At 69.6% G+C, this 55064-nt stretch carries 57 protein-coding genes (1 of these 57 running past the window's edge); 20 read left to right on the top strand and 37 right to left on the bottom strand.

The annotated features are described in order from the left end of the window. The 4 genes from BM396_RS12820 to BM396_RS12805 all read right to left on the bottom strand — a co-directional run. On the bottom strand, window positions 1–696 hold the 5' portion of the coding sequence (locus BM396_RS12820; RefSeq protein WP_043380741.1) for a dienelactone hydrolase family protein. The gene continues 177 nt to the left of window position 1, outside the view; 696 of the gene's 873 nt are visible here — the first part of the coding sequence; it begins with the start codon at window positions 694–696; the stop codon falls past the left edge of the window. A gap of 81 nt (window positions 697–777) precedes the next feature. Beyond that, window positions 778–1182: a hypothetical protein gene (locus BM396_RS12815; protein WP_043380744.1), complete on the bottom strand. Its 405-nt coding sequence runs from the start codon at window positions 1180–1182 to the stop codon at window positions 778–780. A 118-nt stretch (window positions 1183–1300) separates the two neighbouring features. Beyond that, on the bottom strand, window positions 1301–1795 hold the full coding sequence (locus BM396_RS12810) for a DUF192 domain-containing protein (RefSeq protein WP_043380746.1): 495 nt from the start codon (window positions 1793–1795) through the stop codon (window positions 1301–1303). Window positions 1796–1943: 148 nt separating this feature from the next. After that, window positions 1944–2549, bottom strand: coding sequence for a cold-shock protein (locus BM396_RS12805; protein WP_043380748.1), 606 nt, complete (start codon window positions 2547–2549; stop codon window positions 1944–1946). Between the two features lie 353 nt (window positions 2550–2902). Here BM396_RS12805 and BM396_RS12800 point away from each other — a divergent pair, with 353 nt between their 5' ends. Further along, window positions 2903–3910: a heparan-alpha-glucosaminide N-acetyltransferase gene (locus tag BM396_RS12800; RefSeq protein ID WP_043380751.1), complete on the top strand. Its 1008-nt coding sequence runs from the start codon at window positions 2903–2905 to the stop codon at window positions 3908–3910. Between the two features lie 45 nt (window positions 3911–3955). On the opposite strand, the gene efp is transcribed toward BM396_RS12800, so the two are convergent. Continuing rightward, window positions 3956–4579 (bottom strand): elongation factor P, encoded by a 624-nt coding sequence (gene efp / locus BM396_RS12795; RefSeq protein ID WP_197739341.1) that lies wholly within the window; start codon window positions 4577–4579, stop codon window positions 3956–3958. A gap of 198 nt (window positions 4580–4777) precedes the next feature. Between efp and epmA the strand changes: the two genes are divergently transcribed. From epmA to BM396_RS12770, 5 genes are all read left to right on the top strand, one after another. Beyond that, complete coding sequence (gene epmA / locus BM396_RS12790; RefSeq protein WP_043380753.1) at window positions 4778–5833, top strand: EF-P lysine aminoacylase EpmA; 1056 nt, start codon at window positions 4778–4780, stop codon at window positions 5831–5833. Next, window positions 5830–6873: a lysine-2,3-aminomutase-like protein gene (locus tag BM396_RS12785; RefSeq protein WP_043380755.1), complete on the top strand. Its 1044-nt coding sequence runs from the start codon at window positions 5830–5832 to the stop codon at window positions 6871–6873. The genes epmA and BM396_RS12785 overlap by 4 nt, the downstream gene beginning before the upstream one ends. Window positions 6874–6889: 16 nt before the next feature. Next, window positions 6890–7501, top strand: coding sequence for a glutathione S-transferase family protein (locus BM396_RS12780; RefSeq protein ID WP_043380758.1), 612 nt, complete (start codon window positions 6890–6892; stop codon window positions 7499–7501). A gap of 90 nt (window positions 7502–7591) precedes the next feature. Continuing rightward, a complete protein-coding gene (locus tag BM396_RS12775) occupies window positions 7592–8242 on the top strand; it encodes an RraA family protein (RefSeq protein WP_043380761.1) in 651 nt (216 codons plus the stop codon). A gap of 5 nt (window positions 8243–8247) precedes the next feature. Beyond that, entirely contained in the window at window positions 8248–9063 is an 816-nt protein-coding gene (locus BM396_RS12770) for a YdcF family protein (protein WP_043356991.1), read from the top strand. Here BM396_RS12770 and BM396_RS12765 read toward each other — a convergent pair. From BM396_RS12765 to BM396_RS12725, 8 genes are all read right to left on the bottom strand, one after another. Further along, entirely contained in the window at window positions 9012–9308 is a 297-nt protein-coding gene (locus tag BM396_RS12765) for a DUF3253 domain-containing protein (protein WP_043356993.1), read from the bottom strand. The genes BM396_RS12770 and BM396_RS12765 overlap by 52 nt on opposite strands. After that, complete coding sequence (locus tag BM396_RS12760) at window positions 9305–10078, bottom strand: DUF599 domain-containing protein (protein WP_043380763.1); 774 nt, start codon at window positions 10076–10078, stop codon at window positions 9305–9307. Before BM396_RS12760 ends, BM396_RS12765 begins: the two co-directional genes overlap by 4 nt. 79 nt (window positions 10079–10157) lie before the next feature. Continuing rightward, complete coding sequence (locus BM396_RS12755; RefSeq protein WP_043356998.1) at window positions 10158–10442, bottom strand: acylphosphatase; 285 nt, start codon at window positions 10440–10442, stop codon at window positions 10158–10160. Between the two features lie 56 nt (window positions 10443–10498). Then, on the bottom strand, window positions 10499–11347 hold the full coding sequence (locus tag BM396_RS12750; protein WP_043357000.1) for a formate/nitrite transporter family protein: 849 nt from the start codon (window positions 11345–11347) through the stop codon (window positions 10499–10501). Window positions 11348–11493: 146 nt separating this feature from the next. Beyond that, the gene (locus tag BM396_RS12745) at window positions 11494–11925 is read right to left on the bottom strand and encodes a gamma-glutamylcyclotransferase family protein (RefSeq protein WP_043357002.1); all 432 of its coding nucleotides are present in this window, start codon (window positions 11923–11925) and stop codon (window positions 11494–11496) included. A 408-nt stretch (window positions 11926–12333) separates the two neighbouring features. Beyond that, window positions 12334–14337, bottom strand: coding sequence for an acetyl-CoA carboxylase biotin carboxylase subunit (locus BM396_RS12735; protein WP_043380765.1), 2004 nt, complete (start codon window positions 14335–14337; stop codon window positions 12334–12336). Window positions 14338–14437: 100 nt separating this feature from the next. Beyond that, window positions 14438–14878, bottom strand: a complete 441-nt coding sequence (locus BM396_RS12730) for a hypothetical protein (RefSeq protein ID WP_043355628.1) — start codon at window positions 14876–14878, stop codon at window positions 14438–14440. A 162-nt stretch (window positions 14879–15040) separates the two neighbouring features. Beyond that, on the bottom strand, window positions 15041–15619 hold the full coding sequence (locus BM396_RS12725) for a L,D-transpeptidase (RefSeq protein ID WP_043380766.1): 579 nt from the start codon (window positions 15617–15619) through the stop codon (window positions 15041–15043). Between the two features lie 192 nt (window positions 15620–15811). On the opposite strand from BM396_RS12725, the gene BM396_RS12720 reads away from it, so the two are divergent. Together BM396_RS12720 and BM396_RS12715 are read left to right on the top strand one after the other, a co-directional pair. Then, window positions 15812–16741, top strand: coding sequence for a histone deacetylase family protein (locus BM396_RS12720; protein ID WP_043380769.1), 930 nt, complete (start codon window positions 15812–15814; stop codon window positions 16739–16741). 151 nt (window positions 16742–16892) lie between these two features. Continuing rightward, entirely contained in the window at window positions 16893–17510 is a 618-nt protein-coding gene (locus tag BM396_RS12715) for a LysE family translocator (protein WP_043380771.1), read from the top strand. Between the two features lie 6 nt (window positions 17511–17516). On the opposite strand, the gene ribB is transcribed toward BM396_RS12715, so the two are convergent. The 4 genes from ribB to BM396_RS12695 form a co-directional block, all read right to left on the bottom strand. After that, window positions 17517–18593 carry a 3,4-dihydroxy-2-butanone-4-phosphate synthase gene (gene ribB / locus BM396_RS12710; RefSeq protein ID WP_043380842.1) on the bottom strand — a complete coding sequence of 359 codons (1077 nt, stop codon included), beginning with the start codon at window positions 18591–18593 and terminating at the stop codon, window positions 17517–17519. Window positions 18594–18625: 32 nt separating this feature from the next. After that, on the bottom strand, window positions 18626–19726 hold the full coding sequence (gene aroC, locus BM396_RS12705) for a chorismate synthase (protein ID WP_043380774.1): 1101 nt from the start codon (window positions 19724–19726) through the stop codon (window positions 18626–18628). 212 nt (window positions 19727–19938) lie between these two features. Next, a complete protein-coding gene (locus tag BM396_RS12700) occupies window positions 19939–20556 on the bottom strand; it encodes a DUF3578 domain-containing protein (protein WP_043355635.1) in 618 nt (205 codons plus the stop codon). Next, window positions 20553–21686, bottom strand: coding sequence for an anhydro-N-acetylmuramic acid kinase (locus tag BM396_RS12695; RefSeq protein WP_081948589.1), 1134 nt, complete (start codon window positions 21684–21686; stop codon window positions 20553–20555). The genes BM396_RS12700 and BM396_RS12695 overlap by 4 nt, the downstream gene beginning before the upstream one ends. A 123-nt stretch (window positions 21687–21809) precedes the next feature. On the opposite strand from BM396_RS12695, the gene tyrS reads away from it, so the two are divergent. Then, on the top strand, window positions 21810–23081 hold the full coding sequence (tyrS, locus tag BM396_RS12690) for a tyrosine--tRNA ligase (RefSeq protein ID WP_043380776.1): 1272 nt from the start codon (window positions 21810–21812) through the stop codon (window positions 23079–23081). 40 nt (window positions 23082–23121) lie between these two features. Further along, a complete protein-coding gene (locus BM396_RS12685; protein WP_043355638.1) occupies window positions 23122–23805 on the top strand; it encodes a response regulator in 684 nt (227 codons plus the stop codon). Between the two features lie 15 nt (window positions 23806–23820). On the opposite strand, the gene tatC is transcribed toward BM396_RS12685, so the two are convergent. The 6 genes from tatC to argS all read right to left on the bottom strand — a co-directional run bounded on the left by tatC (window position 23821) and on the right by argS (window position 30187). After that, window positions 23821–24621 carry a twin-arginine translocase subunit TatC gene (gene tatC, locus BM396_RS12680; protein ID WP_043355639.1) on the bottom strand — a complete coding sequence of 267 codons (801 nt, stop codon included), beginning with the start codon at window positions 24619–24621 and terminating at the stop codon, window positions 23821–23823. Beyond that, window positions 24618–25181, bottom strand: coding sequence for a Sec-independent protein translocase protein TatB (gene tatB, locus BM396_RS12675; protein WP_043355641.1), 564 nt, complete (start codon window positions 25179–25181; stop codon window positions 24618–24620). Before tatB ends, tatC begins: the two co-directional genes overlap by 4 nt. 103 nt (window positions 25182–25284) lie before the next feature. Further along, the gene (locus BM396_RS12670; protein ID WP_043355642.1) at window positions 25285–25557 is read right to left on the bottom strand and encodes a twin-arginine translocase TatA/TatE family subunit; all 273 of its coding nucleotides are present in this window, start codon (window positions 25555–25557) and stop codon (window positions 25285–25287) included. Window positions 25558–25713: 156 nt separating this feature from the next. Continuing rightward, window positions 25714–26718: a beta-N-acetylhexosaminidase gene (gene nagZ, locus BM396_RS12665; protein WP_043380778.1), complete on the bottom strand. Its 1005-nt coding sequence runs from the start codon at window positions 26716–26718 to the stop codon at window positions 25714–25716. Window positions 26719–27016: 298 nt separating this feature from the next. Next, on the bottom strand, window positions 27017–28387 hold the full coding sequence (locus BM396_RS12660; protein ID WP_043380780.1) for an SPOR domain-containing protein: 1371 nt from the start codon (window positions 28385–28387) through the stop codon (window positions 27017–27019). A gap of 48 nt (window positions 28388–28435) precedes the next feature. Continuing rightward, window positions 28436–30187, bottom strand: coding sequence for an arginine--tRNA ligase (gene argS / locus BM396_RS12655; RefSeq protein ID WP_043380783.1), 1752 nt, complete (start codon window positions 30185–30187; stop codon window positions 28436–28438). Window positions 30188–30466: 279 nt separating this feature from the next. Between argS and BM396_RS12650 the strand changes: the two genes are divergently transcribed. Continuing rightward, window positions 30467–30907 (top strand): hypothetical protein, encoded by a 441-nt coding sequence (locus BM396_RS12650; protein ID WP_043380785.1) that lies wholly within the window; start codon window positions 30467–30469, stop codon window positions 30905–30907. A 25-nt stretch (window positions 30908–30932) separates the two neighbouring features. Here the strand turns inward: BM396_RS12650 and BM396_RS12645 are convergent, their stop codons facing one another. Continuing rightward, window positions 30933–32180 carry a deoxyguanosinetriphosphate triphosphohydrolase gene (locus tag BM396_RS12645; protein WP_043380787.1) on the bottom strand — a complete coding sequence of 416 codons (1248 nt, stop codon included), beginning with the start codon at window positions 32178–32180 and terminating at the stop codon, window positions 30933–30935. 153 nt (window positions 32181–32333) lie between these two features. On the opposite strand from BM396_RS12645, the gene BM396_RS12640 reads away from it, so the two are divergent. The 3 genes from BM396_RS12640 to BM396_RS33660 all read left to right on the top strand — a co-directional run bounded on the left by BM396_RS12640 (window position 32334) and on the right by BM396_RS33660 (window position 34912). Beyond that, entirely contained in the window at window positions 32334–32660 is a 327-nt protein-coding gene (locus BM396_RS12640) for a HesB/IscA family protein (RefSeq protein WP_043349135.1), read from the top strand. A 145-nt stretch (window positions 32661–32805) separates the two neighbouring features. Next, complete coding sequence (locus tag BM396_RS12635; protein ID WP_043380790.1) at window positions 32806–34728, top strand: hypothetical protein; 1923 nt, start codon at window positions 32806–32808, stop codon at window positions 34726–34728. Between the two features lie 58 nt (window positions 34729–34786). Continuing rightward, window positions 34787–34912: a hypothetical protein gene (locus tag BM396_RS33660; protein WP_280142396.1), complete on the top strand. Its 126-nt coding sequence runs from the start codon at window positions 34787–34789 to the stop codon at window positions 34910–34912. 162 nt (window positions 34913–35074) lie between these two features. Here the strand turns inward: BM396_RS33660 and BM396_RS12630 are convergent, their stop codons facing one another. Genes BM396_RS12630 through BM396_RS12620 form a run of 3 tightly spaced genes read right to left on the bottom strand, consistent with a single transcriptional unit; the run spans window position 35075 to window position 37559 of the window. Beyond that, on the bottom strand, window positions 35075–35809 hold the full coding sequence (locus BM396_RS12630; protein ID WP_043380792.1) for an ABC transporter ATP-binding protein: 735 nt from the start codon (window positions 35807–35809) through the stop codon (window positions 35075–35077). Continuing rightward, on the bottom strand, window positions 35790–36527 hold the full coding sequence (locus tag BM396_RS12625) for an ABC transporter permease (RefSeq protein ID WP_043349142.1): 738 nt from the start codon (window positions 36525–36527) through the stop codon (window positions 35790–35792). The genes BM396_RS12630 and BM396_RS12625 overlap by 20 nt, the downstream gene beginning before the upstream one ends. 51 nt (window positions 36528–36578) lie before the next feature. Beyond that, window positions 36579–37559 (bottom strand): ABC transporter substrate-binding protein, encoded by a 981-nt coding sequence (locus BM396_RS12620; RefSeq protein WP_043380795.1) that lies wholly within the window; start codon window positions 37557–37559, stop codon window positions 36579–36581. 187 nt (window positions 37560–37746) lie between these two features. Between BM396_RS12620 and BM396_RS12615 the strand changes: the two genes are divergently transcribed. Further along, on the top strand, window positions 37747–38124 hold the full coding sequence (locus BM396_RS12615) for a 4a-hydroxytetrahydrobiopterin dehydratase (protein WP_043349148.1): 378 nt from the start codon (window positions 37747–37749) through the stop codon (window positions 38122–38124). Window positions 38125–38140: 16 nt separating this feature from the next. Here BM396_RS12615 and BM396_RS12610 read toward each other — a convergent pair whose 3' ends face one another. The 4 genes from BM396_RS12610 to BM396_RS12595 form a co-directional block, all read right to left on the bottom strand. Beyond that, window positions 38141–38362: a hypothetical protein gene (locus tag BM396_RS12610; RefSeq protein WP_043380797.1), complete on the bottom strand. Its 222-nt coding sequence runs from the start codon at window positions 38360–38362 to the stop codon at window positions 38141–38143. A 180-nt stretch (window positions 38363–38542) separates the two neighbouring features. Further along, window positions 38543–41608: an efflux RND transporter permease subunit gene (locus BM396_RS12605; RefSeq protein WP_043380799.1), complete on the bottom strand. Its 3066-nt coding sequence runs from the start codon at window positions 41606–41608 to the stop codon at window positions 38543–38545. A 22-nt stretch (window positions 41609–41630) separates the two neighbouring features. Next, on the bottom strand, window positions 41631–42689 hold the full coding sequence (locus BM396_RS12600) for an efflux RND transporter periplasmic adaptor subunit (protein ID WP_244538869.1): 1059 nt from the start codon (window positions 42687–42689) through the stop codon (window positions 41631–41633). Between the two features lie 41 nt (window positions 42690–42730). Further along, the gene (locus tag BM396_RS12595; protein WP_043380805.1) at window positions 42731–43834 is read right to left on the bottom strand and encodes an efflux RND transporter periplasmic adaptor subunit; all 1104 of its coding nucleotides are present in this window, start codon (window positions 43832–43834) and stop codon (window positions 42731–42733) included. A gap of 97 nt (window positions 43835–43931) precedes the next feature. Here BM396_RS12595 and BM396_RS12590 point away from each other — a divergent pair, with 97 nt between their 5' ends. Continuing rightward, a complete protein-coding gene (locus tag BM396_RS12590; RefSeq protein WP_043351415.1) occupies window positions 43932–44495 on the top strand; it encodes a TetR/AcrR family transcriptional regulator in 564 nt (187 codons plus the stop codon). A gap of 10 nt (window positions 44496–44505) precedes the next feature. On the opposite strand, the gene BM396_RS12585 is transcribed toward BM396_RS12590, so the two are convergent. Genes BM396_RS12585 through BM396_RS12575 form a run of 3 tightly spaced genes read right to left on the bottom strand, consistent with a single transcriptional unit; the run spans window position 44506 to window position 47903 of the window. Beyond that, the gene (locus BM396_RS12585; protein WP_051975973.1) at window positions 44506–45570 is read right to left on the bottom strand and encodes a sensor histidine kinase; all 1065 of its coding nucleotides are present in this window, start codon (window positions 45568–45570) and stop codon (window positions 44506–44508) included. After that, complete coding sequence (locus tag BM396_RS12580; protein ID WP_043351430.1) at window positions 45567–45980, bottom strand: response regulator; 414 nt, start codon at window positions 45978–45980, stop codon at window positions 45567–45569. The genes BM396_RS12585 and BM396_RS12580 overlap by 4 nt, the downstream gene beginning before the upstream one ends. 36 nt (window positions 45981–46016) lie before the next feature. Next, window positions 46017–47903, bottom strand: a complete 1887-nt coding sequence (locus BM396_RS12575; protein WP_043380807.1) for an MHYT domain-containing protein — start codon at window positions 47901–47903, stop codon at window positions 46017–46019. Window positions 47904–48226: 323 nt separating this feature from the next. Between BM396_RS12575 and BM396_RS12570 the strand changes: the two genes are divergently transcribed. Continuing rightward, the gene (locus BM396_RS12570; protein WP_244538865.1) at window positions 48227–49093 is read left to right on the top strand and encodes a hypothetical protein; all 867 of its coding nucleotides are present in this window, start codon (window positions 48227–48229) and stop codon (window positions 49091–49093) included. 5 nt (window positions 49094–49098) lie between these two features. Here the strand turns inward: BM396_RS12570 and BM396_RS12565 are convergent, their stop codons facing one another. Then, the gene (locus tag BM396_RS12565) at window positions 49099–49377 is read right to left on the bottom strand and encodes a hypothetical protein (protein ID WP_043380811.1); all 279 of its coding nucleotides are present in this window, start codon (window positions 49375–49377) and stop codon (window positions 49099–49101) included. A 447-nt stretch (window positions 49378–49824) separates the two neighbouring features. Here BM396_RS12565 and frc point away from each other — a divergent pair, with 447 nt between their 5' ends. Both frc and BM396_RS12555 read left to right on the top strand, forming a co-directional pair. Beyond that, complete coding sequence (frc, locus tag BM396_RS12560) at window positions 49825–51102, top strand: formyl-CoA transferase (RefSeq protein ID WP_043351422.1); 1278 nt, start codon at window positions 49825–49827, stop codon at window positions 51100–51102. Window positions 51103–51284: 182 nt separating this feature from the next. Continuing rightward, complete coding sequence (locus BM396_RS12555) at window positions 51285–52217, top strand: methionyl-tRNA formyltransferase (protein WP_043351424.1); 933 nt, start codon at window positions 51285–51287, stop codon at window positions 52215–52217. Window positions 52218–52292: 75 nt separating this feature from the next. Here BM396_RS12555 and BM396_RS12550 read toward each other — a convergent pair whose 3' ends face one another. Beyond that, window positions 52293–52964, bottom strand: a complete 672-nt coding sequence (locus BM396_RS12550) for a class II aldolase/adducin family protein (RefSeq protein WP_043380814.1) — start codon at window positions 52962–52964, stop codon at window positions 52293–52295. A 100-nt stretch (window positions 52965–53064) separates the two neighbouring features. Further along, complete coding sequence (gene oxlT / locus BM396_RS12545; RefSeq protein ID WP_043380816.1) at window positions 53065–54342, bottom strand: oxalate/formate MFS antiporter; 1278 nt, start codon at window positions 54340–54342, stop codon at window positions 53065–53067. A 512-nt stretch (window positions 54343–54854) separates the two neighbouring features. Here oxlT and BM396_RS12540 point away from each other — a divergent pair. After that, window positions 54855–55064 (top strand): transposase (locus BM396_RS12540; protein WP_210187137.1); only part of this gene is annotated, 210 nt, incomplete at its 3' end.

Here is a 55064-nt window from a genome sequence, read left to right as displayed (position 1 = left end):
CTTTACCGGGATACCGGTATCGGCTCCCCCATACAGGCCGAGCAGCGGAGCGTGGATCTCGGCGGCCACGTCGCCGGCGGTGCGCGGCTGAATGTCGGTGCGTTCGCCGCCGACAGGCCCGTACCAAGCGACCGCCGCCTTCAGGTCGCGACGATGCGCCGCGTACAGCCAGACGTCACGTCCACCCCGGCACCAGCCCATGACGCCGAGCCGGTTCGGATCACCCTTCGCCGCCGAAGCCGCCCAGGCGGCCGCCGCATCGAGGTCGCCGATCCACTGCGCGTCCGGCGTCTTCGCGATGACGTCCCGGATGATCTGCTTGGGATCCGACATGGTCGAGAGATCGCCCTGGCGGGCGTAGAGTTCGGGCGCCACCGCGCAGTAGCCGGCCTTCGCGAGCCGGCGGCAGATGTCCTTGATATAATCGTGGACGCCGAAGATTTCCTCGATCACCAGAACGATCGGGAAGGGGCCGGTGCCCTCCGGAACCGCCCGATAGGCCGGCATCGGCCCGTCTGCGGCCGGGATCTTGACCTCGCCGGCCTCGATGCCGGTCGGGTCCGTGTGGATCACCTGAGCTTCCACGCGGGTGGTCGCGAGGGTCAAGCCACTCATCAGGCTCGTCATCACGAAGCCTCGCCGGGACAAGGGCGGCGTGATCAGCCCGTCGAGTCCAGCCCGGTCGTGATCCGCCATGATGCTCTCTCCCTTGCTTCAAGGATGAGGGCTATCCGCGTGCGGCGGCCCGGGTCAAATCTTCCGCCCGCCGCCGGACCGTCACGCCCCTGCGGCAGCCAGGGCCCGCGCCGGCCGGCGCACGGTCACCCGGACCGGTTCGGGCGTCTCGCGCGGCGTCAGCATCTCACCCAGGCTGACGAAGGTGTCGGCGGCCGGTGCGACCACCGCGCGGATGCCGTAGCCCAGTGCGAAGGACCGGATCAGCTCGGCGTCGCGCGCAATGCCGAAGCGGTCGAGGGCCGCCAGGAAGGCTTCCCGGAACAGGCTCGGCCGGCACCAGCGCTTCTCGGCCATCTGCAGCGGCCAGTCCCACAAGCCCTCGGCCCGGCGCATGGCCAGGGCGCCGCGCGCGATGAAATAGCCGGTCTCCCGGTGCTCGATCCCGTCCGTCTGGACCGACCAGTCGTCATTGCCGAACAGTTCGGCCGCGGCTGCGTTGCCCATCGGGTCCTCCGCCCTGAACCTGCCTTCCGGCGCACCGGAACATTGCCGGAACACTGGCGCGGAATTCGGCGGCGGTCAAGGCACTTGTTCCCGGTGCGTTCGCGGGCCGGGATGGACGTCAGCGGGCCTTGAACATGGCGTGCTCGATCCGGTCGCCCGGCGCGATCCCGAGCTTCGCCGCGGTTCCCGCATTCAGTTCCAGGACCGCGAGGACGGGGCCGCCCGAGGCGATGATCGCAGTGGAGAGCGGCTCGGTATCGGCCGCGATCCGGCTGATCGTCCCGTCGGCGCGGATGAAGACCATGTCGAGAGGCAGATAGGTGTTCTTCATCCACATGGTGACGGGCTGGTCCTGCTCGAAATCGAACAGCATGCCGTGGTCCCCCGCCATGTGCCGACGGAACATCAGGCCCCGGGCGCGGGCGGCGTCGTCGCGCATCACCTCGACGTCGAAGCGCTTGGGTCCGGACTTCGTCATGATCGTCAGCGGCTCCGACTTGACCGCAGCGGCGCGCGCCGCAGCCTGCGCCCGGGCCGCCGGGGCCGGGCCGACCGCGCTCACGGCGAGACAGGCTAGTGCGGCCGCCGAGGCGGCGCGGAATATAAATCTCACAGGCTCAAGCCTCTCGAGGAATGGCGCGCGGGCCCGCGCGCCCGTCGCCGGTGTTAGACCAGGATGTGCGACAGGGGAATCCGGCGCCGGATTTCCGCCGATTCGCCAAGCCTATGGCGCAGGCTGCGCGCTGCCGGGAGGGCGCAAACTAATGCGAGGCGGGCATCGCCCCGTCGATCAGCCGGACCTCGGCCGCCATGACGCCCTTCGAGCCGTCGCCATAGCGGACGAGAACGGACTCCCCGGGCTTCAGCTCGGCGATCCCGTAGCGCCGCAACGTCTCCATGTGCACGAAGATGTCAGGCGTTCCGTCGCCCCGCGTGAGGAAGCCGAACCCGCGCAGGCGGTTGAACCACTTCACGACGGCCGTTTCCAATCCGCTGGTCGGCGTCACGGTAACGTGGGTGCGTGGCATGGGCATCTCGGACGGATGCACCGCCGTGGCCTGATCGAGGGAGATCACCCGGAACGCCTGCCAGCCCCGTGGGCGCTCGACGGCTTCCACGACGATGCGTGCGCCCTCGCTCGCGGCCTGATACCCGTCGCGACGCAGACAGGTCACGTGCAGCAGGATGTCCGGCGCGCCGTCGTCGGGCACGATGAAGCCGAAGCCCTTCGAGACGTCGAACCACTTGATGCGCCCCGCCACCTCGACGAGATCGAGAGCCTCGTCCTCGTACTGACCCTGTTCGCCGGTTCGGGCGGCCGGCAACCGTTCGGGGTTCTCCGGCCCGGATCCGCGTTCGTCAGACATGGCCGAGCAACCTACACCGAATCACGCCGCGCGCTCTCCCGGCAAGATTAACGAAGTCCTGATGGCCGGGAAGCCCATTTGGCCGCCTGATGAGCCCCGCGAAGTTGCAATCTTGGCGCACGGAGGCGGGGCCGCAACAGTCGATCGGTCGCAGTTACCGGGGAAACCGGGGTTTAAGCGCCGGGGCCGCCGAAGGGTTTTTCCGATCCCCCGCTGCGGACCGCCGCCGCGCATTCGTAAGCCCACCGCCTTCACGTTTCCGAGAGCCTTCGCGCCAGCGTCACGATGGGCCGAGGCGCCCCGAGCCGGTTCCGGTGGAAAGGGCGGCGCCGACATGGTTTGGGAGCACCATCATGTCCGTTGACGTCACCCTCGACCGCCCCGTCTCCGCGTCACCGGCTGCGCAGCGCCGATGGCCGGTCATCGACGCCGCCCGGGCCGTAGCCCTGGTGGCGATGGCGAGCTACCACACGGTCTGGGATCTCGGCCATCTGCGGCTGACGGCGGAGAATTACGCGCTGACCCCGTTGGGCCGGCACGCCGCCGAGGCGATCGCCGGCAGCTTCCTGCTTCTGGTCGGCGTCGGGCTGGTGCTGATGAACGGCCGGGGCGTCCGGGTCCGGCCGACCCTGCTGCGGTTTGCGCGGATCGGCGGGGCGGCGCTGCTCGTGACCCTCGGCACCTGGGTCATGTTCCCGGACGCCTTCGTGTTCTTCGGCGTGCTCCACTGCATCGCCGTCTCGAGCCTGCTCGGGCTGCCGTTCCTGTTCCTGCCGGTGCCCGTCACGGCCGTTGCGGCCGCCGCTTTCCTCGCCACACCGCATGTCGTGCGCGCGCCCATCTTCGACGCTGCGGCCCTGTCCTTTCTCGGCCTGGGCTCGGTCGTGCCGCGGACGAACGATTACGTGCCGCTCTTCCCCTGGTTCGGGCTGGTTCTGGCCGGGATCGTCCTGGGTCGTCTGGCGCTGCCGAAGCTTGCCCGTTCGCGCCTCCGGGCCTGGGCTCCACGCACGCGCCTGGGGCGCGCCGCCACCTTCGCGGGCCGCCACAGCCTCGCGATCTACCTCATCCACCAGCCCGTCCTGCTGGCCCTGCTGACCGGTGTCGTCACGGTGATCGGCGCCAATCCACGCGCCGGGCTGCGGGCGTTCCGCGCCGATTACGTGACGATCTGCACCCGCACGGGCGGCGAGCCGGCGCTCTGCCGCATCGCCGCGCGCTGCACGTCGGAGGCGCTGCTCCGCGAGGATCTGTTCCGGGAGGATGGGCGCCCCTTCAGCGGGACGGAGCGCCTGCGCGCGCAGGGGCTCTCGCAGGCCTGCTACGCCACCCTGGACGCGGCCGCGCGGGCCGCGCCTTGAGCCCGGCGCCGAACCGCCCGGGCCCGGCGACCGGCGAGGACCGGATCAGTCCTTGGCGCGCTCGACGTAGGAACCGTCGGCCGTCATGACGACGACGCGGGTTCCGGCCGCGATATGGGGCGGCACGGTCGTGCGCACGCCGTTCGACAGGGTCGCGGGCTTGTAGGACGAGGAGGCGGTCTGGCCCTTGAGGACCGGCTCGGTCTCGGCGACTTCCAGGGTCACGCGCTGCGGCAGCTCGATCGTCAGCGGGACGCCGTTATGGACCGAGAGCATCACCGCCATGCCCTCCTGGAGATACGGGGCGGCATCGCCCACCACGTCCTCCGGCACGGCGATCTGCTCGTAATTCTCGGGGTTCATGAAGTGGAACCCCTCTCCATCGCTGTACAGGAAGGTGTGCTCGCGATCCTCCACGAAGGCGCGCTCGACCTGCTCGGTCGTCCGGTAGCGCTCGGACACCTTCACGCCGTCCGTGATCCGGCGCATGTCGAGCTGGGTCACCGGCGTGCCCTTGCCGGGGTGGATGTTCTCGGCGAACAGGATCACGTAGAGCTTGCCATCCTTCTCGACGACATTGCCCTTACGGAGCGTTGAGGCGATCACCTTCACGGAATTGCGTCCTGCATTGACATGGGGGCCGGCACGCGCCAAGCGCGGGCGCTGCATCTCGGACCCCGCCACTATCGCATCTGCGCCGCGGTTGCCAGCGGGCGGGCGTGAACCGTCGATGGCACACAGCCTCGGCCGCGGCGCGTCTCCGCGGTCCGGAGCCAGTCAGGGCCGAGGATTGAGAGTGCTCGAGAACGCGACGCCGTACGGTCGGAGCCGGCCGGACTCGCTCCGTAGCGGACGCGGAGGCCGGTCGTGACGGGCGCGGCCTCCCCCTGGTGGTCAGCCGGCCGCCACGCCGACCGGCGCCCGGCGCTGCTCCTGCGCAACCGCATCCTCGCGGCGTTCCGCGCATGGTTCTCCGACCGCGACTTCATCGAGGCCGAGGCCGCCTGCCTCCAGGTCTCGCCCGGCAACGAAGCGCATCTGTCGGCCTTCGCCACGGAGGCGATCGGCGCCAGCGGTGCCCGCACGCCCCTCTACCTTCACACCTCACCGGAATTCGCCTGCAAGAAGCTTCTGGCCGCGGGCGAGACGCGGCTGTTCAGCGTCGCCCGCGTGTTCCGCAACCGCGAGCGCGGGCCCCTGCACCATCCCGAGTTCACCATGCTCGAGTGGTATCGGGCCGGCGCCGCCTACACGGCGCTGATGGCGGATTGCGCCGCGCTGCTCGCCTGCGCGGCCGAGACCGCGGGCGCCCGCCGTCTCGTCTTCCGCGGCCGGGAGACGGATCCCTTCGCGGAACCGGAGCGCCTGACCCTGGCGGAGGCCTTCGACCGCTTCGCCGGGATCGACCTCCTGTCCAGCGTCACGACGAGCGGTGCGACCGATCGGGATGCCCTGGCCGCCGCCGTCGCCGGGGCCGGGCTCCGGGTCGTCCCGGACGACACCTGGGCCGACCTGTTCTCCCGCGTCCTCGTCGCGCGGATCGAGCCGCATCTCGGCCTCGGCCGCCCGACTATCCTGTGCGAATACCCCATCAGCGAGGCCGCCCTCGCCCGTCCGGCGCCGCACGATCCGCGCGTGGCCGAGCGCTTCGAGCTCTACGCCTGCGGCGTCGAACTCGCCAACGCCTTCGGCGAGCTGACCGACCCGGAGGAGCAGCGCCGCCGGTTCGAGGCGGAGATGGCCGAGAAGCAGCGCGTCTACGGCGAGCGCTACCCGATCGACGACGACTTCCTCGCTGCGCTCGCCGTCATGCCGGAGGCGTCCGGGATCGCCCTGGGCTTCGACCGCTTGGCGATGCTGGCCTGCGGGGCAACCCGGATCGAGGACGTGATCTGGACACCCGTGGCGGAGACGCGGCCATGAACCAGGCCCTGCGCAGCGCGGACGACCTTCTCTCCGCCGGCCTGATCTCCGGGGCGGAGGCCGAAGCCCTCGGCGCCGTCCTCGCACGCTACGCCGTCTCGGTGACGCCCGACATGGCCGAACTGATCGACCCGCAGGATCCCGACGATCCGATCGGCCGCCAGTTCGTCCCCCGGGCCGAGGAGGCCGTGGCGACGCCGGAGGAGCGCGCCGACCCGATCGGCGACGCCGCCCACGCCCCCGTGACCGGGATCGTGCATCGCTATCCCGACCGCGTGCTGCTGAAGCCGCTCCATGTCTGCCCGGTCTATTGTCGCTTCTGCTTCCGCCGGGAGATGGTCGGACCCGACGGGCTCGGGACGCTCACCGACGCCGAGCTCGACACCGCCCTCGCTTACATCGCGCAGGATCCGCGGATCTGGGAGGTGGTGCTCACCGGCGGCGACCCGTTCGCGCTCTCGCCGCGCCGCCTCGGCGTCATCGCGGAGCGCCTCGCCGCCATCCCGCATGTCCGGGTGATGCGGGTCCATACCCGCGTGCCCGTGGTGAAACCCGATCTCGTCTCCGATGCGCTCGTCCAGGCGCTCAAGCGCTTCGGGCGGGCGGTCTTCGTCGCCATCCACGCCAACCATCCGCGGGAATTCACCGCCGCTGCCAGCGCCGCCTGCGCCCGGTTGGTCGATGCGGGCATCCCCCTGGTGAGCCAGTCGGTGCTCCTGCGCGGCGTCAACGACGAGGCCGCGACCCTCGAGGCGCTGATGCGAGTTCTCGTCGAGAACCGGATCAAGCCCTACTACCTCCATCATGGCGATCTGGCCCCCGGAACGGGCCATCTCCGCACGGGTGTACCCGAGGGGCAGGAGCTGATGCGCGCCCTGCGCGGCCGCCTCTCGGGCCTCGCCCAGCCGACCTATGTGCTCGACATTCCCGGCGGGCACGGCAAGGTGCCGATCGGCCCCGGCTACCTCCGCGAGACGGGGGACGGGGTCCGCGTGACCGATCCGAACGGGCAGGATCATGCCTACCCGCCCAAGGTGTGACGGAGACTCTTCGACCATGCGCAGGCTTTGGGGCCGCCTCACCTCGGTGAACGTGCAGAAGGCCGTATGGGGGCTCGACGAGGCCGGCCTGCCCTACGAGCGGGTCGCGGCCGGCGGTGCCCACGGGGTCGTCAACGATCCCGGCTACCGCACCTTGAACCCGAACGGTCTCGTCCCGACGCTGGAGGAGGACGGCTTTGTCCTCTGGGAATCCAACGCGATCCTGCGCTACCTCGCGGCGACCAGTCCGGCCCTGGCCTTGCCGGCGGATCCGCGGGCGCGCGCCCACGTGGAGCAATGGGTCGATTGGCAGGCCACGAGCTTCACGCCCGCCATGCGCGACGCGTTCTGGCAACTCTACCGGGCGGCCGAGCCCGACCGTGCCCTGATCGCCGCCTCGCTGGAGAAGAGCGAGGCCATGGCCGCGATCCTCGACCGCCATCTCGCGGAGCGGACCTACATGGTCGGCGAGGGCTTCAGCATCGCCGACATCGCCCTCGGCTGCGCGGCGCATCGCTGGCTGAACCTGCCGGCCGAGCGGATCGAGCGCCCGGCGCTGCACCGCTGGTACGAGCGGGTGGCCGCCCGGCCCGGCGCCGCCCGCGCCCTGGGCGAGCCCATCGCCTGACGGCCCCCTCGGACTTGCCGGCGCGCCGGCGCGATCCACCTTTCCCGACCGCGCCGCCCGGACCGGGGCCGGCCTTTCACGGAGCCCCCGATGGCCATCGATCCGACCCTGCGCGATGCGCTCTCCGCCGTCACCCCGGCGAGCCTCGCCCGCGCCTTGACGCGGGCCGGCGTGAAGGCCTTCACCCCGCACGGCCTCTCGGCGCGCGGCAGCGGCGCCGTCGTCGGCCCCGCCTACACGATGCGGATGATTCCAGCCCGTGACGATGCCGCCGGCGACCTCGCCGCCGCCATCGACGCAGTGCCGGACGGCGCGGTCGTGGTGATCGATGCCGCCGCGTCCGGCCTCGCCCTGCCGTTCGGGGCGATATTGGCCGCGCGGCTCGCCCAGCGGGGCGCCATCGGCCTCGTGACCGACGCGGCCCTGCCGGACGAGATCGGCATCCCGGCCTGGAGCCGGCCGGCAGCCGCCGGGGGCACCCTCGCCCTGGTCGGCACGCAGGAGCGGGTGGCCTGCGGAGGGGCGGCGATCCATCCGGGCGACATCCTCGTGTGCGAATCCACCGGAATCGTCGCCGTGCCGGCCGCGATCGCAGAGCGCGTCGCCCTCGAAGCCGTGGAGCAGCAGCGTCTCGATCTCTGGATCCAGCGCGAGGTGGAGCGGGGCGCCACGCTCGCGAGCCTGCTTCCGCCGGATGCCGCCGCCCTGGCCCGGTTCGAATCCGAGACGAAGCCGGCTTGAGATCCGTGTTTTTCCCTGCTTCGAAGCTGATCTTCTTCCTGATCACGCCCTCCAATTTCTGCATCTTCGCCATCCTGGTCGGCCTCGGCCTGACGGCGATGACGCGGTGGCGCAGAACCGGGTTCGGATGCGCGCTCTTCGGCGCGCTGCTGCTCGCCGCAGGCGGCCTGTCGCCGGTGTCGGAAATGGTCCTGCTGCCCCTCGAGCAGCGGTTCCCGCCCTATCCGGCCGACGGTCCGGCACCGGCGGGGATCATCGTGCTGGGGGGCGGGATCGAGGCCGGCCTCTCGGAAGCGCGGGATCAGATCGTCGTCAACGATGCCGGCGAGCGACCGATCTACCTCGCCGACCTCGCCCGCCGCTTTCCCGGGGCGCGGCTGGTCTTCTCCGGCGGCAGCGGCTTCATCGCCGGCGGCATCGCGGAGGCCGACATCGTCAGTCGGCAGGCGGATGTGATCGGCGTGCCGCGGACGCGCCTCATCCTGGAGAACCGCTCACGCAACACGCAGGAGAACGCCGCCTTCTCGGCCGCTCTGGTGCAGCCGAAGCCCGGCGAGCGCTGGCTGCTCGTCACCTCGGCCTGGCACATGCCGCGGGCGATCGGCTGCTTCCGCCAAGCGGGCTTCACGGTGGACGCCTTCCCGGTGGATTACCGGACCCGCGGCTGGGGTGACGTGACCCGTGTCCACGGCTTCGCCTCGGACGGGCTCCTCCAGTTCGACCTCGCGATCAAGGAGTGGATCGGCCTCGCCGTCTACCGCTGGTCCGGCTACACGCCCGACTGGCTTCCCGCGCCCGAGCCCGGCAACGACAGCCGGTAGACGCCCCGGAAATCGTCCGGATCGACGGCCTTTCCCTTTCGCAGGATCGCGATGCGCCCGGCATGGGCGAGCCGCACCGCGATCCGTCGCACGGGCTGCATCAGTGGCCCCCAGCCATCCGGATGCGGACCGCCGAGGGCGCGGGCGACTTCCGAGGGGCAGACGGTCTTGTCGGCGCCGCGCTCGGTCACGAGGCGCAGCATCGTCGTCTCGATGGCGTCGTCGTCGGGTCGTGCGTCGGTCATGTGCGTGCCTCCTCGGCGGGCGACAGGAGCGGAGCGTCGAGCGGCCCCTCGTGCGGTCCCTCCCCGGCTTCCAGAAGCGCCTTGCGGATCTCCGAGGCGAATTGGCGGCGCCACATGATGATCACCACGGCGGTCGTCGAGACGAACAGGATGTAGGGGCTGATGAACCAGCCCAGATAGGCGAGCGCGAAGAAGAACGCCCGCTGTCCGCGGGCGAAGTGACGCCCGGCGCTGACGTTCATGGCCGCGAGCCGCCGCACGGCCCGCAGCATCTCGGTGTCGCTCGCGCCGGATCCCTTCGGCGGCACGGCGCCGAGCAGGATGGCCGTGTAGTTGAACAGCCTGTAGGCCCAGGCGAACTTGAAGAAGGCGTAGACGAAGATCAGTGCGAGGCCGGCGACCTTCAACTCCCAGGTCAGGCGGTTGGCCACCGTCCCGAAGGGCAGCGTCGCGAACAGGTTCAGGACATCGTCCCCGGACCGCGACAGGGTGAGGACGGAGCCCAAGGCGATCAGTGACGTCGAGGCGAAGAAGGCCGTGCCGTTCTGCAGGGAGGCGTTGATCTGCGTATCGACCACCCGGTTGTCGCGGCCGATGACCTGGCGCGCCCAGTTGGCCCGGTGGCCGTTCATGATCTGGCTGAGGGAGACCATCCGTCCGCGCAGCCGGCCCACGGAGAGGCCGTAGGCGACCCAGGCGACGATGAAGTAGAGGAGCGCCCCGAGGTCGAGGTGCGAGAAGGCGGCGCTGCCGGCGGAGAAGTCGTTCATGGTCTCCGGATGGCGGATTCGCGAGGGGGCGATCCCGCATATCAGCCCGCGGGCGCGTACTGAACCCGCGCCGCCGAGGTCAGTCGCGCAGGATCCGGAAACCGCCGCCGGGCGGCACGTCGCCGCCGGCACGCACGGCCACGTCGGTCACGCGCGCACCGGCGGGACCCGACCGGCACAGGGCCTCCATCGCCGCCACGGCCTCCGGTGGGCCGCTGAACACCGCCTCGACCGTGCCGTCGTCGCGGTTGCGCACGGAACCCGAGAGGCCCCGGGCGCGGGCTTCCGCCTGCGTCCAGGCCCGGTAGGATACGCCCTGGACGCGACCCGTGACGATGACTGAAATCGTCCGGGTCTCGCTCATGCGGGTGCCGCTTCGTCTGACTGGGCCCGCGCCTGGCGACGCGGGCCGGGATGGCCTTACTCGGCCGCGATCGGGCGACGGACGCCGGCACCCAGGGCCGGGCTCCGCGTCGCACCGGTGCGGACATGGGTGGAGTAGAGCATCAGGCCTGTGAAGGCGATGCCGCCCACGATGTTTCCGATCAGCGTCGGGATCTCGTTCCAGAGCAGGTAGTCCATCACCGTCAGGTGGCCGCCCATGAGGATCGCCGACGGGAACAGGAACATGTTCACCACTGAGTGCTCGAAGGTCATGAAGAAGAACACCGTGATGGGCATCCACATCGCGATGACCTTGCCGGGCACCGAGGTCGAAAGCATGGCGCCGATGACGCCGGTGGAGACCATCCAGTTGCACAGCATGGCGCGGACGAAGAGGGTCAGCATCCCGGCGGCGCCGTACTTCTCGTAGCCGAGGGTGCGCGCCTCGCCGATGCCGGCGATGAGCTTGCCCACGGCGTTCGGCTCGGTGGCGAAGCCGAAGGTGAAGACGATCGACATCAACACCGCGGTGGTGAGCGCGCCCGCGAAGTTGCCGAAGAAGACCAGCACCCAGTTGCGGGCGACGCCGGCGACGGTGACGCCCGGCCGCTTGTCGATCAGGGCGAGCGGGGTCAGCACGCAGACGCCGGTGAACAGGTCGTAGCCGAGCAGGTACAGCATCGAGAAGCCGACCGGGAACAGCAGCGCCGCGACCAGAGGCTGACCGGTCGCCTGGTTGACGGTCACCGCAAAGGCGGCGGCGAGCGCCAGGATCGCGCCGGCCATGTAGGCCCGGATGAAGGTATCCTTGGTCGCCATGAAGACCTTTGCCTCACCGGCATCGACGGCCTTCTTCACGAAATCGGCGGGCGCCAAATACGACATGTACAACTCTCCCTCGCAGGCGCACGCCAATCATCGTTGGCCGACGGGCGCGCTGCGCAATCATGGATGGCTGGCCAGGCGTGGTGCTGCCGTTCGCCCTCCAGCTCGATCGTGGGCAAGCATGTCGCGTACCAAGTGCGCGGCGCTCAGGCGGGAAGGCCGCGGGCCCAACTGCTGAGTTCCCGGAGATAGGCCGACGGCAGCTGCGCCGCGCGCGCCGCCGCGACGACGGCGTCCAGATATCCGGGCCGCGGGCGGCCAGGCGCGGTCGAGCATCCGCGATAGATCAGAGCACGCTTGACGCCCTCCCCCGTGCGGACCGGGAGCGCCGCCTTCGTGTAGAGCCCCCCGGCGACGCCCTCGTAGCGGTCGAGCGCCGGGATGTCGTCGACAGCCAACTCCCACAGGACGCCCCAGACGGTGCGTCGGGGATCGGGCACGACGGAGGCGTAGCCCTCACGCATGATGATGAAGCGGTAATTCGGCAGGTGCCCGCCACCGATCAGCCGCGAAACCGGGCAGCGGAGCGCCATCGCGGCGGCATCCATGTTGGCGCCGTAGGCGAAATAGAGGGGCATGTGGCCGCGCTTGGTCGGCCGAGCGCCCGAATTACCGTCCGGGCTTGCGCTCGTCGCGCTGGACCGACCACTCGTTCGCCCGCATGGCCGCACAGGCGAGTGCCAGCGTGAAGGCGGGGATCACGAATGTCACGAAGATCTCCCCCGAGCCCATGGTCTGATGCGCCGCAGCACGCGCCTCCCGATCCAATGTAAGCCCATCGCCGCACAAGGCCAGATCGCCGCGAAGAAAGCGGTCGCCGGCCGCAGGACGGGCGCATTGGCGATCCCGAAGCTCATGGCGGTGATCGGCGTGACGCAGCCGATCACCGCGAAGCACCGGCGCTGTTGTTCAGCGCCGTCGCCAGGAGCTTGGTCTGCGCGTCGTGAACCGCCGTCGCGACGGCGGATGCGACGCGCCTGCCGCGATCAGGCGAATTCCAGGATCACCGCGTCGACGGCGAGGCTGTCGCCCTCCTTGGCGTGGATCTTCGCCACCGTGGCGTCGCGCTCGGCGCGGAGCATGTTCTCCATCTTCATCGCCTCGACGACCGCGATCGGCTCACCGTTCTTTACCTCCTGGCCCTCGGTGACCAGGATCTGCTTCACGAGTCCGGGCATCGGGCAGAGCACCTGCTTGCCCGAGCCCGCCTGCTCCTTCACCGGCATCAGGGCGGCGAGCTCCGCCTCGCGGCGGGTATAGACCCGGCCCTCGGCGGCCGCGCCCGCATGCTGCAGGAACACGCCGTTGAGCAGGCTGCGCACCTGGATCGCCACGCGCTCGGAGCCGATCGTGCCGATCCAGACCGGCTCGCCCGGGCGCCACGCGCTCGCCACCGTGAGCGCCGTGCCGTCGTCCCGGGTCACGAGGATATCCTCGCCCTCCGGCTCGACGGTCACGGGATAGGATTGGCCGGCCAGGATCACCACGCGCTCGCGCTCGAAGGCGAAGAGGCCCGGGGCGCGCATCTGCCCGGAGATGCCGCGCTTGCGCTGGTTGAGCTTGTGGTCAATCGCCGCCGCGGCGGCCATCATGCGGATGGCCACCGGCCCGGCCGGCTCCGGCGCCGTGAAGCCTTCGGGAAATTCCTCGGCGATGAAGCCTGTGGACAGCCGCCCCTCCTGCCAGCGCGGATGGGCCATCAGCGCCGAGAGGAACGGGATGTTGTGGCGGATGCCGTCGATGGCGAAGGCGTCGAGGGCCTCACCCTGCGCGGCGATCGCCTCGGCGCGCGTCGGCGCCCAGGTGACCAGCTTCGCGATCATCGGATCGTAGTGGATGGCGATCTCGCCGCCCTCCTCCACGCCGGTATCGTTGCGCACGATCGCCGTGCCCTGCCGGCCCTCCTCCGGCGGACGGTAGGTGGTCAGCCGGCCGATCGAGGGGAGGAAGTTGCGGGTCGGGTCCTCGGCATAGACGCGGCTCTCGACCGCCCAGCCGTTCAGCTTCACGTCGTCCTGGGTGATCGGCAGCTTCTCGCCGGCCGCGACCCGGATCATCAGCTCGACGAGGTCGAGGCCGGTGATCATCTCGGTGACCGGATGCTCGACCTGCAGACGGGTGTTCATCTCTAGGAAGTAGAAGGACTTGTCCTGCCCGGCGACGAACTCGACCGTTCCGGCCGAATCGTAGTTCACCGCCTTGGCCAGCGCGACCGCCTGCTCGCCCATCTTCCGGCGGGTCTTCTTGTCGAGGAGCGGCGACGGCGCCTCCTCGATCACCTTCTGGTTACGGCGCTGGATCGAGCACTCGCGCTCGCCGAGATAGACGACGTTGCCGTGCTTGTCGCCGATCAGCTGGATCTCGATGTGGCGCGGGTCGGTGATGAACTTCTCGATGAAGACGCGGTCGTCGCCGAAGGAGGAGGCCGCCTCCGACTTGGCGCGGGCGAAGCCCTCCGCCACCTCGTCGCCCGAATAGGCGATGCGCATGCCCTTGCCGCCGCCGCCCGCGGAGGCCTTGATCATCACCGGGTAGCCGATCTCGTCGGCGATCGTCTTGGCGTGCTCGGGTGATTCGATCACGCCGAGGAAGCCCGGAACGGTCGAGACCTCGGCGGCGGCCGCCGCCTTCTTCGACTCGATCTTGTCGCCCATGGCGGCGATGGCCCCCGGGTTGGGGCCGATGAACACGATGCCGGCGGCTTCGAGCGCCTTCGGGAAGGCCTCGCGCTCGGACAGGAAGCCGTAGCCGGGATGGACCGCCTGGGCGCCGGTCTTCTTGCAGGCCTCGACGATCTTCTCGATCACGAGATAGGATTCGGATGCGGCAGCGGGGCCGATATGGACCGCCTCGTCCGCCATGGCGACGTGCACGGCGTCGCGATCGGCATCCGAGTAGACCGCTACGGTCTTGATGCCCATCCTCCGGGCGGTCTTGATCACGCGACAGGCGATCTCGCCCCGGTTGGCAATCAGGATCTTTTCGAACATCGCTGGCGCACTGCTTTCGAGATCGCCGGATTGCGCACCGGCTTGACTGTCCCGATAGATCAGTTGCGCCGCGGACGGAAGCTGTGCGTTGCTCCGAGGCTCACGCCGCCAGGGCAAAGGTCATCCGCGGGGCCGAAACCGTGTCCCGGGCGCGGCGGTTGGCTTCGAGGGCGAAGGCCACCAGCGATTCTGCGCTGCTCTGCGCCTCACGGACGACTTCCATGGCGATCCGGGCGCCCACCGCGCTCGGGCCGTCGCGGCCGCTGAGCGAGGCGGCCAGCCAGGCGGCGACGTCGCGGTCGATGTAGCCCGTCGGGCGCGAGCCCCACACGGCGAAGTCGACGACCGAGGCCACCAGGAAGTCGGCGAAGGCGTCGGAGCCGATCACGGCCCGCTCGAGGGCGATCAGCAGGTCGGCGTCCTCGCGGTTCATGAGGCCTTCCGGAAGAACCTCGCGCTTCAGGACCAGCAGGTCCTCGTCGCTGATCGTGCCGGTCGAAACAGCATGGTTGCAGAACTGTTGAACGGAGATGGTGGTCATGATCGCCTGCTCCTCCGACCTTTGCTGCGGCCGGTGCTAGTCCCTGTGTGTCTTCAACTTACGGGACCGCTTCCCTTCCAGAGGTTAATGGCGAGATCTGAACGGAAGTTCAGGTAAACACCCCCCGAGCAAGCAGGCTTATTGGGACGTTGACCGGTTGCGTTACCGGACGATGACCGAGGCCCCGACGGGGACCCGGTTGTAGAGGTCGACCACGTCGATGTTGCGCATCCGGATGCAGCCGGAAGAGACCGCCTGCCCGATCTTCTCGGGCTCGTTGGTGCCGTGGATCCGGTAGAGCGTGTCCCGGCCGTGATCCGACAGGTACAGGGCGCGGGCGCCGAGGGGATTCATCGGGCCGCCCTGCATGGCGTGGACATGCGGCCAGCGCTTGATCATCTCGGCCGGGGGATTCCAGGCCGGCCATTCCGCCTTGCGGTCGATTCGGGCGGTGCCGGTCCAGCCATAGGCCTCGTCGCCCACCGACACGCCGTAACGGATCGCCTTGCCGCCCGGCAGCACGAGGTAGAGCTGCCGCTCCTTCGTCTCGACCACGATCGTGCCGGGCGATTCCCGGGTAGGATCGGCGACCTCATAGCGGGCGAAGTGCGGATCGAACTCGGCATCCGGGACCAGGGCCATGAATTCGGCATCGCGGGCCGAAAGGGCCGGATCGGGCACGCCCTTGAAGGTGCAGCCCGCCAGCAACAGCGCGCAGCCGATGACCGATGTGATGCGCATGGCCCTGCCCCGACGATCCTCGCGGCGGTGGACGGAGCCTCGATGGATTGATGATCCGGGTCCGTCCCACGGAAGAATCGCGCAACCATAAGGGGGCAACGGCACCCCGCCGTAGTCCGCGCGTTGGGCCCGTGGCACATTGCCGGCTCCTGTTGCAGGTGCGCGACAGGAGAGCATCCGGGAGCGACCCTCGTGACCACCCTCTACGTGAGCCATCCCGCCAGCTTCGATCACGAGGTCCCGGAGGGACATCCGGAACGGCCGGCCCGGATGCGCGCCGTGGAGCGGGCCCTGGAGGATGAGCGCTTCGCCGGCCTCGTGCGGGCCTCTGCACCCAAGGCTGAGATCGAGGCGGTGACCCTCGCCCATCCGCGCGCCTACGTGGACGCGCTGGTGGCGGCGGTGCCCGAGCACGGCATGGTCGGCATCGATTCCGACACGATCCTGTCGGCGGGGAGCCTGGAGGCGACGCTGCGGGCGGTGGGCGGCGGAATGCACGCCGTCGATGCCGTCGTCGGCGGCGGGTGCCGCAACGCCTTCGTGGCCATGCGCCCGCCGGGCCACCATGCCGAGCGGACCCGGTCGATGGGCTTCTGCCTGTTCAACCATGCCGCCATCGCGGCCCGCCACGCCCGCCAGAAGCACGGGGCCGAGCGGGTGGCCCTGGTGGATTGGGACGTCCATCACGGCAACGGCAGCCAGGACATCTTCTGGGACGACGCCGCGGTGCTCTACTGCTCCACCCACCAGATGCCGCTCTACCCGGGGACCGGGGCATCGTCCGAGCGCGGCGAGAAGGACACGATCGTCAACGTGCCGCTGCGGCCCAACGACGACGGCGAGGTGTTTCGCGAAGCCTTCGAAACCGGCATCCTCCCGCGCCTGGAAAGCTTCCGGCCGGACGTGATCGTGATCTCCGCCGGCTTCGACGCCCATCGGCTCGATCCGTTGGCCAATCTGCGCCTCGAAGCGGAGGATTTCGGCTGGGCGACCCGCCGGCTCATGGATGTCGCGGACCGCTGCGCCGGCGGGCGGATCGTCTCGATCCTGGAGGGCGGCTACAGTCTCGAGGGGCTCGGCAAATCGGTGGCCGCCCATGTCGACGCGTTGATGGGGCGCTGACGGCGGCGCTGCATCGCGATTGCGCCCGCTCCCGCGCGCGCCGTAATCTGCGCTTCGGGGAGACCGCCGCCATGCTGCCGCTGAGCCGGATGCCGTCGCTTGCGCGCCAGCGCGTCGACCGCTCCGGCGCAGCCCGTCCGGGTTTCGGCCGATGACGCTCACGGGCTTCCTGACCTATGCGCTGGCCCTGGGCGTTGCCGCCGCTGTGCCGGGACCCGGCGTCGTCGCGCTTGTCGCGCGGGCCCTCAGCTCGGGCTTCGGCGCCGCGATGGCCTTTTCGGCCGGTCTGATCCTGGGCGACCTGACCTATCTCGCCGCCGCGATCTTCGGCCTGTCACTGATTGCGGAGGCGTTCGGCGCGGTGTTCGCCGTCATCCGCTACGGCGCGGCGCTCTATCTCGCCTACCTGGCGTTCCGGCTCTGGCGCGCGGCCGGAACGGCCGTCCGGATCGCGGGCGAAGCCCGCGACCGGCCGCTGACCAGCTTCGTCGCCGGGCTGACCATCACCCTGGGCAATCCGAAGACGATCGTCTTCTACCTCGCGATCCTGCCCACGCTCGTCGATCTGCGGCGCGTGACGGCGGCCGATGTCGTCGCCCTCATCCTGCTCACGGCCGCGATCCTGCTGGCCGTGATGACGCCCTACGCGGCGCTGGCGGCCCGGGCGCGCGAGACTCTGCGACGGCCCGCCATCCGCGTGCGGCTGAACCGGGGTGCCGCGGCCATCATGGCCGGCGCGGCGGTCTGGACCGTCCTGCGCCGCGCCTGAAGAGCGTCAGCCCTCCAGGGGCTCGTCGCCCAAGAGCTCGATGCCGAAGCCCGAAAGACCGACATAGGAGCGCGACGAGGTCGCGAGGTTGCGGATCGAGACCACGCCGAGATCGCGCAAAATCTGGGCGCCGAGCCCGATCTCGCGCCATTGCCGTGCCCGCAGGGCCTCCGTGCCCTCGTCGGTGACGGTCTTCACCGGCACGCCCGCAGTCCCGTCTCGGAGATAGACCAGCACGCCCCGCCCGGCGGCCGCGAAGCGCTTCAGCACGGCGTCGATCTGCTTTCCCCCGCCGATCACGTCGGCGGCGACGTTGGAGCGGTGCAGGCGCACCAGCACGTCCCGGCCGTCGCCGATGTCGCCCATCACGAAGGCGAATTGCTGGATCGATTCGAAGGGCGTCGAGAACACGTAGGCGTTCACGTCGCCGTGGTTCGAGCGGACCGTGAAGTGGCCGACGCGCTCCACCAGCCGGTCGCGCGCCTGCCGGTAGGCGATGAGATCGGCCACCGAGACCTGCTTGAGGCCGTGCGTCTCGGCGAAGGCCTCGATCTGCGGCCCCTTCATCACGGTGCCGTCGTCGTTGGCGAGCTCGCAGATCACGCCCACGGGCGGCAGCTCGGCGAGGCGGCACAGGTCGACCGCGGCCTCGGTATGGCCCGAGCGCATGAGCACGCCGCCGTCCCGGGCGATGAGCGGGAAGACGTGGCCGGGCCGCACGAAGTCGCCCGCACCCATGTTGCCGTTGGCCAGCGCCCGCACCGTGTTGCAGCGCTGCTCGGCCGAGATCCCCGTGGTCAGGCCGTGCTTGACGTCGACCGTGACGGTGAAGGCCGTACCCAGCGGCGCGTCGTTCGACGCCACCATGGGAGCGAGGTGCAGCCGCCGCGCCTCGCTCTGCGTGATCGGCGCGCAGACGATGCCGCAGGTGTTGCGGATGATGAACGCCATCTTCTCCGGCGTGCAGAGCGAGGCGGCGACGACGAGGTCGCCCTCGTTCTCGCGATCGTCATCGTCGGTGACGACCACGATCTCGCCGCGGGCGAAGGCCGCGATGGCCTCTGTGACGGAGCAGTGGGGCACGGGCATTCTCGAATCGTTGGGACGGACCCGGATCAGGGCTGCGATCCGACCTGTCCGCGATGGCGCAGATAGTGATCCGCCAGCACGCAGGCCATCATGGCCTCCGCAACCGGCACGGCGCGGATGCCGACACAGGGGTCGTGCCGGCCCTTGGTGACGAGATCGACCTCGCTGCCGTCGCGGGCGACCGAGCGGCGGGGCGTCAGGATCGAGGAGGTTGGCTTCACGGCGAAGCGCACCACGACCGGCTCGCCGTTGGAGATGCCGCCGAGGATGCCGCCGGCATGGTTCGCGAGGAAACGCGGCCGATCGCCGTTGCCGGCGCGCATCTCGTCGGCATTGTCTTCGCCCCGCAGGGCCGCCGACGCGAACCCGTCGCCGATCTCGACGCCCTTCACGGCGTTGATCGACATCATCGCCGCGGCGAGATCGGCGTCGAGCTTGCCGTAGACCGGCGCGCCGAGGCCAGGCGGCACGCCCTCGGCCACGACCTCGATGACGGCGCCGACCGACGAGCCGTCCTTCCGGATCTCGTCGAGGTAGGTCTCGTAGAAGGCGGCCGTCTCGGCATCGGGACAGAAGAACGGGTTGTCGCCGACCGCGGCCCAGTCCCAACGGGACCGGTCGATGGCGTGCGGTCCCATCTGCACCAGGGCTGCCCGGATGGTCACGCCCGGGATGATCTTGCGCGCCACGGCGCCGGCCGCGACCCGGGCGGCGGTCTCGCGCGCCGAGGACCGGCCGCCGCCGCGATAGTCCCGAATGCCGTACTTCACGTCGTAGGTGTAGTCGGCATGGCCGGGGCGGTAGCTGTCGCGGATCTCCGAATAGTCCTTCGAGCGCTGGTCCGTGTTCTCGATCATCAGCGCGATCGGCGTGCCGGTGGTGAGCTGGCGGCCGCCGGTGCGGTCGTCCGCGAACACGCCGGACAGGATCTTCACCTGATCGGGCTCGCGGCGCTGCGTCGTGAACCGCGACTGACCGGGCTTCCGGCGATCCAGCTCGGCCTGGATCTCCTCGGCCTCCAGGGGCAGGCCCGGCGGGCAGCCGTCGACGACGCAGCCGAGCGCGATCCCGTGGCTCTCGCCGAAGGTCGTGACGCGGAACAGGTGGCCGAAGGTGTTGTGCGACATGGCGCCGTTGCCTTAGCGCGGGAGCGCCGGGGGCACAAACGCGGTGCCTGCAAGGGGCCGGGCGGAGGGCTGGGTAGAGGGCTTGGCGGATGCGTTCGCTCGCTCGGTATCCCCGTCCCTAGGGGCGCAGCGCAGCGATCCCGGGCAGCGGAACAGCGGCGTCCCCGGATTGCGTCGCTGCGTCAGGACGGCCCTCGCAGCGGCCTGCGATCTCATGCCGTCCCGCCCGAACGGGGCAGGTCGAGCCCGCCCCGCGCCTTCAGCGCCCGATATGCCGCGACCGCCACGGCGAGATCCCGGTGCAGCCGGCGCTCGTCGCCGAGATCGGGAAGGTCGTAGGTGAGGCCGAGGATGTGGGCGGCCTCGTAGCCCTCCGGCAATTCGCCCGCGCTGCCGAGGGCGATCGTCGCGTTCGGCAGCGCGTCGGCGAAGTCCGAGAGCCGCGCCTTGAGCGCAGCGCCGCTGGCACGGAGATGGGCGCCGGCCGCCGCCGGACCGTGGCTCCGGATCGCCGCCACCGTTCCCTGCGCCAGCGACAGGTGCACCGCCTCGCGATGGGCCGGGAACAGGTAGACGAGGTAGTAGCCCCGCGTGGCGCTGGTGGTGATGGCGGGGTCGAACACGGCGAGCCAGGGGATCGCGGCCCAATGGCTTCCGCGCCCGGGACTGCCCTTGACCAGGAACGGCCCGTCGATCGGCGCCAGTGCGGCGCGCAGCTCCTCCGGCGCGCCCTTGCGGATGACGGAGGCCAGCGGATGGCCGGCCGGCGGGTCGAGCCGGGCGAGCGGGTATTCCTCGATGATCCGCCGGAGCGCGTGGCCGAGACTCACGGCCGCGTCAGGACCCCACCGGTGATCGCCTCGCGCACCCCGGTGGTCGACGGCAAGGTGATCGGCAGGCCCTTGAGCGAACGCACCGCCAGATACGCGAAGGCCTGCGCCTCCAGGTAGGCCGAGGACCAGCCGATGGCGTCCGCGGTCGTGATCTCCGCGCGCAGATGATAGTTGAGGAGCCGTACCAGCTCGCCGTTGCGCGCGCCGCCGCCGGCCACGATCCAGCGGGTCGGGATCTCGGGGGCGTGGTCGAGGGCGCGGGCCACCGCGCGCGCCGTGAAGGCCGTCAGGGTGGCGGCGCCGTCCTCGGTGGAGAGCTGGCCGGCGAGCTTGTGGGAGAACCAGTTCCGGTCGAGCGACTTCGGCGGCTTGCGGAAGAAGAACGGGTGCGTCAGCAGCCAGGCCAGCAGCTGCTCGTCGGGACGGCCCCGGGCCGCGGTGCGACCGCCATCGTCGAGGTTCTTGCCCTCGCGCTCCTGCATCCATTCGTCGATCAGCGCATTGCCGGGACCGGTGTCGAAGGCGATGACGCCGCCCTTCGAGTCGATCAGCGTCGCGTTGGCGACGCCGCCGATGTTGAGGATGCCGAACGGCCCGTCGAAGCCCGAGGCCTCGGCGAGCGCCTTGTGGAAGACCGGCACCAGGGGCGCCCCCTGCCCGCCCGCCTCGATATCGGCCCGGCGCAGGTCCGAGACGACCGGGATGCCGAGCCGGGTCGCCAGCGCCTGCCCGTCGCCGATCTGGATCGAGATGCGCTGGTCCGGCCGGTGGATCACCGTCTGGCCGTGGAAGCCGATCACGTCGATCTCGGACGCTGACAGGCCGTGCTCCTCCAGGAAGCGCTCCACGGCCTCGGCATGGGCCAGGGTGACGAACGCTTCCGCCTCCGGCAGCCGCCCGGGCCGGTCGCCGGGATGGAGCACGGATTCGGCATCCTTGGTGGCCGCGCGCAGGAGCGCCTTCTCGTCGTCGGTATAGCCGCGGTAGCCGGTGGGACCCAGCGGCTCCAGGAAGTTGTTGTGGCCCTTGACCACGTGGACCCGCTCGCCGTCGGTCTCGATCAGCGCGATGTCGACGCCGTCCAGCGAGGTGCCGCTCATCAGTCCGATCGCGCGCATCATCGCCATGCCGCCCTGCCCCGTGCCTTTCGGCCAACGCCCTGCTAAGAGCGCGCCGTATCCTGAACCCAGCGCGAGCTAGCATGCGGGGCCTCGGCCTGTCGCGCCAGCGCGCGACCCGAGATGGCAGCCATGACCGCCGAGAGCTTCGCGCCGAAATCCAACTTCCTGCGGATCCTGACCGAGCGCGGCTATATCCACCAGACCTCGGACCTGGCCGGCATCGACGCCGCGGCCCTGGAAGGCCGGCTGACCACCTATGTCGGCTACGATTGCACGGCGCCCTCGCTGCATGTCGGGCACCTGCTGTCGATCATGATGCTGCACTGGCTGCAGGCCACGGGGGGGCGGCCGATCGCCCTGATGGGCGGCGGCACCACCCGGGTCGGCGACCCGTCGGGCCGCGACGAGACCCGCAAGATCCTCACCGTCGAGCAGATCGACGCCAACAAGGCCGAGATCCGCAAGACCTTCGACCGGTTCCTCCGATTCGGCGAAGGCGCCGGCGACGCCGTGATGGTCGACAACGCCGAGTGGCTGACCAAGCTCAACTACATCGAGATGCTGCGCGACATCGGCCGGCATTTCTCGGTGAACCGGATGCTGTCGATGGACAGCGTGCGCCTGCGCCTGGAGCGCGACCAGGAGCTGTCGTTCCTGGAGTTCAACTACATGATCCTCCAGTCCTACGACTTCGTCGAACTGAACCGTCGCTACGGCTGCGTCATGCAGATGGGCGGGTCGGATCAATGGGGCAACATCGTCAACGGCATCGATCTCGGCCGCCGCATGGGCACGCTACAGCTCTACGCCCTGACCTGCCCGCTGCTGACGACATCCTCGGGCGCCAAGATGGGCAAGACCGCGGCCGGGGCCGTCTGGCTCAACCCGGAGATGCTGAAGCCGTACGATTACTGGCAGTTCTGGCGGAACACCGAGGACGCGGACGTGGCCCGCTTCCTCAAGCTGTTCACCCTGCTGCCGATGGAGGAGATCGCGCGTCTCGCCGCGCTCGCCGGCTCCGAGATCAACGCGGCCAAGACGGTGCTGGCCACCGAGGCCACCGCGCTGATGCACGGCCGCGAGGTCGCGGAGGCCGCCGCGGAGACCGCGCGCAAGACCTTCGTGGAAGGAACGCTGGCCGCCGACCTGCCGAGCGTGACCGTGCCGTCGGCCACCCTGGAGGCCGGGCTCGGGGTCCTCACCGCCTTCGGCCCGGACGTCGCCAAGCTCGTGCCCTCCACCAGCGAGGCGCGCCGGCAGATCAAGGGCGGCGGCCTGCGGGTCAACGATGTACCGGTCACGGATGAGAAGGCGATGCTCGGGCAGGGCGACCTGACCCCGGACGGCGTGATCAAGCTGTCCTTCGGCAAGAAGCGGCACGTGCTGCTCCGGCCGGAATGAGCCGCCCGGCCGCCTGGATCCGCGACGGGAAACAGCCCGCGTGAGCCTTGCCCGGATCCTGGTGATCGACGACGAGCCGCCGATCCGCCGGCTGCTCCGCACCGGCCTCGGGACGCAGGATTACGCGGTCGCCGAGGCCGCCGACGGGGCCGCGGCGCTCGCCGCCCTGGAGGCCGGGGGCGTGGATCTCGCGATCCTCGATCTCGGCCTGCCGGACATGCCCGGCCATGCCCTCCTTGCGGCGATCCGTGAGCGCTGGCCCGACCTGCCGGTCGTGATCCTGTCGAGTCGCGACGACGAGCGCGGCAAGGTCGAGGCCCTCGATCTCGGGGCCGACGATTACGTCACCAAACCCTTCGGCATGAACGAGCTGCTGGCGCGCATCCGCACGGCCCTGCGCCATCGCCTGGCCATGCAGGGGGAGCGGCCGGTCTTCCGGGTCGACGACCTCTCGGTCGATCTCGTCCGCCGCGTCGTCCGGGTCGGCGAGCGCGCGGTGAAGCTGTCGCCCCGGGAATACGAGTTCCTGCGCGTGCTGGTGCAGCATGCCGGCAAGGTGCTGACCCACGCGCAGCTCATGCGCCACGCGCCGGCCTCGTCGGATCCGCAATACCTGCGCGTCTATATCCGCCAGCTGCGCCAGAAGCTGGAGCCCGATCCGGAGCGCCCGCGCTACCTGCTCACCGAGACCGGCGTGGGCTACCGCCTGCGTGCGCCGGACTGAGCCCGGCGCGCTGCCTCACGGCTCCAGGCCTTCCGCCGCGCGCCGCGCCGCCCGCAGCTTCTCGACCCGCGCCACCGAGAACACCGAGGCCTCGTAGAGCAGCAGCATCGGGATCGCGAGGGAGAGCTGGGAGATCACGTCCGGCGGCGTCAGGATCGCGGCGGCGACGAAGACCAGCACGATGGCATAGCGCCGCTTCTCCCGCAGGAAGGCCGCGTCGATGATCCCGATCTGACCGAGCAGCGTCAGGATCACCGGCAGCTGGAACGCGATCCCGAACGCGAAGATCAGCGTCATGATCAGCGACAGGTACTCGTCGACCTTCGGCAGCAGCTTGATCGTCGGCTCCCCGGCCACGCCCACCTGCTGGAGCGACACCGAGAATTTGATCAGCAGCGGCATCGCCAGGAAGAACACCACCAGCGCGCCGAGCACGAAGAAGATCGGCGTGGCCACGAGGTAGGGCAGGAACGCCTTCCGCTCGTTGCGGTAGAGGCCCGGGGCCACGAAGGCGTAGATCTGCGTGGCGATCACCGGGAAGGCCAGGAAGGCCGCCCCGAAGACGCTGAGCTTGATGTTGGTGAACACCTGCTCGAGGAAGTGCGTGGCGATCAGCTCGGCGTTCTGCGCACCCACGATCGAGACATAGGGGTAGACCAGAACGTTGTAGATATCGCGCGAGAAGAAGAAGCAGGCGAAGAACATCAGCACGAATGCGATCAGCGACTTGATCAGCCGCGCCCGCAATTCGATCAGGTGTTCGAGCAGGGGCGCCCGCGACGCCTCGATCTCGGCCTCGTCCGCATCGCTGATCATCGGGCGGCCGTGCCGTTCTGGGACTCTTCGGTGGCGTGATGCGGGGCGGGCGGAGGCCCGAACGGATCGTCCACCGACCCGGGCACGGGCAGGGGTGCCTCCGCCATCTGCGGTGCAGGATCATGGGACGATTCGGCGGGCGGCGTCCCCGAGACCGGGGCCGGTGCTGCGGCGTCCTGCTCGGCCTTGAGCTGCGCCGTGGCATCGGCGAGGGATCGGGTCTCGACCGGCGGCTTCTCCGGGCCGAGCTTCTCCGGGCCGACCTTGGCCCGGCCCTCGACGGCGCCCTTCAACTCGTCGCGAATGGTCTGCACGGGATTGAAGGTCGAACTCGCATTCCGGACCGTGTTGCGGATCCCGTCGACCTCGCGCCGGACATCGTCGAGCTCCGCCTCGCGGATCGCCTCGTTGAACTGCATCTGAAATTCGCCGGCCATGCGGCGCAGCTTCGAGGTGATCTGCCCGACGGTGCGCAGCGCCTTCGGCAGATCCTTCGGCCCGATGACGATGAGGGCGACGCCGCCGATCAGCATCACCTCGCCCCAGCTCATGTCCAGCATGTCGTCGACGGTCCTGCTGCCCTGAGATCCGGCGCGGTGGCCGGACCCCGTCAGGCTCTACACGAGCGCGTGCGCTCTGCCAGTCCTACAGTCGCGCCCGCCGTCAGACCGGCTTGCGCTCGCCGCCGGGAAGATGGCTCGCCGGGATCGCCGTGCCGGGGCTCGTCTCGGTGGCGTGCGGGATGGTGCGGACCGGTTCGGCCGGCGGCGGCGCGGCCTGGCTGACCGGAGGGGTTTCATCCTCGGCCATGCCCTTCTTGAAGGCTTTGATGCCCTTCGCGACGTCGCCCATCAGATCGGACACCTTGCCGCGTCCGAAGAGCAGCATCACGATGACCGCGACGATGACCCAGTGCCAGATACTCATGCTGCCCATGGCAACCTCCTGCGGGCGCCCCGAAGAAGCGGGAGCGCGACGCCACGTCCGGTTGAGGATTTCGGGGCGAACCTAGGGATCGCGCCGCCCGAACACAAGCAGAGGCGATGCCACGGCCGGTGGAAGGCCGCGGTGGAAGGCCGCAAGGGGCCCAGGTCAGGCGGCGGCGAGGGCCGCGGCGAAGCGCTCCCGGGCTTCCGGAACGTCGAGTCCGTCGCCTGCGGGGTCGAGCTGCGCCAGCGCGGAGGCGGCGCGGCGCGCGGCCTCTCCGGTGAGCGCGGGCGCCGCCTCGGCCACGGCGCGCATTTCGTCCATGGCGCCGTTGCAGTGGAGCCCGATATCGATCCCCGCCGCGAAGGCGCGCTCCGTCCGGTCGCGGAACGAGCCGGTCAGCGCGTGCATGGAGAGATCGTCGGTCATCAGAAGCCCGTCGAAGCCGATCGCGCCGCGGATGATGTCGCGGATGACGATGGCGGACTGGGTGGCCGGCCGGTCGGGGTCGATGGCGGTGAAGACCACGTGGGCGCTCATCGCCATCGGCAGGTGAGCGAGCGCCCGGAAGGTCCGGAAATCCTGCTCCGCCAGATCCGCGCGCGTCGCATCCACCACCGGAAGGCCGTGGTGGCTGTCACAGGTGGCGCGCCCATGCCCCGGGATGTGCTTCATCACCGGCAGGACGCCCCCGGCCATCAGGCCCTCGGCGACCGCGCGGCCGATCTCGGCCACCCTGTCCGGGCTCGTCCCGTAGGCCCGGTCGCCGATGATGTCGTGCGAGCCCGGCGCCGGCACGTCGAGGACGGGGGCGCAGTCCACGTTGATGCCGACCTCCGCGAGGTCGTGCGCCATCAGGCGCGCGCCGAGGCGGGCGACGGCCGCGGCGCTGCCGTTCAGGCGTCCGTAGCGGCCGCCGGCCGGGTAGGCCGGCCAGTGGGGCGGACCCATGCGCTGGACCCGGCCCCCCTCCTGATCGATCAGGATCGGCGCGCGATCGGATCCGACGCAGTCCCGCAGCGCGCCGGTGAGGGCGCGGACCTCGTCCGGGGTTCCGATGTTGCGCTTGAACAGGATGAAGCCCCAGGGCTTCACGTCCCGGAAGAAGGACCGCTCCTCCGCCGAGAGCGACGAGCCGGTGCAACCGAGGATCAGGGCGCGGGAGGTCATCAGGAACGGCTCGGAAACTGCTCGGTGGCGGCGCGAAGACGGCGGCGGGATCGCCGGGCGGTTCGGCTCGATGGCGACAGAGTCGGGCGGGAACGGGGAGCCGGCAAGACCAAACCGCGGCTCCGGGCGGAGGCCGGAGCGATGCCGCCGCCGGTGTGGCCTTCAAGACTCGGTCGGCAAGACTCGGTCGGCAAGACTCGGTCGGCAAGACTCGGTCGGCGAGCCTCGGTCGGCGGGGCGCCCGAGCGGATCACCGCGGGCGGGAGCGCTGCCCCGACCGCGGCTTTCCGTCAGAATCTTAGTTCTTGGCCACGAAGCACTGGCCGCCCTCGCCCTGCAGGGCGCTGCACAGGCTCGCGGCCTGAGCCTTCTCCAGGGGTCCGACGCGGACGCGATAGATCGTCTTGCCGTTCACCTCGGCCTGCCGGATCAGCTCGGGCTTGCCGGCGAGCTGTGTGTACTTGGCCTGCATCTGCCGGAACGCGGCCTTCGCCTCGGCGGCGGAGCTGCGCACCCCGAGCTGCACCGAGAAGCCGCTGACCGGGCCGGACTTCACGGCCTCGTCGTCGGTGGTGGTGCTGGCGGTGGTGTCGGGCGCGGCCGCTCCGGCCGGGGCGACGGCGGCGATCCGCTGGGCGGCCTTCGGCGGCGGCTTCACGGCCACCGGCTTGGGAGCCGGCGGCTCGACCGCGGCGTCCGGCTGCGCGTCGACGGGCGTGGCCGTGGTCGCCGGCATGGCGGCGGCCTGGCGCATCGGCTTCGACTTCGCGGGCGCTGCCGGCGGCGGCTCGTCGCCGGGCAGAACCATGGTGGGGATCGGGGCCGGCCCGGCGTCGACGGCCTGCTGCTCCCGCGGCGGCGGTGCGGGCGGCGCCTCGGGCTTGACCGCGACGGTGCGGACGCGGCGGGGCTCCCCGAACGCTTCGAACGGGCCGTTGCCCGGCGTCGTGCCGCCCTGAGCGCCGGTCGGCTGCGACGGGCCCTGGGCCGCGCGCGCGGCCTCGGCCACGTCGAGGGGCTGCTCCTCGCGGTTGACGATCTTGATCTGGCCGTCCTTCTTGCCCTTCGGATCGTAGATCTGCCGGTTCTGATCCGGGATCTCGACACCGTCGGCCACCTTCGGGGCGACCTTGAGCGGGGTGGAATCGGCCTGCACCACCGGCACGCCGCCATGGCCCGAATTGCTCATGCCCTTGTAGGTGAGCGCACCGGTGACCGCGAGCGCCACCACGGCGACGCCGGCGCCGACCGAGACGAGGCGCCGGCGCGGATTCGCGCGACGCAGGGCGTGGCTGTCCGCGTAGGCGTCGTCGCCGCTCGATACCGCGACGCCATCTGGCGCGTAGGCGCCGCCTTCGCGATGCGTGTCCTGCTCCACGGAGGCGAGGTACTGATCGAATGCGTCGGCCGGCGTCGCCTTGGCGGGCTCCGGCGCGAAGCTCGGCTCCACCCGGGCGTTCCAGCCGGCCTGCGGCTGGGTGTCGGGCGCGACGGCGCGCATCTCGTCGCGCGCGGCGAGCAGAGCCCGGAACGGATCGTCCTGGCCGACGATGCGGGCGAGTTCCGCCAGCGGATCCGCCTTGGCCGCCTGCGGCGCCTGACCCGTCTCCTGACGCAGATCGCGCGCGAAAGCGTCCAGATCGACCTGAGCGCGCGAAGCGTTCGTCATGGCAGCATCCTCACATCAACGCCGGTGACCGGCCCGATGCGCTCGGGCCTATCGCATCTCGTCCGGCGCGGTCACACCGAGAATCGCAAGGCCGGCCGCCAGCGTGCTCCGCAGAGCTTCGATGAGCGCCAGCCGGGCCCACGTCGACTTTCGGTCGGTTGCATTAACAAACCGTAATTGCGGCAAGTCTTTGCCCTTGTTCCAGAAACTATGTAGCGCCGAGGCCAGTTCATAGAGGTGGAATGCGATTCTGTGCGGTTCGTGCGCCAGGGCTGCGGATTCGAGAACCCGCGGGTACTGGGCGATGAGGCGCATCATCTCGATCTCGCCCGGATCGCTCAGCACCGCGAGGTCCGCCTCGCGTGCCAGCGCCGCGGCCGAGAGGTCGGCCTCGGGAAACGCCTCGCGCGCCTGCCGCTGCACCGAGCGGACGCGGGCATGGGCGTACTGAACGTAGAAGACCGGATTGTCCTTCGACTGCTCCACCACCTTGGCGAGATCGAAATCCAGGGTCGCGTCGTTCTTCCGGTAGAGCATCATGAACCGGATGGCGTCGCGGCCGACCTCGTCGATCACGTCCCGCAGGGTCACGAATTCCCCGGCCCGCTTCGACATCTTGACCGGCTCGCCTGCGCGCAACAGCCGCACGAGCTGGCAGAGCTTGACGTCGAGCGTCGCCGCGCCGTCGCTCACCGCCTTCACGGCAGCCTGCATGCGCTTCACGTAGCCGCCGTGATCCGCACCGAGAACGTCGATCAGCTCGGTCGCGCCCGCGAGATACTTCGCCCGGTGGTAGGCGATGTCGGAGGCGAAATACGTGTACGAGCCGTCCGACTTCAGCAGCGGCCGGTCGCTGTCGTCGCCGAATTCCTTGGTGCGGAACAGCGTCTGCTCGCGGTCCTCCCAATCCTCCGGCAGCTGGCCCTTGGGCGGCGGCAGGCGGCCCTCGTAGACGAGGCCCTTGGCGCGCAGCTCCGCGAGCAGCGTCTTCACGGCACCGCTCTCCTGGAGCGTGCGCTCGGAGAAGAACACGTCGTGGCGGATGCCGATCGCCTCCAGATCGGCCCGGATCATGGTCATCATCATGTCCAGCGCGGTCTCGCGCACCGTGGGAAGCCACGCGGCCTCGGGCTGGTCGAGGAGCGCGCGGCCATGGGTCTCCGCCAGCTTGGCGCCCACGGGCTTGAGGTAGGCGCCCGGATACAGGCCGTCCGCGATGGCGAAGGGCTCGCCCAGAGCCTCGCGGTAGCGCTGGAAGGCGGAGCGGGCCAGCACATCGACCTGAGCGCCGGCATCGTTGATGTAATATTCCCGCGTCACCTGCCTGCCGGCCGCGACGAGCAGATTGGAGAGGGCGTCACCGAACACCGCGCCGCGGCCATGGCCGACATGCATCGGCCCGGTGGGATTGGCCGACACGTATTCCACGTTGATCGGCCCGCCGGGCAGCTCCGCGCGGCCGAACGCATCCGGCGCGGAGAGCGCGTCGCGCACGACTGCGTGAAAGATCGCGGGATCGAGCCGCAGGTTGATGAAGCCCGGCCCGGCGACGCTCGCCTCCACGATCCGCGGATCGGCGCGGAGTTCCGCCGCCAGGGCTTCGCCCAGCGCCTTCGGGTTGGCCCGCGCCTCCTTGGCCAGGACCAGCGCCGCGTTCGTGGCGAGGTCGCCGTGCGCCGCGTCCCGGGGCGGCTCGACGACCACGCGGCCCAGGTCGAGGCCCTCGGGCAGATGGCCGGCGCGGGTCAGCGCCTCCACGGCCTCGCGCACGCGCGCCTCGAACAGGGCGAAGATGTTCATGGGTCTCGATCTCGCTTGCGCGGGGGTCTCGTCGCCCGGCCCGTCCGGCCTGTGCCCGCCCGGGCGGTCTAGCAAGGGGGCGGGAGGGTGTCACGGCGCCGAGCGGTTCGCCGGCCTGGAGGAGCCCACATTCCCGGCATCGGTCCGGTAACCAAGCGCGCGGCGCTCCCACGTTATCCCACGCGACGAATACGGATCGCGCAGTGTTCGGCTTGTTTTGGCCGGGACGACACTGTGTCATCGCCGACGATCGCGCGTGGGCCGATCGCGGAGTTACTGATGAAGACCTTGACGATTGCGGGTACGGCGCTCTGCGCCCTGATCCTGGCCGCGCCGGGTGCGGAGGCGGGCGGCTTCCACGGCGGCGGCTTCCACGGCGGCGTCCACGGTGGTTTCCGGGGCGGCTACGGCTACCGGGGCGGCTACGCGGCCCGCGGCTTCTACGGGCGCGGCTACGGCTACGGCTATCGCCGCGGCTACGGACGGGCCCTCGGCTACGGGCTGGCCGGCGCGGGGATCGGCCTCGGGCTCGGGCTCGCCGCCGGGAGCGTCTACGGCGGCTACGGCTATGGTGGTTACGGGTCTGGCGGCTACGGCTACGGTTACCCGGCCGCCTATGGCGGCTACGGCTATCCGGCGGCCTACGGCGGCTACGGCTACGGCTACGGCGGTGGCTACGGCGGGTGTTACGGCAGCTTCACCTGCGGCTGCGGCTGCTGATCCCAACCCATCCCGCGCCGGGCCTTCAGGGCTCGGCGAGGGGCAGGCCCCGGCTGGGCAATTCCCAGTGCAGGTCCGGCGTCGTCGCGTAGAGCTTGCGATGCGCCAGGACCGCATAGGTGTCGGTCATGCCGGCGATGTAGTCGGCGACCCGGCGGGCGACCCGCGCCTCGCTGGCCTCCTCAAGACCGGCGCTCCACTCCTCCGGCATCCGGGACGGCGCCGCGGTGAACGCGGCGAACAGGTCGTTGACGATGGCGTCGGCCTTCTTCCGCACCGCCACCACGCCGGGATGCCGGTACATGCGGTCCCACAGGAAGCGCATGATATCGGCATCGGCCGCCGCAATCTCCGGCGAAAAGACGATGACCGCCTGATCCGCATTCCGGATGTCCTCGACGCGGCGCGGATCCAGTTCGGCGATGCGGCGTCCGCCCTCGCGGATCACGTCCTCGACGAAGCGGGTGATCACCCGCCGGGCGAGTTCGTGGATCATGCGCGAGGGCTCCAGGCCCGGATGCAGCCGGTCGATCTCGTCGAGCAGCCCGGCCAGGAACGGGACCGCGCGCAGCTCCGGGATCTCGAACAGGCCGGCCCGCAGCCCGTCGTCGAGGTCGTGGGCGGCATAGGCGATGTCGTCGGCGAGGGAGGCCGCCTGGGCCTCGGGGCCGGCCTGGCTCCACAGGTCGAAGGGGTTCAGCGCATCGTATTCCAGGATCGCCGCCGGGATGCCGCGCGCTGCGTAGCGGGGCGTCGGCTGGCCGTCGGCCGTCAGCAGCGGGCCGTTGTGCTTGACGAGGCCCTCCAGGGTCTCCCAGGCGAGGTTCAGCCCGTCGAAGCCGGCGTAGCGCCGCTCCAGCCGCGTGACGATCCGCAGGGCCTGGGCGTTGTGGTCGAACCCGCCGTAGCGGGCCATGCAGGCGTCGAGGGCGTCCTCGCCGGTATGGCCGAAACAGGTGTGGCCGAGGTCGTGGCTGAGGGCCAGCGCCTCCGCAAGATCCTCGTCGAGCCCGAGGGCGCGGGCGAGCGCCCGGCCGATCTGGCTGACCTCGAGGGTGTGGGTGAGGCGGGTGCGGTAATGGTCGCCCTCGTGATGCACGAAGACCTGCGTCTTGTGCTTCAGCCGCCGGAACGCCGTCGAGTGGATGATCCGGTCCCGGTCCCGCTGGAAGTCGCTGCGGGTCGGCGAACCGGCCTCGGGGATCAGGCGTCCCCGGGTGCGGGCCGGATCGGTGGCGTAGGCCGCGCGCCAGCGCTCACCGTTGGATCGCACGGCATCCGCTCGCAAACTCACGCACCCTGCTCATGACGGCTCCTCGCCCGGCGCGTTGCGGCGCGGGCTTGCGCCTCATATCTTGTGGGCCGGGACGCCCTCGGCAACAGGCGGGGTGCGCCGTCCACCGAACGATTGCGTGGCCAGAGACTGATGGCTGATATCACCCTGACCGCCCGCGCGGCCAAGCGCATCAACGAGATCATGGGGGCGGAGCCGGCCGGCTCGTCGCTGCGGATCAGCGTCAATGGCGGCGGCTGCTCGGGCTTCTCGTATGCCTTCGACATCGCCCGCACCCGTGAGGCGCAGGACGTCGCGATCGAGCGCGACGGCGCCACCGTCATCGTCGACCCCATCTCGATGGAGTACATGAACGGCTCCACGATCGACTTCGTGAACGATCTGATCGGCCAGTCCTTCAAGATCGAGAACCCGCTTGCCACCGCCTCCTGCGGCTGCGGCACCTCCTTCTCGTTGTAGCGACCCGCCCGGCGCATCCGCGCCGTTGCGTCCATACGACACCGGTGCCGGCACGGTCGCCCGGGCCGGCATGCCTGATTGCCTCGCCTCAAAAAACGCGGCACGGCTAGGGAATTCCCGCGCGAGCCCTGGTCCGGATGCAGCCATGAACCACCCGAAGGCCCGCCTCCGCCTCCGGTCGGCCTGGGCGACAACCGGTATCCTCGTCCTCCTCGGCCTCGCCCCCGCGCCACTCGCCGCGCAGGAGGGCGCCGCCGCCGTCCAGGACGTGACGGTCACCGACGTGGTCATCCCGCTCGGCGGCACGCTGCTGAAGGCCCCGAAGCTCACGGCGAGCGGCACGCGCCTCTCCAAGGAGGATCTTGCGGCGATCCTGCGGCCCGATTCCAACGTGCCCTGGGAGCAGCGGCTCGCCCGGCTCGATGCGGGCAGCCTCACCGTGCCGGTCCTCACCTCCGAGAATGCGGGTCCCGGCGACAACCGGCAGACCGTCACCTACCGCGATGTGGTCGCCCGCGACATCCGCGCCGGCCGTGTCGGGGAACTGACGGCGGCCGGCGCCACGGTCAGCTCCGTCGCCGGGCCGAACCGCGGTTCCGGAACCTACGGGCAGGTGCGCGCCACGGATCTGGATCTGGCGGCCCTCAGCCGGCTGTACACGGTTCCGGGCGACGGCAAGGGACCGGTCCAGCGGGTCTATGGCACCATCCAGGTCTCCGATGTGACCTATTCCGACGCGCGCGGCACGACGGTGAAGATCGCACGCCTCGACGGGCGTGATCTCGGCGGCCGGCAGATCCCCGACGGCTGGAGCGGCGCCTTCGCGATCGTGGCCGGCGGTTTCGATGGCTCCAGCGACCGGCGTCCCCTGGCCGCCGCGGCGGCCGATCTCATCGCCGCCACCGCCGTCGGCAGCCTGGAGATGCAGGGCCTCAGCGTCAGCGACTCCGATCCGAAGGGGCCGGTTCTGTTCGAGATCGGCCGGGCCGCCTACACCTCCGCCGGGTCGGAGGGCAGCACCGTCCTGGACAACCTGGCGCTGTCGCGCGGCAGTCTGCGTGTCCATGTCGGTCGCCTCGCCGTCCTCGGGACCTCGCTGGTGCCGACCGTCGCGGCCCTCCAGGGGATCGCCGCCGAGCCGACGGCCGGGCCCGGCTTCTCCGATATCGAGATGCGCCGCCTGACGCCCAAGCTCGGCAATCTGACCCTGAGCGACCTGTCGATCGAGCTGCCGCCCGACGGCGAACCCGAGCGGGCGCCGCCGCGTGATGGTCGGGCTCCGGCCCGCGGCGGCCTCTCCGACTCTGGCCGGGCGGGGCCTGGCAGGCCGGCAGATCCGAGGACGGGCGACACCGCCGCCGACCCCCTCGCCCTGTCGGTATCGCCCCGGCCGGTCCGCCGGATCGCCCTGCGCGAGGCCACACTCGCTCTGGGGGCGCCGAATGACGGCGTGCCCAGCGCGACCCGCCTCAGTCTCTCCGGCCTCAACCTGCCGGCGGATCTCGTGGCGGGCGCGCCGATCATCGGCATGCTGCCGGTTTACGGGTACCGGGATCTCGACCTCGACCTCGTGGCCGACGCCACTTTGGATGAGAAGGCCCGCGACCTTGCCCTGCGCGAGGTGACGGTGTCGGGTCGCGACATCGGCACCGTCCGGCTATCCGGCACGCTGGGCGGTATCGGGCCCGAGCTGTTCTCCGGCACCCTGCCGGCCGCGACCATGGTGATGTTTTCGGGAAGCGCCAAGGCCCTCGACCTGACGGTGGAGAACGCGGGCCTGTTCGAGCGCTTCCTGGCCGCGCAATCGAAGGATCTCAGCCTCAAGCCGGACGAGTTGCGCAAGGAGTACGTCACCGCCAGCCTGCTCGGCGTGCCGATCATCCTGGGCAACAGCGCGGCCGCCAAGGGCATCGGCGCCGCCATGGGCCAGTTCGTGATGAAGCCCGGCAAGCTCGTGGTGCACGCGAAGTCCAAAGAGCCCGCCGGGATCGGTTTCATCGATCTCGGCGCGGCGCGCTCGCCGGCGGCCGTGCTCGACCGGCTGGACGTCGAGGCGAAGGCGAATTGAGGCGACCGTGACCGGTCTCCGGGCTTTCGCAGCCGGACGACCGGCCTGAGGAGGCCCCATGCGGGCCGTCCGTCTCGCGAAGGCTGCGCTCGCCGCCGCCCAGGCGCTGACCTGCATGCCGGTCGAGTATGGCAACGTCGCAGACGTTGCCGCCGCGCGATCTGGCCTGCGGCCGGTCGGGTAGATTCCCGTCTCGCCGATCGGGCTTGGCTCTCGAACTGGACCGAGCCGAGACAGCCCAAGGCTGAAAGCTGTCGCGCCGGCTGTCGGAGCGTTCGTCGTCGACCGCGGAACGGCCTGCGTCGAACGTCGCTGCTCAAGCGATCACGCGGGCCCGTTGCGGAGGTTACAGCGCGATGATCTCCGGATGCTGCGCTGCGAGGTTCGCCCGGGTCGCCTCGGCCCAGGCGCGGTCGCGTTCCCGGCGCGGTCGATCGAGGGACACGGCAGCGATGAGACTCGCCGGGCGCCGGGAGACCAGCAGCAGACGGTCGGCGATTCCGATCGCCTCGGCGACGTTGTGGGTCACCATCAGGACGCTCATGCCGGACCGATCCACCGTATCCACCACGAGGCCGCGAAGCTCGGCGGCGGCGGCATCGTCGAGGGACACGAAGGGCTCGTCGAGGACCAGTACCCGCGGCCCGTCGGCCAGGGCCCGCGCCAGTGCCACGCGGCGTTGCATCCCCAGGGAGAGCGCCTTCGGATAGCTGGCCCGCCATGCCGTCAGGCCGAGCTGCGCGAACAAGCCGTCAAGGTCGAGCCCGCGCCGCGCCCGAGGGAGCCCGAGGCGGACATTGTGCTCGACGCTGCGCCAGGGGAGCAGCCGCGGCTCCTGGAATACGATACCGGCCCGCTCCGCCCCGGAGACGCGTCCCTCGAACGCGGTATCGAGGCCGAGCAGGATCCGCAGCGTCGTGGTCTTCCCGGCGCCCGATGGCCCGATCAGGCAGACGATTTCCCCGGCTGCGACGTCGAATTCGAGGTTGCGAACTGCCTCGACCGGTTCGGCATCGCGCGGCCGATACCATTTCGACGCGATCGCGACCTGAAGAACGGGCTCAGCGCCAGCGACGGACATAGGCTTCGAGCCGCTGCAGCAGGAGGACGTCGATGCCGATCATCACGGCCATGAAGACGAGGCTGTAGCCGATGATGGCCGCCACGTCGGTGCTCTGGACGAAGTAATAGTTGATCGCGAAGCCGACTCCGTCGGGACGACCGAGCAGCTCCACCACCAGCACGATCTTCCAGGCGAGGGAGAGGCCGGACCGCGCCGCCGTGACGATGTAGGGCTGGAGCTGCGGGATCAGGAGGTCGCGGGCCCAGGTAAGCCGGTCGAGCCGATAGGCGCGGGCCATCTCGTCGAGGCCGGGATCGAGATTACGGGCCCCTTCCCGGACAATCACCGCGACATTCGGGAGCTTGTTGAGGACCACCGCCAGGATCGCCGCGGTCTCGGTGAGCCCGACCCAGACATAGGCCAGTACGGTGATCACCAGGGCCGGCGTGTTGAGGAGGACGAGAAGCGGCGTGTCGAGCGTGAGATCGGTGACCTTCGAGCGTCCGAGCGCGACGCCGAGGACGACGCCGAGAAGCATCGCCACCGTGAATGAGATCGCTACGCGGAGCAGCGTCATGCCGACATTGTGTGCGAGGTCGCCGCGCTCCGCCTCCTGAACGATGAAGCGCAGCACCGCCAGCGGCGCTGGCAGCAGGCGCGATCCCGCCTCGAGTGCAGCCAACTGCCAGGCTGCAAGGAGCACGACCAAAGACGCGATGCGGGTCAGCACGCCCAGGCGATCCCGAGTGTCTGGACCGCTGCAACGGTGGCCCGCTGGGCCGGCGCATCACCCATTGCGACCGGTGTAGTACAGGTCGGGAGGCAGTGCGTCGCCCTTTCCGACGAGGCGCGCTCCGCCGAGCCGCGCCATCACGGTGTAGAGTTTCTCGGCATCGGCGCGCTCCTCCGCCACGGGGCGCCGCGGGATGCCGGCGAGGAAGTTGCGCTTGAGCGCCTCGAAGGTCGCATCGTCCTCGGCCGCCATCAGCGGGCGCACGATCTGCCACGCGCTCGGATCCGAGGCCAGGATGTCCTTGGCCGCCCGCGACGCCCGCGCGAAGGCCGCCACGGCAGCAGGCTTCTCCTTCACGGTGGTGTCCTGGAACAGGTAGCCGATCAGCGCCACGTCACCGGGGACGCCGAGGGCGTGCATGATGTCCTCGGCACCGACCAGTTGGCGAAACCCCTTCGCCTGAAGGCGGGCGCAGTAGGTCCAGTAGGTGAGCGCTGCGTCGAGGGCGCCCTGCTCCAGCTTCAGCGTGATCAGCGGGGGCGCGCCGTAGGCGATCTCGGCTTCGCGCTCCAGGTCGATTCCGGCCGCGTCCTTCGCCTGCGCCCGGAGCAGCAGCCAGTTCTTGTCCAGGGGACCGCCGGCCACCCCGAGGCGTTTGCCGGCGAGATCCTTGAGGCTCTTCACCGCGCTCCCGGCCGGTACCATCACGCCGCCCTCGGAGGTCGAGTACGGGATGAAGCGCACCGCCTGCCCGTCATTGCCGAGGCGGGCGGCCCAGAGCAGGTCGCCGATGATCGTATCGACCTGTCCTCCGATAAAGCTGATGCGGGCCGCGTCGTTGCCGGCGAGCTTCACGGCATCGAGCTGAAAGCCGTTATCGGTGTCGAGGCCGCGGGCCTTGATCACCGCAGCCTCCCAGGTCGACGTCCCGAAGGGCAGACTCCCGAGACGGATGGTCGGCACGTCCGCGCGCGCCGCCCGCAGGCCGAGGCCGCCCAGCAGGCCGCCGGCGAGCATCGCGCGCCGTGACAGCATCACGCCTTCTCCCATCGTATTACGCAGTCTTCGACGGCGGTAGACTGACGTGCCGCATGAACGGGACGCCATTGGAAAAAGGTCATAGGGCTCACACCCGTTTCCGTCCACCGTGCGGAACACGCTTGCGCGCAACCGGCTGCGGCGGCACCCTCGACCGAGACGCCATCAGGGAAGACATGCGATCATGACCGAGCGACGCGAGGGAGTTCTGGACGAGGCGACCGTGGAGGCGCGGCTGAAGGCCGAACTGCCCGCCTGGCGCCTGGAGGATGGCTGGATCCGCCGCACCTACAAAACGGCCGGCTGGAAGGGCACGCTGATGGTGATCAACACCGTGGGTCACCTCGCCGAAGCAGCCTGGCATCATCCCGACATCACGGCGTCCTATGCCTGGGTCGAGGTCCGGCTGATGAACCACGCCGCCAAAGGCATCACCGAGAAGGACTTCGCCCTCGCCCGGAAAATCGAGGAGGTCGTGTCCTGGCAGCCGGCCCTGGAGGGACAGGGCCTCGAAGGGACGCCCACGGATCCGCGCTTCGCCTACATCAAGTACGACAAGTAGCCGCGCGGCGCGGGCGTCACTGCGGGTCCTTCACGCGGCGGCACTCGGTCTTGAGGTAGGCGGTCTTGCCGATCTCGTCGCGGCGCTCGGTGCGGGCGATGATTTCCTGCCAGCCGGTGGCGCATCCGAGCTCGTTGGCAACTCGGACCTTGCGGACCTCAAGGGCCTGGGCGTCCGTGCAGGCATCCTGTGCCAGGCCGTTGGCGCAGACCAATACGACGGCGATGAAGGCGTTCATGGATGGGGCGGTCCTCGTTCTCGCCGCACCCTACGCGCCAAGCGACCGCAAGGTTTCCGATGACGGGCCGCGGCCCGCGATCAAGCTTTCGTCACGGTCGGCCCGCCCTGAGGGGGCGGAGGGGCGGGCCGACCGTTTCTCGCAGCACCCGCGGGCGCTGCGATCGCGTGAGCCGGGCGATCAGCCGGCGTGGGCCGCCGGACGGGCGCCCGCATCCGGGCGGATGCGGTAGCAGCCGATGTAGAGGGCCGGCAGGAACAGGAGCGTGAGGAAAGTCGCCGCCAGGATCCCGCCGATCATGGCGAAAGCCATCGGACCCCAGAAGACCTCCCGGGCGATCGGAATCAGGCCCAGACTCGCGGCGGCTGCCGTCAGCAGGATCGGCCGCATGCGGTGGTGGGTCGCCTCGAAGACCGCTTCCCAGGGGGCCATCCCCTCGGCCCGGAACTCCTCGATCTGGCTCACCAGGATGACCGCGTTGCGGATGATGATCCCGATCAGCGCCAGGATGCCCAGGATGGCGACGAAGCCCATCGGCTTGTCGAACAGGAGCAGGGCCGGCACGACGCCGATCAGGCCGAGCGGCGCCACGGTGAAGACGAGGATCATCCGGCCGAAGCTCTGGAGCTGCATCATCAGCAGGAACGCCATGGCGAGCAGCATGACCGGGACGACGGCCGCGATCGGGCCCTGGCCCTTGGCGGATTCCTCAACGGCGCCGCCGGTCTGGACGGTGTAGCCCTCCGGCAGCGCCTTGATGAAGGCGTCGATGCCGGGCTGCAGAGCGGCCACGATGGTGGCCGGCTGGGTCGCGTCGTGGATCGTGGCGCGCACCGTCACGGTCGGCAGACGGTCGCGGCGCCAGACGATCGGCTGCTCGAGATCGTAGCCGATCCGGGCGAAGGCGAGCACGGGGACCACTGTGCCGTTCGCGAGACCGACCTGCAGCGATTGCAGGGTGTCCAGCGAAGACCGCTCCACCGCGCGGGCGCGGCCGACGACGTTGACCAGATAGATCGAGTCCCGGACCTGCGTGATCGCCTGGCCGCCCTCGATCCCGTTGAGGATCCCGGCGACGTCCTGGCTGGTGACGCCGAGCTGACGCGCCTTGTCCTGAAGGATCTCGACCCGCAGCACCTTGCCGGGCTCGTTCCAGTCGAAGGTCGGCACGTCGAGCCGCTTGTCGCCGGCCACCACGTTGGCGAGGTCGAGCGAGAGGCGGCGCACCGTCTCCATGTTCGGGCCGCTGAGGCGGTACTGCACCGGTCGGCCTACGGGCGGTCCGAGGCTCAGGGGCTGCACCAGCACGTCGGTGCCGACGAAGTCGCGCAGGGCGATGGCCTGGAGACGCGCCATCACGCGGTCGCGCACCTCGAGCGACTTCGTGACGATGACGATCTGACCGAAGAAGGCGTTGGCGAGCTGCTGATCGAGGGGCAGGTAGAATCGGACCGCGCCCTGACCGACATAGGACGACCAGCTCGACACGTCCGGATCGCCCTTCAGGTTCGTCTCGAACCGGTCCATCTGCGCCCTGGTCTCGGCGATGGTGGCGTTCTGCGGGAGGGTGAGGTCGACCAGCACCTCGGAGCGGTCCGAGGACGGGAAGAACTGCTGCTGCACATGCCCCATCCCGACGATGGCGGCCGCCATCAGCGCGAGGCAGACCACCACCGTCGTCCAGTGCCAGCGCATGGCGACGCGCAGGGCCGCCATGAACAGGCGCGTGAAGATGCCGCGCTTCTCCGTGTGGTGCTTCATGGTCTTCGGCAGCAGCGTGACGCCGACGAGCGGGGCGAACAGAACCGCCACGACCCACGATACCAGCAGCGATGCGGCGATCACCACGAACAGCGAGTAGGTGTATTCGCCCGCGCCGGAGCCGTTGAAGCCGATCGGCAGGAAGCCCGCCACGGTCACCAGCGTTCCGGTCAGCATGGGGAACGCCGTCGACGTGTACGCGAAGGTGGCGGCCTTGCGCAGCGTGTCGCCCCGCTCCAGCCGCGCGACCATCATCTCGACGGTGATCATGGCGTCGTCGACCAGCAGGCCCAGCGCGATGATCAGCGCGCCGAGCGAGATGCGCTGCAGGGTCACGTCCATGATCTGCATGACCACGAAGACGATCGCCAGCACGAGGGGGATCGACACCGAGACGACGAGGCCGGCCCGGATGCCCAGGCTCACGAAGCTCACGGCCAGCACGATGACCACGGCCTCGACCAGCGCCTCGGTGAAGCCGCCGACCGCATGCTCGACCTGCTTGGGCTGATCCGAAACGAGGTGGACGCCGACGCCCACCGGCAGCGTCGCCTCGATCCGCCGCATGCGCTCCTTCAGCGCTTCACCGAAATGCAGCAGGTTGGCGCCCGGACGCATCGCGATGGCCAGCCCGATCGCGGGCTTGCCGTCCACCCGGAACAGGGGCGCGGGCGGATCCTCGTAGCCGCGGCTGATCTCGGCGATGTCGGCAAGACGGAAGAAGCGATCGTTCACCCGCAGATTGAAGTCCTGAAGCGAGGCTTCGGAGGCGAAGGAGCCGCTGACCCGCAGCGAAATGCGCTCCGGTCCGGCCTGAACGACCCCGGATGCCGAGACGGCGTTCTGCGCTTGAAGCGCCTTGATCAGGGCCTGGAGATCGATGCCGTAACCGGCGAGCTTCCGGGTCGAGAAGTCGAGATAGATGGTCTCGTCCTGGGTGCCGAGCAGCTGCGTCTTGCCGATATCGGGCACGCGCAGCACGTCGGTGCGGATGCTCTCCACGTAGTCGCGCAACTGCCGGTGAGTCAGGCCGTCGGCCGTGAAGGCGTAGACGTTGCCGTAGACGTCGCCGAACTCGTCGTTGAAGAACGGCCCCTGCACACCGTCCGGGAACTGGCTCTTGATATCCCCGAGACGTTTGCGGACCTGGTAGAAGGCGGGCTGGACCTCGCCCTTCTTCAGGGTGTCGCGGAAATTCACGAAGACTGTGGAGGATCCCGGGGTCGTGTAGCTGCGGACGTAGTCGAGGCCGTTGAGCTGCTGGAGTTCCTTCTCGACCCGGTCGGTGACCTGATCGAGGGTATCCTTGATGGTCGCGCCCGGCCAAGTCGTCTGCACGACCATCGTCTTGATGGTGAACGGAGGATCCTCCTCGCGGCCGAGGCGGCCATAGGCCATCACGCCCGCCACGAGCGAGACCAGCATCAGGAACCAGACGAACGAGCGGTGCTCGAGCGCCCAGTCGGAAAGGTTGAAATCCTTCACGCGAAAACCCCGTGCGGCCGGATCAGACGGCGCCGTTGGCCAGGCGCACGGCCTGGCCTTCCTTGAGGACATGGACCCCCGCGACCACGACGCGTTCGCCGGCCTTCAGCCCATCGACGACCGCGATGCGACCGTCCTCCGCGTTGTCCCGCGCCGCCGCTACGGTCACGTCGCGAAGCGACACGGACTTCCCGTCGGCGGACACGACCCAGACCGAGCGGCGGCCGCCGTCCTCGAGCAGTGCCGATGCCGGCAGCAGCACGGTGGGCGAGACATTCCGCATCAGCGACACGTTGATGGTCGCGCCGAGCCGGAAGGCCGGGCCGGGCTGGTCGAGGCTGATCCGGATGCGCTTGGAGCGCGTCCCCGATTCGGCGAGCGGCGCGATCTCGCGGACGCGCCCGCGCGCCGTGAGCTCCGGGGCGCTCTGGAGCGCGACGGTGAAGACGCCGTCCGCCGGCAGCGCTCCGACATAGACCTCGGGAATGTCGACCACGGCCTCGCGGACGTCCGGCCGCGCCACGGTCACGACACCCTGGCCGGCGGTGAGCACCTGGCCGACTTCGGCGAGGCGCTGGGTCACGACACCGTCGAACTCGGCCTTCAGCTCGGTGTAGCCCATCTGGTCGCGGGCCTTCTGCAGGCTGGACAAGGCCTGGTCCACCCGCGCCCGGGCCGTCTCGCGCTTGGCAACCGCTTGGTCGAGCGTGGCCTGGGCGACGCTGTTGCCCGACATCAGGCGCCGGGTCCGCGCCTCGGCGGCCTCGGCGTTCTCGGCCTGCGCCTTCGCATCGGCGAGGTCCGCCTCGGCACGGGTCAGGTCGAAGCGTGTCACGATGGTGTCCAGGGCCGCGAGGCGCTGGCCCCGGGTGACGAGGTCGCCGATCGTCACGTCCCGCGCCACCATGCGGCCGGGAATCTGGAAGCCGAGCTGCGCCTGATAGCGCGGCTCGATCGTGCCGGCGAAGGGCCCGAACATGACGGTGTCGCTCGGCACGACCACCTGCGTGAGCACCGGACGTATCGGGGCCGCTGCCGCGGCTTCGCCGCCCTCCTCGCCGTGCCCGTTGCAGGCCGCCAGCGCTGCCGCGACGAGGCTCAGGGCGAGATACGTGTGCGCCTTCACGGGCGAGCTCCGATCTCGGCGGCCGCGACGGTCTGACCGGGGCGCAGGAACTGGATGCCGGCGACGACCACGCGCTCGCCCGGCTCGACGCCGCGCTTCAGCGCAATGATGTCGGGCCCGAAGCGGTCGATCTCGACGGCGCGGACCGAGACTGTCCGCCGGTCGGGGTCGTAGATCCACACGGACGGTTGCCCGTCGTAGCGGTACAGCGCCGACCAGGGCAGGATCACCGCTTCATGGGGCGCGAAGCGCCCGCGGCCGACCACGACGGCACCCAGCCCCATCGCGGCCGGAGTCGATTTGAGTCCGATCTTGACCCGGACGGTGCCGCTCGCCGCATCCACCGTCGGCGAGATCTCGCGCACGGTCCCGACCGCAGTGATCGCCGGATCCGACTGGAGCGCGACCGCGATGGTGTCGCCCGCCGGCGGCTGGGCCAGCAGCGATTCGTAGACATTGAAGACCGCATCCCGGGGGCCGTCCTGCGCAATCACGAGAACGGTCTGCCCCGATTGGACCACCTGGCCGACCTCGAAGCTCCGGCTGGTCACGACACCGGCCACGCCGGCGCGCAGTTCCGTATAGGAGAACTGCTCCTGCGCGGTTCCCAAAGCGGCCTTCGCCGAATCGACGGCCGCCTGTGTCGTGCGCAGCTCCTGCTCGGCATTGTCGTAGGTCGAGCGCGTGGTGAAGCCGCCGGCAAGAAGTTGCTTCTGACGCTCGAAGGACATCTTGGCCTGGGTCAGGAGTGCCTCGGCCGAAGCGAGGGCGGCTTTCGCGTTGTCGAGATTCGCCTGCTGGGTCAGCGGCTCGAGAACGGCGAGGACCTGATTGGCGGTGACGTGATCCCCGACCTCGACCCGCCGCTCGGCCACCTTGCCGTTGGTCCGGAACGAGACGTTGACCTGCGCCTGGGCCTGGATGTCGCCGGTCACCACGACCTCGAGCGCCTGAGGCGTACGGCGTGCCTGCACCACCCGCACGCGCGCCATCGCGGGATCGAGCGCGGCGTCCGGTTCGGCCCGTGCGCACCCGATCGACGCGAGCGCGGTTAACACCAGTACAACGGATGGGGGTGGACGGAAGACGATGCGGCTCATGCGATCGACCGTGTCGGCGCGGCTCGTGCGAAATGCGTGGCGCGTTCCTACGCCATCCGTTACATACCGTCCAGACGGTTTTTAGTGCAGGTCAGCGATGCAGGTGAAGCGACAACGGCTGGCGGCCCGGCCCGAGATCATCCTTGAGGCCGCCGCCGCGGTACTGCTCAAGGCGGGCGTGCGGGGGTTGACGATCGACGCGGTTGCCGCCGAGGCCGGGCTGAGCAAAGGCGGGGTTCTGCACCATTTTGCGTCGAAGGATGCGTTGGTGGTGGCTCTGGTCGCCCGCAAGCTTGCGGATGTGCGCGAGGAGATCGCGGCATGCGCTGCGGCGATCCCCGCCGGCCCGTCTCAGTTCCCGAAGGCGATGGTGGCGCATGTGCGCGGGCATTATTGCGAGGACAACGAATCCGCGCGCGCACTCCTGCTGGCCTCGATGGAGTCGCCGGAGGCGCAGAAGGGGTTTCAGGCCTTCGTGGTGGATCAGCTGGATCAGCTCGGTCAGATCGACGGCGCCCGTCCGGGCGAGGGTTCCGTCCTGTTCTTCGCGATCCTCGGCCTGTTCATGAGTCGGGCCCTGGGCTTCCACCAGCTCGGCGAGGACTCGCTCGTGCCGATGCTCGACGCCCTCGATCGAATCGCGAGCCGGACCGACGGCTGAGATTGCGCGCTCAGACCTGAAAGGCGAGAACCGCCCGCGTGCCCGGAGATCCGGGGGCATACGACAATGCCGAGCGCAGGTTCGATGCCATCGCACGCACGATCCGTGAGCCGAGTCCGGTCCCGCGGATCTCACCCTCTCCGGTCCAGCCGATTCCATCATCCTCGACAGCGAGCCGCACGGTGTCGGCGGCATCGCACTCGATCGCCACGCGGATCTCGCCCGACGTGCCGACCGGATAGGCGTACTTGTACGCGTTGGTGACGAGCTCGGTTACGACCACGCCCACCGAGACGGCCTTGTCCGTCGAGAGGCGCACGGGCGCCGCCCGGAGCCGGATGGCATGATCCCGCCCGCTCGCCCGCATGGCCGCCTGCAATTCCTCGACGAGGCTCTGCAGGTAGGCGTCGAGCTCCACGGACTCGACGTCGTCCGAGGTGTAGAGCCGCCGATGGATCCCGGCGATCGCCGAGATCCGGGCCTGCATCTCGTCGAGTGCAGCCTTGGCAGCCGAATCCGTGACGGCGTTGCGCTGCATATGCGCCAGGGCCGCGACAAGGGCCAGGGAATTGGCGACGCGATGGTTGACCTCGCGCAGAAGCAGTTCGGCGCGGTCGCGCGCCTCGCGCACCTCCGCTTCGGCGCGTTCCTTGTCGCGCCGCAGGCTCTCCTGCCGCAGCGCCGTGGCGACGGCCTCGCCCAGCAGCTCCCGGAACTGCCCCTGAACGTCCTTCCAGACGTAGTCGACCGCGCCGGCCTTCAAGGCCGCGACGGCGACGCGGCTGTCCTCGGAGCCGGTCACGTAGATGACCGGGGGCGCCTCAGGCAGGGCACGGATTTCCGGCAGCAGATCGAGGCCGGTCTGGCCGGGCATGTGATGATCCAGGGCGACGGCATCGATACCGCCCTGCGCCAGCCGTGCCAGCCCCGCGGCGCCGTCGGGACAGATCTCGACCGCGTAGCCCCGGGCCTCCAGGGCGCGCCGGACCAAGCGACCGAGGCCTGGATCGTCGTCGATGTAGAGGATGCGTGCCGCCGCGGCGGTCCCGTCCCCGCTGACACGCCCGGTGCTCATGGGTTCTGGGGAACCTGCATGACCGAGAAGAACAATCCGAGCTGACGGATCGCGTTCGCGAAGCCGTCATAGCTGACCGGCTTGGTGATGTAGACGTTGGCCCCGAGATCGTAGCAGCGCTGGATCTCGCGGCTGTCATCCGTGGTGGTCAGCACAACCACCGGGGAGCGCCGCGTATGCGGGTTCGCCTTGACCTTCTCCAGGATGTCGAGGCCGGTCATGTCGGGCAGGTTGAGATCGAGCAGGATCAGCAGATGCCGCCGGGCACTCGCCTCGCCGGTGCCGTCCGCGCCGAACAGGTAGTCCAGCGCCGAGGTGCCGTTCCGGAACGGGACGATCTCGTTGTTGACGCCGGCGCGACGGATGTTGCGCTCGATGAGGCGCGCATGCCCCTCGTCATCCTCGATCATCACGATGCTGACAGGATGCACGGGCGGGCTCCACGCTCATTCGGCGGCGATGGGCGCCGGTTCGGGGTCTATCTGGACCGCTGTAGCCGGAGCGCGGGGCAAGGTCACGTCGAACGTCGTGCCGACGCCGAGTTCCGAACGGACCTCGATCCGGCCGCCGAACGAGCGCACCAGGGCTTTGACATGGGCCAAGCCTATTCCATCGCCCGGGCGATCCTGCAGGCCGGAGCGTCGAAAGAGTTCGAAGACGCGGGCATGATCCCGTGCGGCGATCCCCCGGCCGTTATCGGCGACGGAGAAACAAACCCGACGGTTTCCGACGGCCGTGGCGGTCACGGTCACGCGTCCCGGCCGGCTGGGGTCGAGATACTTCACGGCGTTGTCCAGCAGGTTCCCGAAGACCTGCTCGACGGCCACGCGATCGGCGACGATCGTCGGCAGGTCGGGGGCGATCGTCACGGTGGCGCCCGTGGCCTCCGTCTGGTGCCTCTGAGCGTCCGCCACGTCGCGCAGCAGATTCGTCATGTCGAGGCGTTCGGGGGAGAATTGCCGCCGCCCTTCTCGGGAGAGCTTCAGGATGGCGGCGATCAGCCCTTCCATCCGGTTCACCGCCGCCTTGATGAAGCCGAGCGCCTCGGCGAGATCGCCGTCGAGCCGCTCCGCCTCCGGGTGCCCGCGAAGGGCCGCCTGGATCTCGGTCCGGGTCGCCTCCAGCTCGCTGGTGAACCCCATGACGTTGACGAGCGGCGCGCGCAGGTCATGGCTCACGATATAGGCGTAGCGCTGGATCTCCTCGTTGGACTCGCGCAAGTCGGCTTCGGCCTGCCTCTGTTCGGTGATGTCCGTATGGACGCCGACCCATTCCCGGATCGCGCCGCGTGCATCGAGCACCGGAATGGCGCGGATCGCGAAATGTCGCCATGATCCGTCGCGGGACCGGACCCGGTGTTCGTGGACGTAGGTTTGTCGCGCTCGGACGGTTGCGTTCCAGCTCTCGATGGAGGCCTGCACGTCGTCCGGATGCACCGCGTCGGCCCAGCCGTAGCCCTGGTACTCCGCCCGCGTCTGGCCGGTGATCGCGCTCCAGCCGGGCTGGTCGCCGAGCATCCGGCCTTCGGCATCGTTGGTCCACAGGACGCCACGCACGGCCTGCACCGCGGCTCGAAACCGTGCCTCGCTCGCCAGCAATTCGCGTTGCACCCGCTGCTGGTCCAGGGACGAGGCGAGGATCGCCAGGAACAGGATGAGGAAGGTCGCGCCGGCGACGTAGAGCGCGAGATTCTGCTGGCCCTGCACGCTCGTCATCGCATGGGCGGCGTGGGGGGCGCCTTCATCGACGGTGATCGTCGCGGCGGCCATGCCGGTGTAATGCATGCCGGCCACGGCAACCCCCATGACGCAGGCCGCGACAAGCTTCTGCCAGACGCCGTGCTGGTGAAACGAGAGCCACAAGGCCGCGGTCGCCGCGGTCACGGCGATCGCCACCGAGAGCGCGATTATGGGCCGATTGTAGGAAAGGTCGCCGGGGATCCGAAGCGCCGCCATGCCGGTGTAGTGCATGCCGGCGACCCCCAGACCCATCAGCACGCCCGCCACGAGGATGCTGCCGAGCCCCTCCCCGGTCCGCTCCACCCACAGAAAGCCGGCGCCGGTGGCCGCAACGGCGATCGCGAGGGAGAGGAGGGTCAGGCCGATGTCGTAGGTGGTGGGCATGCCGGTTTCGAAGGCCAACATGCCGACGAAATGCATCGACCAGATGCCGCCGCCCATGGCGAGCGCAGCGCCGGTGATCCACGGCCAGCGGGGGCCCGCCGCGACGGGCCCTCGGATGCGACTGCCCAGATCCAGCGCTGTGTAGGACGCAAAGATGGAGAGGCCGATCGACAGGGCGACGAGCGCCGGATTGTAGCCTGTATGGACCATCGACTGGGATCGACGTGTGGAGCGCGCAGATCGGGATGTATCCTGAGCCCTCGAAGCGCGCCATCGGGAATCGAAGGCCCCGTGGTCTCCCGCAGCCAGGATCGTGAGCGCGGGGCCGACCTGCCGGTCGGCTGCGGGTGGCGCGACGTGGCGGAAGCCCGGGCCTTCCCGTCGCCGCGGCGATCGCGCATTGTCCCGCGCGGCGGCCTTCGGCCTGTCCCGACAGGTTGCGGCAAGCAGGAGGAGCGACGATCCATCGTGGCCCCCGCCCGAGCCGAAGATCCGCCGCCCTGACGCGGGGTCGCGGTGGAGGGGGAGCCCAGATGCGGGCCCGATCCGGGCAACCCGACGGCCGGGCCCCGAACGACCCTGGGCGCCGCCGCCGGCGCGCCCATAGACTGCGTAGAAAAATCCGCGTTCGCCAGACCGCGATGGCCTCATCGGTCGCGCGCGCGCGTTCTAGAGTTCCGTCGATCGCTCATCGCGAATGCAGGTTCATGAACGGACACGCTGCGGCACGACTTCCGGACGACCTGCGCGACGCCCTGGCGCGGACCCTTTACGATCACGACCGTCCGGCGGGCGAGGCGTGCGCGGGCTGGGAGGCCGCGGATTTCGAGAGCCGTCACCCGGGTCTGCGCGAGCGCTATCGCCGCTCCGCCGACGCCCTTGCCGACGGCCCGCTCGCCGAATGGCTTCTGAGCCGCCTCGCCGACGAGGAAGAGTTGCGGGTGCTGCGTCGGCAGCGGATGTCGCCGGAGCGGGAGCGCGAGCTTCTGGAGGCCAACAACCGTCTTCTCGCGCGCGCTGAAACGGCCGAAGCGGCCCGGGAGGCGGCCGAGGGAGCGCTCGCCACGCTCCGCCGCGAGCGCGACGTTGCCCGGGAGGCGGAGGCGTTCTGGCAGCAATTCGCCTTCGATGCCGACGATCTCGCGACCCGCCGCCTCATCGAGCAGACGGATGCGCGCGCCGAGGCCGAGCGCCGGGCCATAGCGGAACGGTGCCGCAGGGAGCGCGCGGAGGCGGCGTTGCGCCTGTTCGCCGACCGCGCCGACGTGATGCCGAAGGAAGGCTGGGCCTCGGAACTGGCCCAGGCCAATCGCGACATACCGCTCTGGTGGTTTCACGCGGCGCGCGTCGCCCTGGACCCGCCGGATCTCTCCCGGCCAGCCGAAGACGGAGAGGGTTGAGACCCTCAGGCGGCGGCGGACTGCTTGGCGGACTGGTCTCGGAACAGCGCCGTGCAGCCGGAACCGCGGTGCATGCTCAGGATCGACGCGCGGTCGATCTCCGGGTGCGACTTGAGCACGTTCTGGACGCAGGCCAGGACACGCTCGTACTGCGCGGCATCGTAGTTCGGCTCGAGCGGACTGACCGCGATGTAGGTCTCCACGACGAGGACGCGCTCGGCGCGGTCTCGGGCGACGTCGACGGCGATCCAGGAGGATTTGATCAGGCTGGTGCTGGCGAGCATGGGCGTTCCTCGTGCAGCGTTGCGACTTTAATCCCGCGGCGGCGGGCCAATTTTGGCGAAATCATGGACCGCCCGGCCGCGAATGCCAAGGGGCGCTCCCACTTGGTCCCGGGGTGCAAGCTGTCTGTTGAGCGCCGCGGCTGGCCGGCTTACGCTTCGTCACGGGCCGCCACAGGCCCGATCCACAATCGGCACTCGCATCCGGCGAATGGCATGTGGTATACAAATTCGAGGACTCGTCACCCAGGGTCCGAATGACGGTGTCGCGACACGACGAGACCGCGCATTGGGAGGGATAGCAGACATGATCCGTTCGAGGATGAGAGGTCCCTGCCCCGGCGTCGCACGTTGCCCGTCACCGACCCGTGCAGGCAGCATGCCGGCATTCCGCGCGGCCTGAGCCGCCCTCCGACATTCCCGAATCCGACTCCAGCTCCGAGACCGATCATGACCAAGGCCCTCGAAGGCGTCCGCATCCTGGACTTCACCCACGTTCAATCCGGCCCGACCTGCACGCAGCTCCTGGCTTGGTTCGGTGCAGACGTCATCAAGGTGGAACGGCCGGGTGTCGGCGACGCCACGCGTCAGCAGCTTCAGGACATTCCTGACGTGGACAGCCTCTATTTCACGATGCTGAACCACAACAAGCGCTCGATCACGCTGGATTCGAAGAATCCGAAGGGCAAGGAGGTCCTCTGGCGCCTCATCAAGGAATGCGACGTCCTGGTCGAGAACTTCGCACCCGGCGCGCTCGCCCGCATGGGCCTCACCTGGGAGAAGATCCACGAGGCCAACCCGCGCATGATCCTGGCCTCCGTGAAGGGCTTCGGTCCCGGCCGCTACGAGGACTGCAAAGTCTACGAGAACGTCGCGCAATGCGCCGGCGGCTCGGCCTCGACCACGGGCTTCCGGGACGGTATCCCGATGGTGACGGGGGCGCAGATCGGTGATTCCGGAACGGGTCTGCACCTCGCGCTCGGCATCGTCACGGCGCTGTATCACCGGACCCAGAGCGGCCTCGGCCAGAAGGTCGACTGCGCGATGCAGGACGGCGTGCTCAACCTGTGCCGGGTGAAGCTGCGCGATCAGCAGAGGCTCGAGCACGGGCCGCTGAAGGAATACAGCCAGTTCGGTGAAGGCATCCCGTTCGGCGAGGCGACTCCGCGCGCCGGCAACGATTCCGGCGGCGGTCAGCCGGGCCGCATCCTGCGCTGCAAGGGCTGGGAGCAGGATCCGAACGCCTACATCTACGTGATCACCCAGGCCGCCGTGTGGGAGCCGATCTGCGACATCATCGGCGAGCCGAGCTGGAAGACCGACCCGAACTACGCCACGCCGAAGGCCCGACTGCCGCATCTCAACGAGATCTTCACGCGGATCGAGGCGTGGACGATGAAGGTGTCCAAGTTCGAGGTGATGGACACGCTGAACAAGTACGACATCCCCTGCGGCCCGATCCTGTCCATGAAGGAGATCGCCGAGGACGAGTCGCTGCGGAAGACCGGCACGATCGTCGAGGTCGACCATCCGACGCGCGGCAAGTACCTGACGGTGGGCAATCCCATCAAGCTGTCGGCGAGCCCGAGCGACGTGAAGCGCTCCCCGCTGCTCGGTGAGCATACTGAGGAGATCCTGCGCAGCGTGCTGGGCTATTCCGAGGCCGAGGTCGGTGAAATCTCCGAGTCCGGCGCGATCGGCGTCGTCCAGAAGATCGCCGCAGAGTGAGCGGCGGGCGGCGATCCCTGGCTCCGGCCTGGGTTCGCCGCCGTCGTGTCCGGGGCCGCACCGTCCCGGACTTCGGATGACGCCGTCCGACCAACGGGGCACGACCGTTCGCCGCCGCGCCCCGCGCTCCGACCGTCCCTTTCCCGGGCCGCCATGGGCCCGGTCGAAGCCCAGGAGATTGCATGCGCATCGCCTTCATCGGCCAACAGGATTTCGGCAAGGCGGTCCTGGAGGCGTTCCTCAAGCGAGGCGATGAGGTCGCCGCGGTGTTCTGCGCGCCCGAGAAGCCCGGCGCCAAGCCGGACGTCCTCAAGACCGCGGCGGTCGAGAAGGGGTTGACGGTCTTCCAGTTCCCCAGCCTGAAGAGTCCCGAGGCCGAGGCCGCGATGCGCGGGCTCGATGCCGACATCGGCATCATGGCCTACGTGCTGCAATTCGCGCCCCAGAGCTTCGTCAACATCCCGAAGCACGGCACCATCCAGTATCATCCGAGCCTGCTGCCGCGGTATCGCGGCCCGTCCTCGATCAACTGGCCGATCGCCCGCGGCGAGCTGCAGACCGGCCTCACGATCTTCCGGCCCACCGACGGGCTCGATGAAGGGCCGGTGATCCTGCAGAAGACCTGCCCGATCGGCGCCGATGCGACGCTGGGCGACGTCTACTTCGACAACCTGTTCCCGATGGGCGTCGAGGCGATGCTCGAGGCGGCCGATCTCGTCGTTGCGGGAGAGCATGTCGAGATCGACCAGGATGAGGACGCCGCCAGCTACGAGGGCTGGTTCCGGGGGGCGGAGGCGGAGATCCACTGGTCCGCTCATGCCGAGCAGATCTACAACCTGATCCGCGCGGCCAATCCGGCGCCGGGCGCCTGGACGACGCTCGACGGCAAGAAGCTCCAGATCTTCGATTCCACCCTGCATCGGGTCCGTAAGCTCGCCGATGTCGTGGGCAAGCCCGGCGAGGTGATCGCCATCGACGACGCGGGGTTCAGCGTCTGCGCGCAGGGCGGCCGGATCGAGATTCGCAAGGTCAAGGCGGAGGGCGGCAAGAAGATCGCGGCCGCCGCGTTCGCCCAGGAGGTCGGGCTGGCGGTCGGGCAGGTGCTCGGGCGATAGGATGCCCGCGCCGGCGGTGGAGCGCATCCGACCTTAGACGGCGCGGCGCCCGACCGATCCCGCGGGGCCTCTCGGCTACGCGGTCGTTGAGCCTGTGCTCCCCGCCGCATTCAGCCCATAGCCGCGAAAGCGCTCGACGGTGATGCCGATCTCTTCATCGGACAGGATGATCGGCGTCCCGATCTGCCGGGCGACGGCATATTGCTGGCAGAGGGTCTCCAGCTCGACGGCGAGCCACAGGGCCTTCTCCAGATCGGCGCCGGCCGCGATCATGCCGTGGTTGGCGAGGAGGCAGACGTTGCGATCGGCCAGCGCCGTCAGGGCCAAGTCCGAGAGTTCAGCGGTGCCATAGGGCGCATACGGCGCGCAGCGCACGCTCGGGCCTCCGAAGGCGGCGATCATGTAATGGATCGCCGGTATCGCCTGACCGCAGATGGCGAAAGCGGTGCAGTAGACCGGATGTGCGTGGACCACCGCACCGAATTCCGGACGGGACACCAGAATGTCCCGATGGAAGCGCCATTCCGAAGAGGGCTTCTGATCCGGCGGGTGGGTGCCGTCGAATGCCATCGGGACCACATCGTCCGGTCCCGTCCTGTCGGTGGGCATGCCGGAGGGTGTGATCAGGAGCCCATCGCGGAACCGCACCGAGACGTTCCCCGACGTCCCGCGGTTCAGCCCCTGGGCGTCGAGCGCCCGTGCCGCCGCCACGACGCTCTCCCGCGCGATCCGCTCGTCCCTATCCATACCCGATCTCCGGAAAGCCCGGTCCCCGGTATGCAGGAAGCCCGGCGCCGTAAAGACGGCGCCGGGCTCATTCTCGTCGGTTCGTGTCGCCTGGACCGCGCTACTGGGCCAGGACCGGCGCGAGGCTCGCTTCGCGCTTCTTGGTATAGGCGGCCCGCATCGGCTTCAGGACGAAGAGCGCCAGCAGAGCCGCGACGATGTTGAGGGCCGCTGCCGCCAGGAACACCGCGTGCCAGCTCCCGGTCATGGTCGTGAGCACGCTGGTATAGGGGACGATCAGCGCCGCCGTGCCCTTGGCCGTATAGAGCAGACCGGCATTGGTGGCGGCGTATTTCGAGCCGAACGTGTCTCCGCAGGTCGCCGGGAACAGGGAGTAGATCTCACCCCAGGCAAAGAACACGAGACCGGTCAGAAGCACGAAGGCGATCGGGTTCTGGCCGAACTGGCTGAGCGCGTAGATGCCCAGGCCTTCGATCGCGAAGGACAGGAACATCGTGTTCTCGCGGCCGATATGGTCGGAGACCCAGCCGAAGAACGGACGCGTCACGCCGTTGAGCACCCGGTCGAGCGTGGCCGCGAAGGTCAGCGCCGGCAGCGTGATCCCGAGCAGCGAGACCGGAACGTCGGCGATCTTGAAGTCCTTGGCGATCGGGCCGAGCTGCGCGGTCGCCATCAGGCCGCCGGCCGCCATCATGACGAACATCGCGTACATGACCCAGAAGATCGGCGTGCGGACCATCTCGGAGGGCTTGTAGTCGCGCTTCGACTGGCTGACCCGGGCGATCTCCGGAACCTGCCCCTTCGCGGGCGACCGCAGGAACAGGGCGATGAGCATCACGATGACGCCCTGCCCGATACCGAAGTAGAAGAACGCCGCCTCGTAGCCCTGCGACTTGATCATGGCCTGGATCGGCACGACGGTCAGGGCCGAGCCCGCGCCGAAGCCCATCGCGGTGATGCCCGCGGCGAGGCCGCGTCGGTCGGGAAACCACTTCAGCGAATTGCCGACGCAGGTTCCGTAGACCGCACCGGCGCCGGTGCCGCCGATCGCGGCCGCGATGTACAGCACGGTGAGCGAGTCGGCGTAGGAGTTGATCACCCAGGCGATGCCGCAGAGCAGGCCGCCGAACAGCGTGACGATCCGCGGGCCATACTTGTCGACAAACCAGCCCTCGATCGGGACCAGCCACGTCTCGGTGACGACGAACAGCGTGAACGCCACCTGGATCGCCGCGCGATCCCAGCCGTGCCGCTCCTGCATCGGGTTCACGAAGAAGGTCCAACCGTACTGCATGTTGGCGATCATGCACATGCAGACGACGCCGAAGGCGAGTTGCAGCCAGCGGCCACGCCCCGCCGGTTTGACGATCTCGGACATACCCATCCCTCCTTGGCAGTATTATTGTTGGGGTCTGTGCTCAGACCGGCTGTATGCCCTGCCGCGGCCCAGCTTGGCAGAACAAGATGACCGGGATTCTTCGAAAAATTCTTGGCCCGCAGGCAAATAAAGTCTCAAGTACTCGAGCATCCGCATTGGACTCAGCAGCGCGGGACTGATGGTCGACGGTATGCCAGCAGGATGGTGCTGGTATCCCTCCGGGCTGTCAATCGAACCGGCATAAAAATACACGTTTCGGTGCTGGGATTAAAACAGATCGGCCGAACGTGCGGTCAAAACGGGGGATGGGGAGCCGCGCCTGCACAACTTCCGCGAGGCGAAAAGTCGGCAAAGGTCACAGGTCTGTGGGGCCGCCCCGCAATTGACTAGCCCGTCTTATTCACGAGGACGGTGGATCTGGGATGGCGAGCGTAGCGTAAAGCATTGATGTGGCTTAGGGATTGGGTGCTGACGCCAAGCCTTCAGACCGCACCGAGCCTGCCACGCCCGCCATGTCCGATCCTACGTGTCTCCCGTTCGCGTTTCCATCCGTTCGGGGCAAGAAGCTCACAGCCGCCTTCGATGGCGGACGCCTGACCTCGGATGGCGGCGTCCTGCTGCTCGCCCAGGCCGCCCGGCGGTTGGACATCGCCGACAAGCTCGCCGCCGTGATCCCGGACCGGCGTGACCCCAGCCGGGTTCTGCATCCCTTGCCCGAGATC

This window comes from Methylobacterium sp. UNCCL125 (genome assembly GCF_900116795.1).
In the GTDB taxonomy this organism is placed as follows: domain Bacteria; phylum Pseudomonadota; class Alphaproteobacteria; order Rhizobiales; family Beijerinckiaceae; genus Methylobacterium; species Methylobacterium fujisawaense.
Note: the sequence above shows the minus strand (reverse complement) of the source record. Positions and strands in the feature narration are given on the sequence as shown.

Bases quoted from the DNA above. Each gene is read 5' to 3' on its own strand.
- BM396_RS12815 (WP_043380744.1), bottom strand. From the start codon at position 1,182: ATGGGCAACGCAGCCGCGGCCGAACTGTTCGGCAATGACGACTGGTCG.
- BM396_RS12805 (WP_043380748.1), bottom strand. From the start codon at position 2,549: ATGTCTGACGAACGCGGATCCGGGCCGGAGAACCCCGAACGGTTGCCG.
- BM396_RS12800 (WP_043380751.1), top strand. From the start codon at position 2,903: ATGTCCGTTGACGTCACCCTCGACCGCCCCGTCTCCGCGTCACCGGCT.
- efp (WP_197739341.1), bottom strand. From the start codon at position 4,579: ATGCAGCGCCCGCGCTTGGCGCGTGCCGGCCCCCATGTCAATGCAGGA.
- BM396_RS12785 (WP_043380755.1), top strand. From the start codon at position 5,830: ATGAACCAGGCCCTGCGCAGCGCGGACGACCTTCTCTCCGCCGGCCTG.
- BM396_RS12780 (WP_043380758.1), top strand. From the start codon at position 6,890: ATGCGCAGGCTTTGGGGCCGCCTCACCTCGGTGAACGTGCAGAAGGCC.
- BM396_RS12775 (WP_043380761.1), top strand. From the start codon at position 7,592: ATGGCCATCGATCCGACCCTGCGCGATGCGCTCTCCGCCGTCACCCCG.
- BM396_RS12765 (WP_043356993.1), bottom strand. From the start codon at position 9,308: ATGACCGACGCACGACCCGACGACGACGCCATCGAGACGACGATGCTG.
- BM396_RS12760 (WP_043380763.1), bottom strand. From the start codon at position 10,078: ATGAACGACTTCTCCGCCGGCAGCGCCGCCTTCTCGCACCTCGACCTC.
- BM396_RS12755 (WP_043356998.1), bottom strand. From the start codon at position 10,442: ATGAGCGAGACCCGGACGATTTCAGTCATCGTCACGGGTCGCGTCCAG.
- BM396_RS12750 (WP_043357000.1), bottom strand. From the start codon at position 11,347: ATGTCGTATTTGGCGCCCGCCGATTTCGTGAAGAAGGCCGTCGATGCC.
- BM396_RS12745 (WP_043357002.1), bottom strand. From the start codon at position 11,925: ATGCCCCTCTATTTCGCCTACGGCGCCAACATGGATGCCGCCGCGATG.
- BM396_RS12735 (WP_043380765.1), bottom strand. From the start codon at position 14,337: ATGTTCGAAAAGATCCTGATTGCCAACCGGGGCGAGATCGCCTGTCGC.
- BM396_RS12730 (WP_043355628.1), bottom strand. From the start codon at position 14,878: ATGACCACCATCTCCGTTCAACAGTTCTGCAACCATGCTGTTTCGACC.
- BM396_RS12725 (WP_043380766.1), bottom strand. From the start codon at position 15,619: ATGCGCATCACATCGGTCATCGGCTGCGCGCTGTTGCTGGCGGGCTGC.
- BM396_RS12715 (WP_043380771.1), top strand. From the start codon at position 16,893: ATGACGCTCACGGGCTTCCTGACCTATGCGCTGGCCCTGGGCGTTGCC.
- aroC (WP_043380774.1), bottom strand. From the start codon at position 19,726: ATGTCGCACAACACCTTCGGCCACCTGTTCCGCGTCACGACCTTCGGC.
- BM396_RS12695 (WP_081948589.1), bottom strand. From the start codon at position 21,686: ATGGCGATGATGCGCGCGATCGGACTGATGAGCGGCACCTCGCTGGAC.
- tyrS (WP_043380776.1), top strand. From the start codon at position 21,810: ATGACCGCCGAGAGCTTCGCGCCGAAATCCAACTTCCTGCGGATCCTG.
- tatC (WP_043355639.1), bottom strand. From the start codon at position 24,621: ATGATCAGCGATGCGGACGAGGCCGAGATCGAGGCGTCGCGGGCGCCC.
- tatB (WP_043355641.1), bottom strand. From the start codon at position 25,181: ATGCTGGACATGAGCTGGGGCGAGGTGATGCTGATCGGCGGCGTCGCC.
- BM396_RS12670 (WP_043355642.1), bottom strand. From the start codon at position 25,557: ATGGGCAGCATGAGTATCTGGCACTGGGTCATCGTCGCGGTCATCGTG.
- nagZ (WP_043380778.1), bottom strand. From the start codon at position 26,718: ATGACCTCCCGCGCCCTGATCCTCGGTTGCACCGGCTCGTCGCTCTCG.
- BM396_RS12660 (WP_043380780.1), bottom strand. From the start codon at position 28,387: ATGACGAACGCTTCGCGCGCTCAGGTCGATCTGGACGCTTTCGCGCGC.
- argS (WP_043380783.1), bottom strand. From the start codon at position 30,187: ATGAACATCTTCGCCCTGTTCGAGGCGCGCGTGCGCGAGGCCGTGGAG.
- BM396_RS12650 (WP_043380785.1), top strand. From the start codon at position 30,467: ATGAAGACCTTGACGATTGCGGGTACGGCGCTCTGCGCCCTGATCCTG.
- BM396_RS12640 (WP_043349135.1), top strand. From the start codon at position 32,334: ATGGCTGATATCACCCTGACCGCCCGCGCGGCCAAGCGCATCAACGAG.
- BM396_RS12635 (WP_043380790.1), top strand. From the start codon at position 32,806: ATGAACCACCCGAAGGCCCGCCTCCGCCTCCGGTCGGCCTGGGCGACA.
- BM396_RS33660 (WP_280142396.1), top strand. From the start codon at position 34,787: ATGCGGGCCGTCCGTCTCGCGAAGGCTGCGCTCGCCGCCGCCCAGGCG.
- BM396_RS12630 (WP_043380792.1), bottom strand. From the start codon at position 35,809: ATGTCCGTCGCTGGCGCTGAGCCCGTTCTTCAGGTCGCGATCGCGTCG.
- BM396_RS12620 (WP_043380795.1), bottom strand. From the start codon at position 37,559: ATGCTGTCACGGCGCGCGATGCTCGCCGGCGGCCTGCTGGGCGGCCTC.
- BM396_RS12615 (WP_043349148.1), top strand. From the start codon at position 37,747: ATGACCGAGCGACGCGAGGGAGTTCTGGACGAGGCGACCGTGGAGGCG.
- BM396_RS12610 (WP_043380797.1), bottom strand. From the start codon at position 38,362: ATGAACGCCTTCATCGCCGTCGTATTGGTCTGCGCCAACGGCCTGGCA.
- BM396_RS12595 (WP_043380805.1), bottom strand. From the start codon at position 43,834: ATGAGCCGCATCGTCTTCCGTCCACCCCCATCCGTTGTACTGGTGTTA.
- BM396_RS12590 (WP_043351415.1), top strand. From the start codon at position 43,932: ATGCAGGTGAAGCGACAACGGCTGGCGGCCCGGCCCGAGATCATCCTT.
- BM396_RS12585 (WP_051975973.1), bottom strand. From the start codon at position 45,570: ATGAGCACCGGGCGTGTCAGCGGGGACGGGACCGCCGCGGCGGCACGC.
- BM396_RS12580 (WP_043351430.1), bottom strand. From the start codon at position 45,980: ATGATCGAGGATGACGAGGGGCATGCGCGCCTCATCGAGCGCAACATC.
- BM396_RS12575 (WP_043380807.1), bottom strand. From the start codon at position 47,903: ATGGTCCATACAGGCTACAATCCGGCGCTCGTCGCCCTGTCGATCGGC.
- BM396_RS12570 (WP_244538865.1), top strand. From the start codon at position 48,227: ATGCGGGCCCGATCCGGGCAACCCGACGGCCGGGCCCCGAACGACCCT.
- BM396_RS12565 (WP_043380811.1), bottom strand. From the start codon at position 49,377: ATGCTCGCCAGCACCAGCCTGATCAAATCCTCCTGGATCGCCGTCGAC.
- frc (WP_043351422.1), top strand. From the start codon at position 49,825: ATGACCAAGGCCCTCGAAGGCGTCCGCATCCTGGACTTCACCCACGTT.
- BM396_RS12555 (WP_043351424.1), top strand. From the start codon at position 51,285: ATGCGCATCGCCTTCATCGGCCAACAGGATTTCGGCAAGGCGGTCCTG.
- BM396_RS12550 (WP_043380814.1), bottom strand. From the start codon at position 52,964: ATGGATAGGGACGAGCGGATCGCGCGGGAGAGCGTCGTGGCGGCGGCA.
- oxlT (WP_043380816.1), bottom strand. From the start codon at position 54,342: ATGTCCGAGATCGTCAAACCGGCGGGGCGTGGCCGCTGGCTGCAACTC.